The sequence below is a fragment of the Nonomuraea spiralis genome, from assembly GCF_014648435.1.
Lineage (GTDB): Bacteria > Actinomycetota > Actinomycetes > Streptosporangiales > Streptosporangiaceae > Nonomuraea > Nonomuraea spiralis.
This window is the reverse complement of the sequence record NZ_BMRC01000008.1, coordinates 57,672-114,084: the sequence shown is the minus strand read 5'-3', so window position 1 is coordinate 114,084 and position 56,413 is coordinate 57,672. Positions and strand designations below refer to the sequence as shown.

At 70.5% G+C, this 56,413-nt stretch carries 53 protein-coding genes (2 of these 53 only partly in view); 35 read left to right on the top strand and 18 right to left on the bottom strand.

What is annotated here, in order from left to right; all coding sequences use genetic code 11:
* The 3 genes in view from IEZ27_RS21065 to IEZ27_RS21055 are tightly spaced (each overlapping or abutting the next) and all read right to left on the bottom strand, a layout consistent with a single transcriptional unit that may run on beyond the window.
* On the bottom strand, positions 1–756 hold the 5' portion of the coding sequence (locus IEZ27_RS21065) for an ABC transporter permease (protein WP_189648824.1). 36 nt of this gene lie to the left of the window's left edge; the window shows 756 of its 792 coding nt (coding positions 1–756); it begins with the start codon at positions 754–756; the stop codon falls past the left edge of the window.
* Positions 753–1,529 (bottom strand): ABC transporter permease, encoded by a 777-nt coding sequence (locus IEZ27_RS21060; RefSeq protein WP_189648823.1) that lies wholly within the window; start codon positions 1,527–1,529, stop codon positions 753–755. The genes IEZ27_RS21065 and IEZ27_RS21060 overlap by 4 nt, the downstream gene beginning before the upstream one ends.
* The gene (locus tag IEZ27_RS21055) at positions 1,529–2,512 is read right to left on the bottom strand and encodes an ABC transporter substrate-binding protein (protein ID WP_229824179.1); all 984 of its coding nucleotides are present in this window, start codon (positions 2,510–2,512) and stop codon (positions 1,529–1,531) included. Before IEZ27_RS21055 ends, IEZ27_RS21060 begins: the two co-directional genes overlap by 1 nt.
* A gap of 389 nt (positions 2,513–2,901) precedes the next feature.
* Between IEZ27_RS21055 and IEZ27_RS21050 the strand changes: the two genes are divergently transcribed.
* Genes IEZ27_RS21050 through ffh form a run of 5 tightly spaced genes read left to right on the top strand, consistent with a single transcriptional unit; the run spans position 2,902 to position 8,786 of the window.
* Positions 2,902–5,787 (top strand): sensor histidine kinase, encoded by a 2,886-nt coding sequence (locus tag IEZ27_RS21050; RefSeq protein WP_189648822.1) that lies wholly within the window; start codon positions 2,902–2,904, stop codon positions 5,785–5,787.
* Positions 5,784–6,206: a roadblock/LC7 domain-containing protein gene (locus IEZ27_RS21045; protein WP_020546542.1), complete on the top strand. Its 423-nt coding sequence runs from the start codon at positions 5,784–5,786 to the stop codon at positions 6,204–6,206. Before IEZ27_RS21050 ends, IEZ27_RS21045 begins: the two co-directional genes overlap by 4 nt.
* Positions 6,207–6,211: 5 nt before the next feature.
* Positions 6,212–6,604 (top strand): DUF742 domain-containing protein, encoded by a 393-nt coding sequence (locus IEZ27_RS21040; RefSeq protein ID WP_125631373.1) that lies wholly within the window; start codon positions 6,212–6,214, stop codon positions 6,602–6,604.
* Positions 6,605–6,611: 7 nt separating this feature from the next.
* Complete coding sequence (locus IEZ27_RS21035; protein WP_125632592.1) at positions 6,612–7,172, top strand: GTP-binding protein; 561 nt, start codon at positions 6,612–6,614, stop codon at positions 7,170–7,172.
* Between the two features lie 57 nt (positions 7,173–7,229).
* Positions 7,230–8,786 (top strand): signal recognition particle protein, encoded by a 1,557-nt coding sequence (gene ffh / locus IEZ27_RS21030; RefSeq protein ID WP_189648821.1) that lies wholly within the window; start codon positions 7,230–7,232, stop codon positions 8,784–8,786.
* A gap of 166 nt (positions 8,787–8,952) precedes the next feature.
* Here the strand turns inward: ffh and IEZ27_RS21025 are convergent, their stop codons facing one another.
* Positions 8,953–10,290, bottom strand: coding sequence for a hypothetical protein (locus IEZ27_RS21025; protein ID WP_189648820.1), 1,338 nt, complete (start codon positions 10,288–10,290; stop codon positions 8,953–8,955).
* Between the two features lie 254 nt (positions 10,291–10,544).
* On the opposite strand from IEZ27_RS21025, the gene rpsP reads away from it, so the two are divergent.
* The 13 genes from rpsP (at position 10,545) to IEZ27_RS20960 (ending at position 21,382) form a co-directional block, all read left to right on the top strand.
* Entirely contained in the window at positions 10,545–10,991 is a 447-nt protein-coding gene (gene rpsP / locus IEZ27_RS21020; protein ID WP_189648819.1) for a 30S ribosomal protein S16, read from the top strand.
* Between the two features lies 1 nt (position 10,992).
* Entirely contained in the window at positions 10,993–11,238 is a 246-nt protein-coding gene (locus tag IEZ27_RS21015; RefSeq protein WP_125631367.1) for an RNA-binding protein, read from the top strand.
* Positions 11,239–11,310: 72 nt separating this feature from the next.
* On the top strand, positions 11,311–11,811 hold the full coding sequence (gene rimM, locus IEZ27_RS21010; protein WP_125631366.1) for a ribosome maturation factor RimM: 501 nt from the start codon (positions 11,311–11,313) through the stop codon (positions 11,809–11,811).
* A complete protein-coding gene (gene trmD, locus IEZ27_RS21005) occupies positions 11,811–12,590 on the top strand; it encodes a tRNA (guanosine(37)-N1)-methyltransferase TrmD (protein WP_189648818.1) in 780 nt (259 codons plus the stop codon). The genes rimM and trmD overlap by 1 nt, the downstream gene beginning before the upstream one ends.
* Before the next feature lie 137 nt (positions 12,591–12,727).
* A complete protein-coding gene (gene rplS / locus IEZ27_RS21000) occupies positions 12,728–13,090 on the top strand; it encodes a 50S ribosomal protein L19 (protein ID WP_189648817.1) in 363 nt (120 codons plus the stop codon).
* 142 nt (positions 13,091–13,232) lie between these two features.
* Complete coding sequence (lepB, locus tag IEZ27_RS20995) at positions 13,233–14,090, top strand: signal peptidase I (protein ID WP_189648816.1); 858 nt, start codon at positions 13,233–13,235, stop codon at positions 14,088–14,090.
* On the top strand, positions 14,090–14,686 hold the full coding sequence (lepB, locus tag IEZ27_RS20990) for a signal peptidase I (RefSeq protein ID WP_125631358.1): 597 nt from the start codon (positions 14,090–14,092) through the stop codon (positions 14,684–14,686). Before lepB (IEZ27_RS20995) ends, lepB (IEZ27_RS20990) begins: the two co-directional genes overlap by 1 nt.
* 50 nt (positions 14,687–14,736) lie before the next feature.
* Positions 14,737–15,405, top strand: coding sequence for a ribonuclease HII (locus tag IEZ27_RS20985; protein WP_125631356.1), 669 nt, complete (start codon positions 14,737–14,739; stop codon positions 15,403–15,405).
* A 39-nt stretch (positions 15,406–15,444) separates the two neighbouring features.
* Positions 15,445–15,768, top strand: a complete 324-nt coding sequence (locus IEZ27_RS20980; RefSeq protein ID WP_026215037.1) for a DUF2469 domain-containing protein — start codon at positions 15,445–15,447, stop codon at positions 15,766–15,768.
* A gap of 1,226 nt (positions 15,769–16,994) precedes the next feature.
* Positions 16,995–17,348 carry a YraN family protein gene (locus tag IEZ27_RS20975; RefSeq protein ID WP_125631354.1) on the top strand — a complete coding sequence of 118 codons (354 nt, stop codon included), beginning with the start codon at positions 16,995–16,997 and terminating at the stop codon, positions 17,346–17,348.
* Entirely contained in the window at positions 17,349–18,890 is a 1,542-nt protein-coding gene (locus IEZ27_RS20970; protein WP_189648815.1) for a YifB family Mg chelatase-like AAA ATPase, read from the top strand.
* 75 nt (positions 18,891–18,965) lie between these two features.
* Complete coding sequence (gene dprA / locus IEZ27_RS20965) at positions 18,966–20,273, top strand: DNA-processing protein DprA (protein WP_229824178.1); 1,308 nt, start codon at positions 18,966–18,968, stop codon at positions 20,271–20,273.
* Positions 20,274–20,512: 239 nt separating this feature from the next.
* Positions 20,513–21,382, top strand: coding sequence for a tyrosine recombinase XerC (locus tag IEZ27_RS20960; protein WP_446686165.1), 870 nt, complete (start codon positions 20,513–20,515; stop codon positions 21,380–21,382).
* A 1,108-nt stretch (positions 21,383–22,490) separates the two neighbouring features.
* On the opposite strand, the gene IEZ27_RS55585 is transcribed toward IEZ27_RS20960, so the two are convergent.
* Positions 22,491–23,693 (bottom strand): M23 family metallopeptidase, encoded by a 1,203-nt coding sequence (locus IEZ27_RS55585; RefSeq protein WP_379478613.1) that lies wholly within the window; start codon positions 23,691–23,693, stop codon positions 22,491–22,493.
* A 549-nt stretch (positions 23,694–24,242) separates the two neighbouring features.
* Positions 24,243–25,562, bottom strand: coding sequence for an MFS transporter (locus IEZ27_RS20950; RefSeq protein ID WP_189648813.1), 1,320 nt, complete (start codon positions 25,560–25,562; stop codon positions 24,243–24,245).
* A 133-nt stretch (positions 25,563–25,695) separates the two neighbouring features.
* Between IEZ27_RS20950 and IEZ27_RS20945 the strand changes: the two genes are divergently transcribed.
* From IEZ27_RS20945 to IEZ27_RS20920, 6 genes are all read left to right on the top strand, one after another.
* Positions 25,696–26,310 carry an ArsR/SmtB family transcription factor gene (locus tag IEZ27_RS20945; protein WP_189648812.1) on the top strand — a complete coding sequence of 205 codons (615 nt, stop codon included), beginning with the start codon at positions 25,696–25,698 and terminating at the stop codon, positions 26,308–26,310.
* Positions 26,311–26,552: 242 nt separating this feature from the next.
* Positions 26,553–27,497, top strand: a complete 945-nt coding sequence (gene rpsB, locus IEZ27_RS20940) for a 30S ribosomal protein S2 (RefSeq protein WP_189648811.1) — start codon at positions 26,553–26,555, stop codon at positions 27,495–27,497.
* A gap of 1,054 nt (positions 27,498–28,551) precedes the next feature.
* The gene (gene tsf, locus IEZ27_RS20935) at positions 28,552–29,385 is read left to right on the top strand and encodes a translation elongation factor Ts (protein ID WP_189648810.1); all 834 of its coding nucleotides are present in this window, start codon (positions 28,552–28,554) and stop codon (positions 29,383–29,385) included.
* Between the two features lie 145 nt (positions 29,386–29,530).
* Positions 29,531–30,229, top strand: coding sequence for a UMP kinase (pyrH, locus tag IEZ27_RS20930; protein WP_221762026.1), 699 nt, complete (start codon positions 29,531–29,533; stop codon positions 30,227–30,229).
* A 43-nt stretch (positions 30,230–30,272) separates the two neighbouring features.
* The gene (frr, locus tag IEZ27_RS20925; protein WP_189648809.1) at positions 30,273–30,830 is read left to right on the top strand and encodes a ribosome recycling factor; all 558 of its coding nucleotides are present in this window, start codon (positions 30,273–30,275) and stop codon (positions 30,828–30,830) included.
* Positions 30,831–30,889: 59 nt separating this feature from the next.
* Positions 30,890–31,729 carry a phosphatidate cytidylyltransferase gene (locus IEZ27_RS20920; RefSeq protein ID WP_229824177.1) on the top strand — a complete coding sequence of 280 codons (840 nt, stop codon included), beginning with the start codon at positions 30,890–30,892 and terminating at the stop codon, positions 31,727–31,729.
* Here IEZ27_RS20920 and IEZ27_RS20915 read toward each other — a convergent pair.
* Entirely contained in the window at positions 31,709–32,731 is a 1,023-nt protein-coding gene (locus IEZ27_RS20915) for a suppressor of fused domain protein (RefSeq protein ID WP_189648808.1), read from the bottom strand. The genes IEZ27_RS20920 and IEZ27_RS20915 overlap by 21 nt on opposite strands.
* Before the next feature lie 149 nt (positions 32,732–32,880).
* On the opposite strand from IEZ27_RS20915, the gene rlmN reads away from it, so the two are divergent.
* A complete protein-coding gene (gene rlmN / locus IEZ27_RS20910) occupies positions 32,881–33,981 on the top strand; it encodes a 23S rRNA (adenine(2503)-C(2))-methyltransferase RlmN (protein WP_125631327.1) in 1,101 nt (366 codons plus the stop codon).
* A gap of 43 nt (positions 33,982–34,024) precedes the next feature.
* Here the strand turns inward: rlmN and IEZ27_RS20905 are convergent, their stop codons facing one another.
* Genes IEZ27_RS20905 through IEZ27_RS20895 form a run of 3 tightly spaced genes read right to left on the bottom strand, consistent with a single transcriptional unit; the run spans position 34,025 to position 36,181 of the window.
* Positions 34,025–34,732 carry an SGNH/GDSL hydrolase family protein gene (locus IEZ27_RS20905; protein WP_189648807.1) on the bottom strand — a complete coding sequence of 236 codons (708 nt, stop codon included), beginning with the start codon at positions 34,730–34,732 and terminating at the stop codon, positions 34,025–34,027.
* A 31-nt stretch (positions 34,733–34,763) separates the two neighbouring features.
* On the bottom strand, positions 34,764–35,435 hold the full coding sequence (locus IEZ27_RS20900; protein WP_189648806.1) for a hypothetical protein: 672 nt from the start codon (positions 35,433–35,435) through the stop codon (positions 34,764–34,766).
* Positions 35,432–36,181 (bottom strand): ABC transporter ATP-binding protein, encoded by a 750-nt coding sequence (locus tag IEZ27_RS20895; RefSeq protein WP_189648805.1) that lies wholly within the window; start codon positions 36,179–36,181, stop codon positions 35,432–35,434. Before IEZ27_RS20895 ends, IEZ27_RS20900 begins: the two co-directional genes overlap by 4 nt.
* Before the next feature lie 110 nt (positions 36,182–36,291).
* Between IEZ27_RS20895 and IEZ27_RS20890 the strand changes: the two genes are divergently transcribed.
* On the top strand, positions 36,292–36,819 hold the full coding sequence (locus tag IEZ27_RS20890) for a DivIVA domain-containing protein (RefSeq protein ID WP_189648804.1): 528 nt from the start codon (positions 36,292–36,294) through the stop codon (positions 36,817–36,819).
* 8 nt (positions 36,820–36,827) lie between these two features.
* Here the strand turns inward: IEZ27_RS20890 and IEZ27_RS20885 are convergent, their stop codons facing one another.
* On the bottom strand, positions 36,828–37,475 hold the full coding sequence (locus tag IEZ27_RS20885; RefSeq protein ID WP_189648803.1) for an HAD family hydrolase: 648 nt from the start codon (positions 37,473–37,475) through the stop codon (positions 36,828–36,830).
* Between the two features lie 19 nt (positions 37,476–37,494).
* On the opposite strand from IEZ27_RS20885, the gene IEZ27_RS20880 reads away from it, so the two are divergent.
* The gene (locus IEZ27_RS20880; RefSeq protein ID WP_189648802.1) at positions 37,495–38,001 is read left to right on the top strand and encodes a GNAT family N-acetyltransferase; all 507 of its coding nucleotides are present in this window, start codon (positions 37,495–37,497) and stop codon (positions 37,999–38,001) included.
* On the opposite strand, the gene IEZ27_RS20875 is transcribed toward IEZ27_RS20880, so the two are convergent.
* Positions 37,943–39,529 (bottom strand): FAD-dependent monooxygenase, encoded by a 1,587-nt coding sequence (locus IEZ27_RS20875; protein ID WP_229824176.1) that lies wholly within the window; start codon positions 39,527–39,529, stop codon positions 37,943–37,945. The two genes, IEZ27_RS20880 and IEZ27_RS20875, sit on opposite strands and share 59 nt — an antisense overlap.
* Positions 39,530–39,594: 65 nt before the next feature.
* Here IEZ27_RS20875 and IEZ27_RS20870 point away from each other — a divergent pair, with 65 nt between their 5' ends.
* Positions 39,595–40,191 carry a PadR family transcriptional regulator gene (locus IEZ27_RS20870; RefSeq protein WP_189648801.1) on the top strand — a complete coding sequence of 199 codons (597 nt, stop codon included), beginning with the start codon at positions 39,595–39,597 and terminating at the stop codon, positions 40,189–40,191.
* On the opposite strand, the gene IEZ27_RS20865 is transcribed toward IEZ27_RS20870, so the two are convergent.
* From IEZ27_RS20865 to iolC, 5 genes are all read right to left on the bottom strand, one after another.
* Positions 40,192–41,175, bottom strand: coding sequence for an AI-2E family transporter (locus IEZ27_RS20865; RefSeq protein ID WP_189648800.1), 984 nt, complete (start codon positions 41,173–41,175; stop codon positions 40,192–40,194).
* Positions 41,176–41,236: 61 nt separating this feature from the next.
* Positions 41,237–43,072: a 3D-(3,5/4)-trihydroxycyclohexane-1,2-dione acylhydrolase (decyclizing) gene (gene iolD, locus IEZ27_RS20860; RefSeq protein ID WP_189648799.1), complete on the bottom strand. Its 1,836-nt coding sequence runs from the start codon at positions 43,070–43,072 to the stop codon at positions 41,237–41,239.
* Positions 43,069–43,908: a 5-deoxy-glucuronate isomerase gene (gene iolB / locus IEZ27_RS20855; protein ID WP_189648798.1), complete on the bottom strand. Its 840-nt coding sequence runs from the start codon at positions 43,906–43,908 to the stop codon at positions 43,069–43,071. Before iolB ends, iolD begins: the two co-directional genes overlap by 4 nt.
* Complete coding sequence (locus IEZ27_RS20850; RefSeq protein WP_229824175.1) at positions 43,905–44,810, bottom strand: Cgl0159 family (beta/alpha)8-fold protein; 906 nt, start codon at positions 44,808–44,810, stop codon at positions 43,905–43,907. The genes iolB and IEZ27_RS20850 overlap by 4 nt, the downstream gene beginning before the upstream one ends.
* The gene (gene iolC / locus IEZ27_RS20845; RefSeq protein WP_189648797.1) at positions 44,807–45,745 is read right to left on the bottom strand and encodes a 5-dehydro-2-deoxygluconokinase; all 939 of its coding nucleotides are present in this window, start codon (positions 45,743–45,745) and stop codon (positions 44,807–44,809) included. The genes IEZ27_RS20850 and iolC overlap by 4 nt, the downstream gene beginning before the upstream one ends.
* 224 nt (positions 45,746–45,969) lie before the next feature.
* Between iolC and IEZ27_RS20840 the strand changes: the two genes are divergently transcribed.
* From IEZ27_RS20840 to IEZ27_RS20825, 4 genes are read left to right on the top strand one after another with little or no spacing between them, the layout of a single operon-like run.
* Positions 45,970–47,148, top strand: a complete 1,179-nt coding sequence (locus tag IEZ27_RS20840; protein WP_229824174.1) for a CehA/McbA family metallohydrolase — start codon at positions 45,970–45,972, stop codon at positions 47,146–47,148.
* The gene (locus IEZ27_RS20835; RefSeq protein WP_189648796.1) at positions 47,139–48,038 is read left to right on the top strand and encodes a TIM barrel protein; all 900 of its coding nucleotides are present in this window, start codon (positions 47,139–47,141) and stop codon (positions 48,036–48,038) included. Before IEZ27_RS20840 ends, IEZ27_RS20835 begins: the two co-directional genes overlap by 10 nt.
* Positions 48,035–49,123, top strand: coding sequence for a Gfo/Idh/MocA family protein (locus IEZ27_RS20830; RefSeq protein WP_189648795.1), 1,089 nt, complete (start codon positions 48,035–48,037; stop codon positions 49,121–49,123). The genes IEZ27_RS20835 and IEZ27_RS20830 overlap by 4 nt, the downstream gene beginning before the upstream one ends.
* Positions 49,114–51,834: a glycoside hydrolase family 38 N-terminal domain-containing protein gene (locus tag IEZ27_RS20825; RefSeq protein ID WP_189648794.1), complete on the top strand. Its 2,721-nt coding sequence runs from the start codon at positions 49,114–49,116 to the stop codon at positions 51,832–51,834. Before IEZ27_RS20830 ends, IEZ27_RS20825 begins: the two co-directional genes overlap by 10 nt.
* Positions 51,835–51,844: 10 nt before the next feature.
* Here the strand turns inward: IEZ27_RS20825 and IEZ27_RS20820 are convergent, their stop codons facing one another.
* Positions 51,845–53,299 carry a PucR family transcriptional regulator gene (locus tag IEZ27_RS20820; RefSeq protein WP_229824173.1) on the bottom strand — a complete coding sequence of 485 codons (1,455 nt, stop codon included), beginning with the start codon at positions 53,297–53,299 and terminating at the stop codon, positions 51,845–51,847.
* Between the two features lie 70 nt (positions 53,300–53,369).
* Here IEZ27_RS20820 and speB point away from each other — a divergent pair, with 70 nt between their 5' ends.
* The 3 genes in view from speB to IEZ27_RS20805 are tightly spaced (each overlapping or abutting the next) and all read left to right on the top strand, a layout consistent with a single transcriptional unit that may run on beyond the window.
* Positions 53,370–54,302, top strand: coding sequence for an agmatinase (gene speB / locus IEZ27_RS20815; RefSeq protein WP_189648793.1), 933 nt, complete (start codon positions 53,370–53,372; stop codon positions 54,300–54,302).
* Positions 54,299–55,804: a purine-cytosine permease family protein gene (locus IEZ27_RS20810; RefSeq protein ID WP_125631296.1), complete on the top strand. Its 1,506-nt coding sequence runs from the start codon at positions 54,299–54,301 to the stop codon at positions 55,802–55,804. The genes speB and IEZ27_RS20810 overlap by 4 nt, the downstream gene beginning before the upstream one ends.
* Positions 55,804–56,413: the 5' portion of a cyclase family protein gene (locus IEZ27_RS20805; protein WP_189649056.1), read on the top strand. It continues 47 nt past the right edge of the window; only the first 610 of its 657 coding nucleotides appear in the window; its start codon is at positions 55,804–55,806; the stop codon falls past the right edge of the window. Before IEZ27_RS20810 ends, IEZ27_RS20805 begins: the two co-directional genes overlap by 1 nt.

Below are 56,413 nucleotides of genomic sequence, written 5' to 3'. Positions count from 1 at the left end.
CAGGCGGCGCTCGGCCAGCACGAACAGCGAGTTCACCAGGTAGCCGAGGATGCCGAGCAGTGCGATCGTCGCCCACACGCCGGCCCCGTCGAAGCTGCGCTGGGCCTGAAGGAGCTGGTAGCCGATGCCGTCGGTGCTGCCGAACAGCTCGGAGATCACCATGAGGATCAGCGCGAGCGACAGGCTCAACCGCAGCCCGGCGAAGATCTTCGGCGAGGCGGCGGGCAGGACGACCACCCGCAGCCGCTGCGCCTTCGACAGGCCGAACACGGTGGCGGTCTCGGTATAGGTACGGTCGACGGCCCGGACGCCCTCGATCGTGTTGAGCAGCACCGGCCAGATCACACCGAACACGATCGTGGCCAGCTGCATGCTCAGCGTCGCGTACTTGGTGCCGGCGAACAGCACGACGAACAGCGGGAGCAGCAGTGGCGGCGGGACCGCCCGGCCGAACTCGAACAGCGCGTCCACGTAGTCGGTGGCCACCCTGGAACGGCCGAGTGCCACGCCGAGCAGCACCCCGAGCAGCGAGGCCAGGATCCAGCCGCTGAACATGCGGGCGAGGCTGGGCAGGACGTTGCCGATCGCGTCCTCGGTGAGGAACACGTGGGAGACGGGTCCGGAGAACCACATCTCGTACATGCTGGTGACGATGGTGGTCGGCGGCGGGAAGTCGCCGTCGTCGAGGAGGCGTCCGAGCAGCTCCCAGACGACGAGCACCACGGGCACGAGCCAGAGCTTGAGCAGTCGCCTCACGAGTCCGCCGCTCCCGCCCGCACCCGGTGCCAGTGGAACAGCCGCCGCTCGCCGACCAGCAGGACGAAGTTCGCGAACACCCCGAACGCCCCGGCCCAGAACGTCGCCGCCATGATCAGGTCCATCCGGTTGCCGCTGCCCGCCTGGATCGTGTAGACGCCGATCCCGGCCGCGCCGCCGGCCAGCAGCTCGGCGCTGACCGCGAGGACCAGCGCGATGCCGGCCGCGATCCTGATGCCGGTCGCGACGAACGGGGCGGCGCTCGGCAGGCTGACCCGGGCGAGCACGGCGAGCCGGCCGAAGCCGAAGCTGCGCAGCGACTCCTTGGCCAGCGGGTCCACGTCGTGCATGCCGTACAGGGTGTTGATCAGGATCGGCCACATGGACGCGTACACGATGACCGAGATCTTCATCAGGCCGTCCACCGGGATCAGCAGGATCGCCAGCGGGATGATCGCCACCGACGGGATCGGGCGCATGAACTCCAGCAGCGGCCGCAGTGCCCGCTCCACCGGCGCCACCGCGCCCAGCAGCACACCCAGCGGCACGGCCACGACGATGGCGGCCAGCAGGCCGAGCACCCAGTTCGTGAGGGTGGTGGCCACGCCCTCCACGAACACCGGGTCGGCGAGGAGGAGGGCGGCTTCGTACAGGATCTTGGAGGGTGCCGGGAAGGCCACGTCGTCGCTCAGCACGAAGCGGACGACCAGTTCCCCGGCGATGAGGAACCCCGCGGCGCCGACGGCGCCGCGGAGCAGACGCGCGACGTTCATCAGCTCGCGGGCGCGGCGATGACCGACTTCACGTCGACCGGGCTGGTGAGGTACTTGTACTCCAGCATGAGGTCGGCGACCTTCTGCAGGCGGTTCTCGTTCAGCTCGCTCGGGTACGTGCCGAGCGTGATCACCGAGGCCGTCTTGGCGTCGATCTTGGTGTACTTCGGCAGCGCCTCCTCGATCGCCTTGCGGTCACTGGAGGCGAGCTGCTGCGCCTTGGCGATGGCCCGCTGGAAGGCGGCCAGCGTCTTCGGGTACTTCTGCACCCAGTCCTCGGTGGCCATCCAGCCGGCGATGGGGAAGTCCTCCGTCTGACCGGTCATGGTGTCGGCCAGCTTGCGGAAGCCGAAGACGCTCTGGTTGGCGGTGATGAAGGGCTCGGTCATCCAGCCCGCGTCGGCCTGCCCGGAGTTGATCGCGTTGCCCTGCTCCGGGAACGGCTTCTCGGCGAACTTGACGTCGTCCTTGGTGAGACCGGCGACCTTGAGCTGCGTCTCCGCGGCCAGGGTGGCGATGTTGTTGAGGTTGTTGACGAAGATCGTCTTGCCCTTGAGGTCCGCCACCGTCTTGATCGGGGAGTCCTTGGGCACCATGATGTTGAACGTGTTCGGCGCGGCCTGGTACATGTCCGCGACCAGCTTGATCTTCTTGCCCTGGCTCACCGCGAGGAAGGTCGAGACGTAGTTCGTCTGGGAGATGTCGAGGGCGCCGCTCTGGATCTGCGGCAACGCCGCCGCGCCACCGGTGATGGTGACCGGTTCGACCGTCAGTCCCTCTTCCTTGAAGAAGCCCTTCGCGTTGGCGAGATAGACCGACACGGCGTCGGGCACCGGGAGGGCGCCGACCTTGATGGTGGTCTTCTCCAGGCCCTTGCCGCCGGCGGATGTGTTAGCGGTCTCGCCGCCTCCGCCGCAGCCTGCAAGGGTGAGCGCCAGAGCCACGCCGACGACAATGGCGTGACCGCGCATGGTGCGTGTCATGGGGGGTTCTCCTACCAGGGGAAGTTCCGGAGATCGGCTTGGGTTGCCGGGCGTGAAGCGTACCGGAGCAGAGATCGGATCTACAGCGCTATGCCGCGTATGTGCAGGTTTATCTAGAAAATATGACAAATCCAGCGTTATAGATGTAAATCTGGAGATTAATGACGTTTGATGGTGATATGTCCGGATTGGTGCGGTGGTTGCGCTCCGTGTGCGTTGGCATGCGACGTGAAAGGAGTGGCACTTGGAACGGTTGAAAACCATCGAAACGTTGGCCTAAGTATGAGGTTTGTGCTCAAATTGGGCCTCGAACTTGCCTGCGATCACTCGTCCGTGTGACGAAGCCGCTGATTCCCCCTGAAGCAGGCCATGGCGAGAGGTTGCCACCAGTGAGGACAACAACGACCGGACCCGGTCGTGGCAGGGCTCCGGACGTCCCGGAAAAGACCGCGGGCGGCGAGGCGCCGAAAGCCCGCACGCCCAAGGCGGGCAGCCCGTTCGCGCTGCGCAACTGGCGTGTACGTACCCGCCTCATCGCCCTCATCGCCATTCCCACGGTCGTCGCCGTCATCCTCGGCGCCCTGCGGGTCACCACGTCGATCGGCAGCGCCCAGCAGTACCAGGACATCAGCGATGTGGGGACCCTGGTCGCACAGCTCGGCGAACTCTCGCGCGACCTCGGACTCGAACGCGACCTGGCCACCCGCTTCGTCGCCACCGACCGCCGCTCCTCCGACGCGCAGCGGCTGAAGAGCCAGCACGAGATCGTGGACAAGCGCATCGCCAGCACGCTGGACGTGGCGAAGAAGACTGAAGCGTCCCTGTCCGACATCGGCAAGAAGTCCCTCGACCACATCCGGATCCGGCTCACCCAGATCCCCTCGATGCGCAAGACGGTCGCCGAGACCAAGCTCCCGGCGCTGCCCACCAGCGAGAAGTACTCCGAGGCCATCGCCGAGCTGCTGCAGCTCTACGACGAGCTGGGCCAGGGTTCCACGGACGAGGAGATCATCGCCACCAGCGCCGCCCTGCGCGCGGTGGCCCGCGCCGAGGAGGAGGCGTCCAAGCAGCGCGGCCTGCTGACCAGCGCGCTGATCAGAGGCACGTTCGAGGAACCCGAGTACAACGCCTTCCTCGACGCCCGGTCGCGCCGCGCCAGCGAGCGCGACTCCTTCCGCGCCGTCGCCACGCCCGAGCAGCGCCAGTTCTACGACAACACCGTCGCCAGCCTGAAGATCGGCCGGGCTGAGTTCTACGCCGGCCGCGCCGTCCTGCTGCACAACGCCAGCCAGTCGCTGCGCCGGCTCGACACCTCCACCACCGACGACACCGACCAGTGGTTCCAGTCCATCACCGAGACCGTCGAGCGCCTGCACGCCGTGCAGAAGTCGTTGTCGGAACAGATCGCCACCCGAAGCGCCGACATCGCCAGCAGCGACCGGCAGCTCGCCGCGATCAACATCGGCATCGTGGCCGGTCTGCTCGTCCTGGTCCTCGCGATCACCGCCCTGATGGCCGGCTCGCTGGTACGCCCGCTGCGCCGCCTGCGCGGCGACGCCCTGAAGATCGCCGGTCAGACGCTGCCCGACCTGGTCAGGCAGCTCCGCAACACCGACGTCACCCCCGAACAGCTCCAGGTCCCGCCGATCGAGGTCAACTCCAAGGACGAGATCGGAGAAGTCGCCCGCGCCTTCGACGAGGTCCACCGCGAGGCCGTACGACTGGCCGGTGAGGAGTCCAGGCTCCGCTCCAACGTCAACGCGATGTTCGTGAACCTGTCGCGCCGCAGTCAGACGCTGGTCGAACGGCAGATCACCCTGATCGACGGTCTGGAGCAGGGCGAGCAGGACGAGCAGCGGCTCGGGAACCTGTTCAAGCTGGACCACCTGGCCACTCGTATGCGGCGTAACAGTGAGAACCTGCTGGTTCTGGCCGGTCAGGACCCGCCGCGCCGCTGGAGCCAGCCGGTCAAGCTGGTGGACGTCGCCCGAGCCTCCCTGTCGGAGGTCGAGAACTACGAGCGCGTCGTCCTGGAGGTCCCCGAGGGTGTCTCCATCGCCGGCCAGGCCGTCAACGACGTCATCCACCTGCTGGCCGAGCTGATCGAGAACGCGTTGTCGTTCTCCCCGCGCGAGACCCGTGTCCCCGTCTCCGGCAGCAGGATCGACGGCGGCGGGATCATGCTCTCCATCAGCGACTCCGGCATCGGCATGACCGGCGAGGAACTGGTCCAGGCCAACGAGCGCCTGACCGACGCCCCCACCGTGGACGTTTCGGTCTCCCGCCGCATGGGCCTGTTCGTGGTCGCCAGGCTGGCCCACCGGCACGGCATCCGGGTCCAGCTGCGCCCGCACGGCTCCGGCGGCCTGACCGCCATGGTCCTGATCCCCGAGTCGCTGCTCGGCGCGCAGCCGGCCGCGGTCGCCGGGGCGGGCGGCAACGCCGCCGCCGGGAGCGCCCGCGAGGACGCCTTCGCCACCTCCCAGCCCGCCACGGGCGCCCAGCAGTGGCCGGGTTCCGGGTTCGGGCTCGCCCCCGGGCATCCGTCCTACCCGTCGTACCCGTCCGAGCCGCCGTCCGGCGGGTCGTGGCCGTCGCTGCCGTCGTCCCTGCCCTCGTCGATGCAGTCCTCAATGCCTCCTTCGATGCCGCAGTGGCCCTCGACGGAGTCGACGAGCACCGGCTCCGACTGGCTGCCCGACTCGTCATCCGATGTCTGGGTGTCCTCGCGCGGGCCGGTGACCGGGGAACACGCGCCGCCGCAGCGCGGCCTGCTCCCCGAGGAGCCCCGCGCCTGGTCGCCGCCGCAGGAGACGCCGCTGCCGGCCCCCGAGTACGACTACCCCGAGACCGAGTCCGCGGCCACCGGCCCGATCCCCGTGGTCAAGCCCGCCTCCGCCGGGGACGAATACCTGCCGATCTTCGCCTCGGTGGAATCGGCCTGGTTCGACCATGGCGAGACCAGCGCCACCTGGGGTTCGGCCAAGGCCGACGCCGGGTGGAGCGCGGCGGCCGGCGTGGTGGAGCCCGTACGCGACGGTTCGACGGCCGCCGGGCTGCCCAAGCGGGTGCCCAAGGCCAACCTGGTGCCCGGCTCGGCCGACACGGCGTCCGCGCCCAAGGGCGTGGCCCCCATGCCGTCGGTCTCCCCGGACCGGGTGCGCAGCAGGCTGTCGAGCTTCCAGCAGGGCTTCAGAGCAGCGCGTGACGACATCAGCGAGGGCAGGACATACCAGTCCGGCCCTAGGAACGACAGTAGGGAGGAGGGCGCGTGAATGACCTGAGCCACGCGGCACGCGGGGTGGACTGGTTAATCACCGACTTCGTCAGTACCGTCCCGGGGGTCGCGCACGCGGTGGTCGTGTCATCCGACGGGTTGCCGCTTGCGGCCTCGTCGGGTTTTCCGGCTGACCGGGCTGATCAGCTGGCTGCGATCGCGTCGGGACTGGTGAGTCTGACGCAGGGTGCGGCCAGGGTGTTCGAGGGTGGTGCGGTCAATCAGACGATCGTGGAGATGCAGCGCGGGCTGATGCTGATCATGTCGATCAGTGATGGCTCGTGTCTGGCGGTGCTGGCGGCTCCCGACTGTGACATGGGACTGGTGGCGTACCAGATGACTCTGATGGTGGATCGCGCCGGTCAGGTGCTGACCCCGGCTGTGCGTGCCGAACTGCGCGCCAGCCAGACCAGGTGATGTAGGTGACGGATTCCTGGAACAGCGGTGGTTGGGAGCCCCAGCCGCCGACCAGCTCGGACCCGGCGTCGCCGGTACGCCCGTACGCGGTGACGGGCGGGCGTACCGCGCCCAAGGTCAAGCTGGCCATGGAGGCCCTGGTCTCGTCGGCGACCGCCGAACACCGGGAGTTCTCCCACATCACTCCCGAGTACAAGGCGATCAGCCAGCTCTGCCGTCAGGTCCGGTCGGTCGCCGAGGTGTCGGCGCTGCTGCGGATCCCGCTCGGTGTGGTGCGTGTTCTGATCGCTGATATGGCGGCCGAGGGCCTGGTGCGGGTGCACCAGCCGCAGCTGGACGCGGGTAGGCCGGACGTCAACCTGCTGGAAAGGGTGCTCAGTGGACTTCGCAGGCTCTAGCCCCGGTCTGACCTCGACGAAGATCGTGGTGGCCGGTGGCTTCGGCGTCGGCAAGACGACGTTCGTCGGCGCCGTCTCGGAGATCATGCCGCTCACCACGGAGGCCGTCATGACCGACGCCTCCGCGGGGATCGACGACCTGGGCATGACGCCGCTGAAGTCGACCACGACCGTCGCCATGGACTTCGGCCGCGTCTCGCTCGACCGCGACCTGATCCTCTATCTGTTCGGCACGCCCGGACAGCACCGGTTCTGGTTCATGTGGGACGACCTCGTACGCGGCGCCATCGGCGCCGTGGTCCTGGTGGACACCCGCCGCCTGGCCGACAGCTTCCCCGCGATCGACTATTTCGAAGAGGCGCAACTGCCCTTCATCGTGGGGATCAACGGCTGGGACGGCCAGTACGGCCACAGCGACACCGAGGTCCGCGACGCCCTCACGCTGGCCCCCCACATCCCTCTGGTACGCCTCGACGCCCGCCAGAAGGACTCGGTCAAAAGCGCTCTGATCAACCTCGTCGAGCACGCGTTGACGGTCCGGATGGCCGTGCCAGGCTGGAGCGGCTAGGAGAGCGGATAGGCTGAAGTCTTAGACGTACATTCGCTTCGAGGACTGGCCAACCACGTGTTCGAGACGCTTTCCGACCGGCTGACATCGGTCTTCTCCTCCCTCCGATCCAAGGGTCGGCTGTCCGATGCCGACATCGACGCCACCACCCGCGAGATCCGCATCGCCCTGCTCGAGGCCGATGTCGCGCTCCCGGTGGTCAAGGCGTTCGTCGCCCAGGTCAAGGAGCGCGCCCGCGGCGCCGAGGTCTCCCAGGCGCTCAACCCGGCGCAGCAGGTCGTCAAGATCGTCAATGACGAGCTGATCGAGATCCTCGGCGGCGAGACGCGCAGGCTCCGCTTCGCCAAGACCGCTCCGACCGTCGTCATGCTCGCGGGTCTCCAGGGTGCCGGTAAGACCACCCTGGCCGGCAAGCTGGCCCGGTGGCTGCGCGAGCAGGGCCACGCGCCCATGCTGGTGGCCGCCGACCTCCAGCGGCCCAACGCCGTGCAGCAGCTCCAGGTCGTGGGCGAACGCGCCCAGGTCGCCGTCTACGCGCCCGAGCCCGGCAGCGGCGTCGGCGACCCGGTCGAGGTGTCCCGCCGCTCCATCGACGAGGCCCGGCGGCTCAACCACGACATCGTCATCATCGACACCGCGGGCCGCCTGGGCATCGACCAGGAGATGATGAAGCAGGCCGCCGACATCCGCGACGCGGTCCGCCCCGACGAGACCCTGTTCGTGGTCGACGCCATGATCGGCCAGGACGCCGTCACGACGGCGCAGGCGTTCATGGAGGGCGTCGGCTTCGACGGCGTCGTGCTGACCAAGCTCGACGGCGACGCCCGAGGCGGCGCCGCGCTGTCGGTGCGGCACATCACCGGCCGCCCGATCATGTTCGCCTCCACGGGCGAGAAGCTGGAAGACTTCGACGCCTTCCACCCCGACCGGATGGCCTCTCGCATCCTCGACATGGGTGACATCCTCACCCTGATCGAGCAGGCGCAGAAGACGTTCGACGAGGATCAGGCCGCCAAGATGGCGGGCAAGCTCACCTCTGGCGAGAACTTCACGCTCGACGACTTCCTCGAGCAGATGATGATGGTCCAGAAGATGGGCCCCATCAAGAACCTGCTCGGCATGATGCCCGGCATGGGCCAGATGCGTGACCAGCTCAACTCCATCGACGACCGCGACCTCGACCGCATCGCCGCCATCATCCGCTCGATGACCCCCGGTGAGCGGCAGGACCCGAAGATCATCAACGGCTCCCGCCGCGCCCGCATCGCCGCCGGTTCCGGCGTCACGGTCAGCGCCGTGAGCAACCTCGTCACCCGCTTCTTCGAGGCACAGAAGATGATGAAGCGCGTGGCCGGGGGGATGGGCATCCCGGGCATGCCCGGCGGGCGCGGGAAGGCGTCCAAGGCCCAGAAGAAGGCCAAGAAGGGGCGGCGCGTGAGCGGCGACCCGCGCAAGGCGGCCCTGGAGAAGTCCGCGTCCCCGTCCCCCGACGGCGAGGGCGAGGCGCCCAAGGCCGGGGGAGTGCTGGGCAACCTGGGCGGCAAGCTCCCGCCCGGCCTCGAACTGCCCCCGGGTTTCGACCCGTCGAAGCTGAAGCTGCCGGGCCAGAAGTAGGCGGTAAGGGCGGGCGCTCTCACTCGCCCCCGCCCTTCCTGAGGGACCCTTCGTCGGCCCCGCACCGGAGGCGTCGTCCTCGGTCAGGCTCTTACCACTGCGAAAAGGCGCGCGCCCGGGACCGTGTTCGGTCACCGGGCGCGTGTGTCCAGCCGTACGGGCTGTTCTAACGGCAGAGCAGCAGCCACTGCAGAGCGGGGTCCGTGAGGAACCACCTCGGGGCGATCGCCGCGGGCATCTGCATCGGCAGGCCGACGAACGGCAACTCCCCATCCGTCATGTCGCCGACAGGCCCCGGACCATACGGACCATACGGACCGAAGGGACCGAGAGGGCCGAACGGGCCGACGTAGTCGGCGGGTCCTTCATGGCCGCTCGGGCCGCCGTAGTGGTCCGAGCCGTGAGGCGGCCAAGGGCAGTGAGGCCATAGATGCCCGTGCTCGTGCGGGTGCTGCGGTTTCTGCGGCCGATGAGTGCAGCCATGCGTGGGCTTGGGCGTCGGGCTGATGGTCGGGGTCGGGCTGGGCGTGTGCGTCGGGCTAGGGCTCGGCGTCGGCGTAGGTGTGGGTGTCGGGCTCGGGCTGGGCGTCGGAGTAGGCGTGGGTGTGGGAGTCGGCGTCGGCGTGGGTGTCGGGGTCGGTGTGGGCGTCGGGGTCGGTGTCGGGGTCGGTGTTGGTGTCGGTGTCGGAGTAGGCGTGGGTGTCGGGGTCAGAGTAGGCGTGGGTGTGGGCGTCGGGGTCGGGGTTGGCGTGGGTGTCGGGGTGGGTTGGTTGGGGACGCAGTTGACTTCGACCCGGCCGATGGTGACATCGGTCAGCGGGCCCTCGTAGACGACGTTGCCTTCATCGTCCAGCAGGCGGGCGGAGATCGAGATCAGCATGTCCGCCTCGGCGGAGGTCGCGTCGTTCGTCGTGGCGGTGTCGGTCCTGACCACCGTCAGGGTCCCGGAGGACACGTCCGGGTACCCGAGTTGTGCCCCCGTCGCGGGCACCTGCGTGGTCCCCTGCTCGATGGGTACGCCGAGCACCGTGATGGTCCCGGGCGCCGCCTGTACGGACGCCATCGCCGGAGCCGGCGGCGTGCAGCGCGCGTGTGTCTCCACGTTGCCCGTGATCAGCAGGGGCTGGGAGGCGTCCGGGTTGAGCTGGAGGCTGCTGACGACCAGTTGGGCGCTGGCCTCCCATACGTCCGGCGCGTCCAGGCCGCTCGCCTGGAGCTGTTCGTTGGCCAGATCGACGAATTCGGTGACTCCGTCCGGGTCGCTCCAGTCACCGTTGTCGGTGCCGGGATCGGGCCCCACTGAGGCCGTGCCCCAGACGCCCGAGAAGCCGGGCTGGCCCAGCTCCGGGATTTCGGTGATGGTCAGGCCGATACCGTTGGAATTGGCGAACTCGCCCGCCGCGGCGGTGGCCGTAAGCCCGAACAAGGCCCCTGTGAGCAGGACGGATACGCCGGCGGTGAGCAGCCCCGTGCGCGTGAGCTGCGGCTTGGTCAAGGTGGTCACCCACTCATTCCGCAGGGAAGTTGATCAAGTCGGGCGAGGTGACACGCGGCCGTTGCCGAGCCTTTGCCGCGGCCTGCCGGTACTGGTCGAAGGCAGTGTCCGCGGTCTGGCAGAATGACATGTTGGAACATCGTGACCAGGTGGGTGCCCTCTCATCTCCCGCCGGCCGCGCCTGTCCCTGGAGCGTCGTCTCATCGTGCCCCACTCGATGAGGTGCCGTTCACCCACGCTCGAATGCAGGAGAGACCACACCAGTGGCAGTCAAGATCAAGCTCAAGCGGCTCGGCATGATCCGCAATGCTCAGTACCGAATCGTCATCGCCGACAGCCGCACCAAGCGTGACGGCCGGGCGATCGAGGAGATCGGCCTGTACCACCCGAAGGAAAACCCTTCGCGCATCGAGGTCAACGCCGAGCGTGCGGCCTACTGGCTGGGTGTCGGCGCGCAGCCGACCGAGCCGGTGCTCAAGCTGCTCAAGCTCACCGGTGACTGGCAGAAGTTCAAGGGCGAGGCCGCCCCGGCGCCGCTGCTGGTCGCCGAGCCCGCGCCCGACAGGCACGCCCTCTACGAGGCCGCGGCCAAGGAGGCGCTGTCCGGTGGCGACACCGGCACTGCCGCCACCACGGCGCCCAAGCGTGCCAAGAAGAAGGAAGAAGCCGAGGCCGCCCCCGCCGAGACCCCGACCGAGGGCGAGGGCTGACGTGCTCGAGGAGGCTCTCGAGCACCTCGTTAAGGGCATCGTCGAACATCCCGACGATGTCCGGGTCCGTGCCCGCCGCATTCGCAGCGGGCGCGTCCTGGAGGTCCGGGTGCACCCCGAGGACCTGGGCAAGGTCATCGGACGCGGCGGGCGCACCGCCAAGGCGCTGCGCACCGTTGTGAACGCCCTGGCCGACGGGAAGTACGTACGGGTCGACCTGCTCGACCTGAACGAAGCAGTCCGTTAGCGTCAGGAATTCGCGCCCTCATCGGTCCTGAAAGGCCGATGGGGGCGCTTGCGTTGGAGAAGGTGGGTTCACGTGCAGCTGGTCGTCGGCCGGATAGGTCGTCCGCACGGAGTACGCGGTGAGGTGACCGTGGAGGTGCGCACCGACGATCCCGAGCTGCGCTTCGCCGAGGGCCTGTCGATCGCGACGGACCCGGCGGGCAGAGGGCCGCTCGTCATCGAGGGTCGCCGCTGGCACAAGGACGTGCTCCTGGTCGCGTTCGAGGGGTTCGGCAGTCGTGACCAGGCCGAGGAACTGCGGGGCACCATGCTGGTGATCGACTCCGCCGAGGTGGAGCCGTCCGACGATCCGGACGAGTTCCACGACCACCAGCTCGTCGGGCTGGCGGTGGAGACCGTGTCGGGCGAGCCCGTCGGTGAGGTCACCGACGTTCTGCACCACGGCCAGGACCTGCTGGTCGTACGCCGTCGCGGGCAGGACGACGCGCTCATCCCGTTCGTGAAGGCCCTGGTGCCCGAGGTCGACCTGACGGGCGGACGCCTGATCGTCGACCCGCCAGAGGGCCTGCTGTGATGCGCCTCGACATCCTGTCCATCTTTCCCGAGTACTTCGCCCCGCTCGACGTCTCCCTGATCGGCAAGGCGCGCGAGCGCGGCACCCTCGACGTACGGGTCCACCAGCTCCGCGACTGGGCGCACGACGTCCACAGGACCGTCGACGACACGCCGTACGGCGGCGGGCCCGGCATGGTGATGAAGCCCGAGGTCTGGGGCGAGGCCATCGACTCGGTGATCGGCGACGGCGCGCCGCGGATGATCGTGCCGACGCCGAGCGGGCGGCCGTTCACCCAGGAGCTGGCCCAGGAGCTGGCCGCGGAGCCGTGGTTGTTGTTCGCCTGCGGGCGTTACGAGGGCATCGACTCGCGGGTCATGGCCGAGTACGGCTCCCGGCTGCGCGTCGACGAGGTCAGCATCGGCGATTACGTGCTGGCCGGCGGCGAGGTGGCGGTGCTGGTGATGGTCGAGGCGGTCGGCCGGCTGCTGCCCGGGGTGCTGGGGAACGCCCAGTCCGCCGTGGACGACTCCTTCGCACCTGGTTCGATGCAGAATCTGGTGGAAGGTCCGGTCTACACCAAGCCGCCGGTGTGGCGGGGGCACGAGGTTCCCGCCGTGCTGCTGTCCGGACATCACGGAAAAGTCGCCCGGTGGCGACGCGACGAGGCGCTCCGGCGTACGGTACGGAACCGGCCCGAACTGGCGGCGGCGCTCGACCCGGAGACGCTCGACAAGCACGACAGGAAGCTGCTCGAAGAGCTCTCGTTTCGCGTCCGGCCGGAAGATATGGCAAACTGAATCGCTGCCAACCGTCACACGGTTGGTCCGCCATGCCCGGGAAACGATCCCGGGTTCATCAAATCAGCAAGCGTGTCCGCCGCGAGCTCCGGCCGGGTGGACCTCCGCGTGCTCGCGAGGACTTGAGGACAGCTCTCATGCACACGAAGATCCAGGAGCTCGAGCAGGCGACCCTGCGCAGCGACGTCCCGGCGTTCCGCCCCGGTGACACGCTCGAGGTCCACGTACGAGTCGTCGAAGGCAACCGCTCCCGTATCCAGGTCTTCAAGGGGTTCGTGCTGCGGCGGCAGGGCAGCGGCGCCCGCGAGACCTTCACGGTCCGCAAGGTCAGCTACGGCGTCGGCGTCGAGCGCACCTTCCCGGTGCACAGCCCGGTCATCGAGAAGATCGTGCTCGTGACCCGCGGTGACGTGCGTCGCGCCAAGCTCTACTACATGCGCGACCTGCGCGGCAAGGCCGCCCGCATCCGCGAGAAGCGTGAGGCGACCCCCGCGAAGTAGCCCAAGTCTTTACCGAAAGGCCCGTGCACCGCACGGGCTTTTCGGCTTTGCGGGGCCATTTCCTTTATGTGGAACGACTCGCGCATGGGTGTAACGTCGGTCGAGGCTTGTCGAGCCGTTCCATCATCTAGGCTCGTCAGCGATGACTAGCGAGGACCAGGAGTACGGCGCTTCGCGCCGCCCTGTCGAGGACGAGGTGGACGTGGTCGCCGAAGAGACTCAGAAGCCGGCAAAGGGCGACAAGGAGAAGAAGGGGTCGTTCTGGAAAGAACTGCCCGTTCTTGTTGTTGTGGCCCTCGTGCTGGCCCTGATCATCAAGACGTTCGTGATCCAGGCCTTCTACATTCCGTCGGAGTCCATGGAGAACACCCTGCTCAAGAACGACAGGGTCCTGGTCAACAAGCTCGTCTACCACACCCGTGACATCGAGCGCGGCGACGTCGTGGTCTTCTCCGGCGTCGACTCCTGGGACGGCGAGTTCGAGATGGAGGAGCCGTCCAACCCGATCGCGGCCTTCTTCCGCTGGGTGGGCACGGCGTTCGGCGTCGTGCCGGGCGAGAAGGACTACATCAAGCGGGTCATCGGCGTCGGCGGCGACCACGTCAAGTGTTGTGACTCCAAGGGGCGCATCACGGTCAACGGCACGGCCATCGACGAGGAGAGCTACCTCTACCCGGGCAACGTGCCGTCCGACAGGTTCTTCGACATCACCGTGCCGCCCGACCGGCTGTGGGTGATGGGTGATCATCGTTCCGTCTCGCTCGACTCGCGCTCGCACACCGGTGACCAGGGCGGCGGCTCGATCCCCGAAGGTCAGGTCATCGGCCGGGCCTTCGTGATCGTCTGGCCGTTCAACCGGGCGGGAGTGTTGTCCATACCCGACACGTTCGCGCAGCCCGCACTTCAGGCACTTGGCGAGTCCGTACCGCTGGTGGCCGGGTTCGGGCTGGCCGTACCCTTGGTCCTGGTTCGTCGGCGCCGGTTGGGGAGGAAGCGCTGATGGCCGTCACCAAGAAGGCGGAGGGCGTGGCCAAAGAGAAGAAGAAGGGCGGCTTCCGGGAGACCGTCCTGCTGCTCGTGCTCGGCGTGGGCATCGCGCTGCTGCTGCAGGCGTTCGTGATCGGGTCGTTCTACATCCCGTCGGAGTCGATGGAGAACACCCTGCTGATCAACGACCGGGTGTTCGTCAACAAGCTGGCGGGCGATCCCGCGCGCGGCGACATCGTGGTGTTCAAGGGCTGGCGTACCGGCGAGGACACCATCAAGCGCGTCATCGGCGTCGGCGGCGACAAGGTGGTCTGCTGCGACTCCAAGCACCGCATCAGCGTCAACGGCACCCCCCTCGACGAGGAGTCCTACCTCTACCCCGGTGACTTCGGCGGCGGCGACAAGTTCAGCGTCACCGTCCCGGCGGGCAAGTTGTGGCTGATGGGCGACCACCGCACCGCCTCGGCCGACTCGCGCGCCCACATGGACGAGCCCGGCGGCGGCTTCATCTCCGTCGACGACGTGATCGGCAAGGCGGTCGTCCGCTACTGGCCGCTGTCGCGCGGCTACCTGTTCTCCACGCCCGAGACTTTCGACAAGGTCAAGTAGGGGGCTTTCGGTCGCGGTTTGCGGCGAATGGGGCGTACGCTGCCAGTGTCATGACAGTTGCGTTCCGCCCTCGACCGAGCGTCGTCCGGCGCGATTCCGGACTCTACGCCTATGAGCGGGCGCTGGCCCGCCGTGGGCTGACCCCGATCGCCGGGGTCGACGAGGCGGGCCGCGGCGCCTGCGCCGGTCCGCTGGTCGTCGCCGCCGTCGTCCTGCGCAAGGAGGTCAACGGCCTCGGCGACTCCAAGCTGCTGTCAGCGCCGGTGCGCGAGCGTCTGTACGATCGCATCCTGGCCACCGCCCACGTGGGTGTCGTGGTGATCCCGGCCGCCGAGATCGACGCCAGGGGCCTGCACAAGAGCAATGTGTCAGGAATGCGGCGGGCCGTCGCGCGGTTGCCCTGTGACCCGGAGTACATCCTCACGGACGGCTTCCCGGTGCCCGGCCTGCCGGCGCCGTCCCTGGCGGTGTGGAAGGGGGACCAGGTGGCCGCCTGCGTGGCGGCCGCGTCGATCGTGGCCAAGGTGACGAGGGACCGCCTGATGGTCGAGCTGGATCGAAGATTCCCTCAGTACGGTTTCGCCGAGCACAAGGGGTATGTCACGCCAGGACATCGTTTGGCACTGGAGAGACATGGCCCGTGCCCCGAACACCGTTACTCCTTCGTCACGGTGGCCAGGGGGATGGGTGAAAATGAAATGGGGGCCGGGGTTGCCTGAGCAGGCGAACCGGGGGACCGGTACGACAGGAGGACCGCGATGAGCGCAGAGGATCTCGAAAAATACGAAACCGAGATGGAGCTGCAGCTTTACCGCGAATACCGTGATGTCGTCGGGTTGTTCACATACGTCGTGGAGACCGAGCGTCGGTTCTACCTGACCAACTCGGTCGACCTCGACGTCCGTACCGCGGAGAACGGCGACGTCTTCTTCGACGTGAAGATGCAGGACGCCTGGGTGTGGGACATGTACCGGCCGGCGCGGTTCGTGAAGAACGTGCGGGTGGTCACGTTCAAGGATGTGAACGTGGAAGAGCTGGCCAAGGCCGACCTGGAGATGCCCAAGGAAGGGTTCTCCGGGTAGGAGGAGGGGGATGCCGGCGCCGCGGGGGGCGACGACGGCATCTGACCCGGCCGCCCTGCGGCGGGACCGCGACCCGTTTCATCTGCTGGGTACGTCGAGGTTCGGGGGGACGTACGGGCCGATGCTGGTTGGCCGTTCGCTCGTTCGTCCGTTCGCGTGCGCGTTCGTTCAGGTGCGACCTGCGTCCGATTACGTGCGACCTGCGTCCGTTCACGTGCGACCTGAGCGGGCTCGCTCGCGTAGGGCAACAGGCGGTGTCGTGCGGTGTCGTGCGGCGCGCTTCCTCGCGCGTTGTCCGCGCGAGTCCCTTCTCGGACACCGCGCCTTCGCCTATGCGGGCACCGAGGGGCTTGTCGCCTTCCCAGCTCGTCCTGGGCGGTCACCAGTCGAATCTCGCAAATCCGTGACATCGCGGCCCAAAGACGGTCGGCGGCTCATGACGTAGAACAGTGCGACCTCGCTCGCACAAGGCAAACCAATACCGGTGACGTCGTCATGCGGTCACGATCGTCGGCGTGGCGTGGCGTGGCGTGGCGTGGCGTGGCGTGGCGTGGCGTCTGGGGCGGGCGAACTGGGCGTTGACTAGACCTGTGGGGCCCCATGCGGCAGCCCCCGATCAGGCTTGCTGGGCCGCAGGACGACCGTGGTGGCCCGCTGCTGCCACGTGCCGTCCGGGAGCCGCCCGTGCCTCCCGCGGTCGCCCGCGAGCTGCCCGTGCCCCCCAGGAGCCGCCCATGCCCCTCGCGGCCTCCCGGGAGCTGCCCATGCCCCCTGCGAGCCGCCCATGCTCCCTGCGAGCTGCCCGTGCTCCCCGCGGCCGCCAGTGCCGGCTCGCGGTGGCGAGTGCGTGATCTGGCGTGTCAGTCGTGCGGCCATTCTCGGCTGCCCCGCTCCGCTCAGCCTCGCCCCCTCTGCCCCTCTCAGGCAGAGCACCTGCAAGCGGCCTCAGGACGACGCCTCGCCTCGTCCTAGGGCTTGGCTCAGAGCCGCGTCTACGCAGGCGTGCGGGCGCCACGCCCTCTTCGCGCAGCACGTCATCGCCCCCCTCGACCAGCCGGACTTCCACTTCAACAAGGCCTCAAACCCACTGCGCCCGCGGCTATCCACAACCCCGGCCCACCCTCCGCCACCCATCCCCAGAATCCCGTTCGCCTCCCTCCGATGCCTCCGTCATCCGCCAAGGTCGGTCACCGAACAACCGGCGAACAGACGGACGGAGGCGGCGCATGGCCCCCAAAGACGAGCTCGGCAAGCAAGGCGAAGATCTAGCCGCGATCTACCTGGAAGCTAAGGGGATGACGATCCTCGAACGCAACTGGCGTTGCCGCAGAGGTGAGATCGACATCATCGCCGTGGACGGCCAGATCCTGGTGGTCGTCGAGGTCAAGACCCGATCGAGCAGATCCCACGGCACAGCCCTGGAGTCCGTGAACCGCGCCAAGCTGGCGCGACTCCGCATGCTGGCCGCCAAATGGCTGTCCGCGCAGTCCCGCTCCTTCGGCGCCGTACGCATCGACGTGATCGCCCTGGAGCGCTTCGCGGGCAACTTCGCCCTGCGCCACATACGGGGGGCGATCTAGATGGCCGTGGCCCGTACCCGCAGCGTGGCGCTGGTCGGAGTGAGCGGCCGCAGCGTCGAGGTGGAGGCTGACGTGGGCAACGGCCTGGCCGGCATCCACCTCATCGGCCTCCCCGACACGGCGCTCAGCGAGGCCCGCGACCGGGTGCGTTCCGCGGTGGTCAACAGCAGCTATCCGTGGCCGGACGCCCGCATCACCGTCAGCCTCTTCCCTGCCAGCCTGCCCAAGCGCGGTTCCCAGTTCGACCTGGCCATCGCCATGGCCATCCTGGGGGCCGCGGGGGTCGTCCCGCCCGAGCGCATCGCCGAGCCGTTCTTCCTCGGCGAGCTCGGCCTCGACGGCCGCATCAGGCCCGTACGCGGCGTGCTCCCGTCCATCCTCGGTGCCGCGGCAGCGCACGGAGAGGCCACGGTCATCGTCCCGTCGGGGAACTCGGGCGAAGCCGGCCTGGTCCCCGACGTGAAGGTGATCCCGGTGGCCGATCTGCGCCAGTTGGTGGAGTGGCTACGCAAAGGCGACGATCCACCCCAACCCGAGATCGATGCCCGCGTCGAGGCACCCGAGCCCACCTCCCGGCCCGCCGTCGATCTGGCGGATGTCGTCGGCCAGCCCGTGGCCCGCCGAGCGCTCGAAGTCTGCGCGGCCGGCGGCCACAACCTGTGGATGGTGGGCCCGCCCGGCACCGGCAAGACCCTCCTGGCCGAACGCCTTCCCACCCTCCTGCCGGACCTGGAGCTCGACCATGCCTTGGAGGTCACGGCCATCCACTCGGTCGCGGGACTGCTGCCGCCCGACAGTCCCATGATCAATCGTCCGCCGTTCGTCAGCCCTCATCACACGGCGACCGCTGCCGCGATCATCGGTGGCGGCAGCACGTTCGTCCGTCCGGGGGCCGTCTCCCTCGCGCACAGGGGTCTGTTGTTCATGGACGAGGCTCCCGAGTTCCCCCGTCACGTCCTCGACTCGCTGCGGCAGCCGCTGGAGTCGGGGCGCGTCACCGTGTCCAGATCCGCGGCCTCGGTCACGTTCCCCGCCCGGTTCATGCTGGTCCTGGCCGCCAACCCGTGCCCCTGTGCCCAGGCCGACGACCAAGCCGCCGCCACCTGCCGCTGTTCGCCCACCACCAGACGCCGATACCTGGGCAGGCTCTCCGGCCCTCTTCTCGACCGCATCGACATGAAGGTGACCGTCGCCCGGTCGTCCCGGCGTGAGCTGCTGGCCGACCGGCATTTCGTCGAATCCAGCAAGACGGTGGCAGAGCGGGTCCTGCTGGCCCGCGAACGTGCCGTCAAACGCCTCGCCGACACCCCCTGGCGGACGAACGCCGAGATCCCCTCCTCAGTCCTCCACGCCGACTACCGCCCGTCCGACGCGGCCATGCAGCCCATGACCTCCTGCCTCGACTCGGGCTCACTCACCGCCCGCGGCCTCGACCGGGCCCTCCGCGTCGCCTGGACCCTCGCCGACCTCGCCGGCAAGGCGCGCCCCGAAGAGGACGAGACCGCCGCCGCCCTCGGCTTCTGGCTGGGGGTAAGGCCGTGATCCCCGCTCAGCCCGTACAGGCTGGCCTGCCTGCAGGCCGGTCGTCCGTCCCCATGAAGATCACCAGGAGGCCCTGTGACCAGTTCGGAACGTGAGGCGCGCGCGGCTCTCATGCGAGCCGCTGACGTGGGCGACACCGCCATGGGCCGCCTGGTGAGGCACCTGGGCGCCCTCGGCGCGGTGGAGGCGATCCGCGAGCGCACCCTGCCGCCGGCCTTCATCGCTCAGGAGGCCCGGCAGGAACGCCCGTGCGATCTGTCCGGCAGGCTGAACGCCTGGTTCGTCCGCCTGGCGGCGTCGAAACCGGCCGCCGACCTGGAAGCCGGAGCGCAGGCCGGGGCCAGGCTCATCATCCCGGGCGACGCCGAATGGCCCACCCAGCTGGACGACCTCGGCCCGAGCCGTCCCCTCGGCCTCTGGCTGCACGGTACCGCCGACCTCCGCTTCGCCTGCCTCAAATCCGTGGCCGTCGTAGGAGCACGAGCCGCCACCCAGTACGGGCTGCACATCGCGGCCGGCTTCGGCATCGGCCTCAGCGAAGCAGGCTGGTCCGTCGTGTCCGGCGGCGCGTACGGGGTCGATGGCGCGGCTCACAAGGGTGCTCTGCTGGCCGACTCGCCCACGGTGGTCGTACTGGCCTGCGGAGTGGACGTCTGCTATCCCAGTGGCCACCAGGACCTGTTCGCCCGGGCCCGCGACCAGGGTGTCGTGATCAGCGAATGCCCACCCGGCGTCCATCCCACCCGAGCCCGCTTCCTGATCAGGAACCGCCTCATAGCCGCCCTCACCCGAGGAACAGCCGTAGTGGAGGCAGCCCTGCGCAGCGGCGCCCTGAACACCGCCGGTCACGCGCTCTCCCTCAACAGGCATCTGGGTGCCGTACCGGGCCCCACCACGTCCGCCCTGTCAGCCGGCTGCCACAAACTGCTGCGCGAACGCAAGGCAGTGTGCGTGACCACCCCGGAGGAGATGATCGAGCTCGTCGGCGTCATGGGCGACGACCTGGCCGCACAACCCAGGACGCCCGTCGTCGCCCGTGACCGCCTCAGCGAATCCACCAAGCGAGTCCTGGACGCCATCCCCAACCGAGGCGGCGCGGGCCCCGCGTCTATAGCGGTGTCGGCGGGCGTCAGCATGGAGATCACGCTGAGCGCCCTGGGCGGCCTGGCCGCCGCCGGCTACATCGAACGAACGGCAGGCGGCTGGCGCCTCCGCAAGACCACCGTCAGCTACCTGAAAGCCCCCGAATCCATCGCCCTGGACCCACCTCCCGCGAACGAAGCCCCAGCCACGGACCCACCCCCGCCTTCGGAAGACGATTCCCTGCCCCCACCTCACCCGCAAGAATTCGCGGCCACCTCGGGGCACATGCGGACCAAGTGACAAGGTCATGAGGTGAGATGGTGAGGGAAGGATCACGAGACGTCGAAGGGGCAGCGCCGGGCAGTGGCGACATCACCTGTGCAAGACGCGGATGACGACGACCCGACATGCGGACGGCGCGGGCACCGCAATGCGACGGAGACCTGCGCGTGGGGACGGTGGATGAAGCCTTGAACGACAACCTGAACGTGAACGACAGTGCGCCCGGCGACTCGAACGACGACCTGAATGCCTATGAGATCCTCGCCGAGTTCGAGAGATACCTGAGGTTCGAGCGAGATCTGTCCCCGCACACCGTTCGTGCCTATCTCTCCGACGTCACCGCCCTCCTCGATCAACTGAACGGCCGGCTTGAAGGTCTGGACATCGGCGAATTGCGAGCATGGCTGGCCGACCAGCACGGCGCGGGAAAGGCGCGGGCAACGTTGGCACGCAGGACCGCATGTGTCCGTACGTTCACCGCGTACTGCCATCGGCGTGGCTGGCTGGCCGGCGATCCGGGCCTATTGCTCGGCAGCGCCAAGGCCCCGCGCCCGTTGCCCGCCGTACTTGACCAGAAGCAGGCACAGACCGTCCTGAACGCGCCTCCCTCCACCGGCGACCCCAAGGACCTCCGAGATCAGGCCATCCTGGAGCTCCTCTACGCCACGGGCGTGCGGGTGGGCGAACTGTGCGCGCTCGACGTCGACGACGTGGACCGGGACCGGCACGTCATACGGGTGCTGGGCAAGGGCCGTAAGGAGCGTTCGGTACCGTTCGGGATTCCGGCGCTCCGAGCGCTGGACCGGTGGTGCATCAACGGACGCCCGATCTGGGTCCGAGAACGTTCCGGGCCGGCCCTCTTCCTCGGAGTACGCGGCGGCCGGATCGACGCGGGCACCGTACGACGGGTGGTGCACGCGCGACTGGCCGAGACCGAGGGCACCCCCGACATGGGCCCGCACGGCCTGAGACACACCGCGGCAACGCACCTGCTCGAAGGAGGTGCGGACCTTCGAAGCGTCCAGGAACTACTCGGCCATGCCTCCCTCAACACAACCCAGATCTACACCCACGTCTCGATCGATCGCCTCCGCACCGCCTACCGCCAAGCCCACCCAAGAGCCTGACCCAAGCCTCAGCGCCACCCCTCTTCCTGATCACTCCCATTTCCGCCCCTCTCAGGAGACAGACGGCCCAAGAGCCTTGGAACGCCGACGCACGGGCTGCAAAGGCAGGGGCCGAGCAGAGACACAGGCGCTGGGAAACACCGCCGTACGGAAAACCCGGCCTTCCGGAGGCAGGGCCGTCGGAAGGTTGGGCGTGAAGACCACAAGGGACGAGATCACCGTTGTGTCGGGCGGCGAGGCTCTGGAGCGGCACGAGGGCGCGGATGTGAGGCCCTGGCGGCGCGAGGTAGCGGTGACTACCGGGCCGAGGAGCGCTGTTGCTGTGGCACGTAGTGGGGAGATGCGGGGACCTGATGCAGCTGCCCAATGGGGCGTCGTGGCGTAGGGGACGACCACAGGAACGCGAGGTATGGGCGTCGCAGGCCGCGTAAGCGGGAGGTCATGAAGGCGCGACGACAGCGTTGAGGCTCACAGTGACGAAGGTCGTCTGTCGAGGAGCGCTGCTGCGCGAGGGCCCGTGAGCTGGACGGCACAGGGAGTGGTGTCTGGGTTGTGGGGAGCAGAGGGTTGATGGTGGTCGCTGCTTGGGCGTGGGCGTGGGCGAGGTGCATTGCCTTCAGGGGGGAGAGGGCGTGGGGCTGCACTTGCCGAAGGCGACTCCTCTTCAGTCGTAGAGAAGCGTTTCGGGCTTTGGGAGCAATGGCCAAGCGGCTGGTGGGGTGAGCGCCGGCTTGGCTGTGGGCTCAGCCCCGAGCCCTGGCTGTTCACCTGTAACGGTTGATGGCCGGCTCTTTGGCTGTGCAACTCATGGTGGGTTGGTGGCTCCATAACTTGCGGCCTTGCGGTCTTGCGGTTGGGCGCGGGGGAGCCGTTGGTAGCCGGGCTTGGCCCGGTGCAGATGCCCTTGCGTGTCCCGTGGGGCTTGTCGGTCAGGTGCGGGCTGCGCTGAGGATTAGCGTCATGGCCTGCTCAAAGTGAACGCCTGAGGGGGCTCAGAGCGAGTGCTGGGGCTCTTGGTGTGAGGGGTTGCTCGCCTACTTGTGGGTTTCGAGATCGGTGCTCGTGGCGGTGGGCCTTGAGAGGGCGCAGGGGACACACAGGGGCGCTGTCAGGGAGCGCTGTTAGGGGCGTTGCGGCGTTTGTGGGCTCCTTCTGGTTTTTGGGGTTTGCGGTGCTGGCCTCGTCTTGGGCTGAGGGGCTTCTTGCGGGGGCGGCGGTGGCGGCGCAGGGCTGTGATCAGGAGAGCGACTCCGAGCAGAGTGCCCAATCCGATTGCTGGGGCTGTGGGGGTGGAGGCCGCATGTGTCAGTAGCTGGATGACGGAGGAGAGGGGTGTGGCGGGGGTGTGCTGCCGATTCGGTGTTGGGGCTGATGCGGGGTGGAGGGGGCGCTTGCCGGGGGTTGTCTGGGGGGTGGAGGTTGTGGTTTCGGGGGTGATGGCGGAGGGCTGGGACCGCTGGTTTGAGGGGGTCAGTGCCTGAAGGGGTGGAGAGATGGCAGATGGGGGCGGGGCTTGGGGCTTGGAGGGTGGGGGTTGGGGCTGAGAAACCGTGAGCAGGCTGGGCGGCAATGGGACGAGGAGCGCGGGTGGAGGCAGGAGATGGGCGGCAGGCGGGGGCGAGTACCGGGGGTTAGGCAGGTACGGGCGTAGAGGAGCAGACAGGTACGGGCGTAGGAGGGCGGACAGATTCGGGCGGGGGAAGGTGGTGGACAGGTTGGGGAGCCCGACAGTCGTGAGTGGGGGTGGTGAGGTGATGAGGTCAGAGCCTTCGGAGGGTGGGATGAGGGTGGCTTGCGAGGAGTTGGGGTGGGTGAGGGGGTGCGGGAGCGGGGTGATCAGGGGGTTGGCGGGGGTGGGCCAGAGGGGGAGGAGGCGGATCAGGGCGCGACCCAGGAGGAGCAGGGGGTCCAGGTAGCGGGAGCTCTGGAGGAGGCCCCAGTGCAGGCATGACTCCTGGCAGTGGCCTTGGATCGCCTGTACGACTCCCAAGGGGTCGCCCATGGTGATCGGCTGCCCCGGCTTCACCGAGGCCGTGACCGGTAGGTACGTCGTGCGGAGGCCGCCTGGGTGGTCGATGGTGACGACTCCCCTTCCGCCTACTGAGCCTGCGTAGCGGATGGTGCCTGGGCCTGCCGCGAGGACGGGGACTTCGGCGGGGGCGGCGAGGTCTACCCCTCGGTGTCCGGCCAGCCATGGTGCGGGGGGTGGGGCGAAGCGGCGCAGGATGCGCGGATTGCCGTCCAGGGGCCAGCGCCATGTGGGTGGGGCCGCCTTTGCTGGAGCAGCGAGGATGACGACTGCCGTGAGCATGGTCATGGCCGTGAGGAGGGCCAGGGGGCTCAGGGGTTGGCGTGCCATGTTCTGGGGGCGGGGCCTCGGGGGTGGAGGCGCTGGGCGACGGGACATGGCGGGAAGTTTGCTGGGGGCGGCCTCTGGGCGTGGAGGCGAGCGGGGTTCTGTGGATGAAGGGGAGTGGGGCGGCCAGGGCTGTGGACGGTGATCGGCGGCTGGGGCGGCGGTGAGTGGCCGGGAAAGCAGGCTGAGGTGGAGGAGAAGGAGGTGGAGGAGAAGGAGGTGGAGGAGAAGGAGGTGGACGGTCGAAGCGCGGGCGGAGGCGGTGGCCAGTCGAAGCGGCGGGCAACGGCGATGTCGGCGGTAGCGGCAGGTGCCGGTACAGGAGGACGTTGCGGACGGTAGGGGCGGCGGACCGGTAGGAGCTGTGGGCGGTGGGCGGTGGGCGGTGGGCAATGGCGATGTGGGTGGTGGCGGGAAGCGTCGGTGGAGGTAGGGGCGGGGGTTGGGGGTGCTTTGGGTTGGGTTGGGGGAGGTGCTCTGAGTGGAGGGGGTGGCGTACTGGGGTTAGAGGACGGTGTGGCGCTTGGATTCGATGAGGTGGGTCAGGGGGTCGGGGACCGGGGTGGGGTCGGGGTGGTGGGGGTGGACGGAGTTGGGGCGGGTGGGGCGTAGGGGGGAGAGCCAGATCCAGAGGGTGCTCAGGGCTACGCCTGCGGCGCAGATGAGGATGACCGGGCGCAGGCCCAGGAGTTCGGCCAGGAGGCCGCCGCTCAGGCCTCCGAGGGCCAGTACGCCCTGTACGGCGAACGTCATGGTGGCGTTCACGCGGCCCCTGAGTGCGGTGGGGGTGTCGCGGAGGGTGATCGCGCCCATGCAGGTGGCGAAGGCGACGACGATGACGCCGGTCATGAAGCCGGTCAGGGCGAGGAGGGTGAGCTTCGTCCAGAGGGGGCCGGACAGGAGGCCGACGGCGAGGATCTCCAGAGGGAAGAACAGGACCGAGACGAGCAGGACGCGGTTCTCGCCGTAGCGCTTGGACAGGCGGGAGGTGAGCCAGGCGCCCAGGAGGCCGCCCAGGCCGCTCAGGGCCGTGAGGAAGCCGATCACGCCCTTGGGGATGCCGAGGGTGTTGACCATGTAGAGCATGTACACGGCGGTGTACGCCATGGCGAAGAAGTTGATCGTCACGCCCGCGCCCAGCAGGGCTCGGAGCGTGGGGTGGGTGAGGCTGGTACGCAGGCCCTCCACGATGTCGTGCCACATGCCGGTCGAGCGGGTGGGCTCGTTGTGCTCCGGGGTGCGGATCGAGCGCAGGAGGAGGGCGGAGACGAGGAAGGACAACGCCTCAGCCAGTACGGCGAACGGCGCCGTGAGCGTCTGCACCAGCAGGCCGGCCAGGCCGGGGCCGCCGACCGAGGCCACCGAGTACGAGGCGTGGAAGCCGGCCATGGCCTCGGTGCGCTGCGACGGGTCCACGACCGCGGCCACGTAGGGGAAGTTGGCCGACTTGAAGATGACGCCGGCCGTACCGATGACCAGGGCCACCACGATCAGCCACGGCACGGTCAGGACGCCGAACACCCAGGCCAGCGGGACGGTGGCGGCGGCGGCGCAGGAGACGAGCTCGCAGGCGATCATCAGCGGGCGGTGGCGGGTGAGCCGGTCGGCGATGGCGCCCGACTGGAGGCCGAACAGCAGGGCGGGCACCGAGGCGGCGGCGGTCAGCAGTCCCATCTCGGCGGGGGAGGCGGTCAGCAGCGTGACGGCGGTCAGGGGTACGGCCAGCTTGGAGACCTCCGAGCCGGTGATCGAGATCGTGCGGGCGCCCCACAGCAGGCGGTAGTCGCGCTGCTTGCGGAGGGGGAGGGGGGAGGTCGCGTCCATGCTCAGGGTCTCCAGCGGGTGGGGTCTTGGAGGGAGTTCGGGAGATGTGAAAGGAAGACTTCATAAGTATGAAGGGATCCCTTCAGAGTTGTAAAGGGAATGCTTCACATCTGTCGGCGGGTACCTTTGGCACATGACGCAGGACATGGAGGGGCTCAGCGATCCCAAGATGATGCGGGCGCTGGCTCACCCGGCGAGGCTGATGATCCTCAACCGGCTCGGTGTGGAAGGCAGTGCCACGGCCACCGAGGTGGCGGAGATCGCGGGGATCACGCCCAGCGCCGCCAGTTACCACCTGCGCATGCTGGCCAAGTACGGGTTCGTCGAGGACGCCCCGCCCAGAGGCGACGGGCGGGAACGGTTGTGGAGATCGACGCACAAGCCGTTCAGTGTGGGAGTCCTGCCGGACGACCAGCCGGAGGTCCGGGACGCCAAGAACATGCTGATCAACGCGTTCCGCAAGGAGGCCGGCGACGAGGCGGACCGGGCCCTGGCCAGAACGGTGCACGAGCCGGACGAATGGCGCGACGTGACCCGGTTCGGCCGTACCCGGATCAGGGTCGACGCGAGCGAGATGGGGCGGCTGAGTGAGGAGATCGAGAAGCTGCTGGCGCCGTACATCGCTCATCAGCGCAGCCCCGAGGACGCGCCGAGCGGGGCCAGGGTCGCCGAGGCGCAGATCAATCTCTTCCCGCTCGCCCCGAGGGTGACCCCGGGGTTGCCCACCGAGGATCACGATGCGGGCTGAGCCGTACCGGGAATGTCGGTTTGACCTCAGACGGTCAGCCTGGGGCGGTGTGGGAGGTAGACTTTTCGATGGCCTGTGGCAACAGGCCGACTTCGCATGCCCCGTTGCGGACCGCACCCTCGGTCCGGGCCCCGGCCCGGCTGGAGCGGTTTTGGGGCATCAGGGCGGTAGACAACGCGCTGCCGCGGCACAACCGAGAACCGCGCCCATCCGCAGGGCGCCCAGACCTGGAGGACCATCACATGGCCCCCGTCGTCACCATGCGACAGCTGCTCGAGAGCGGCGTTCACTTCGGCCACCAGACCCGCCGGTGGAACCCGAAGATGAAGCGCTTCATCTTCACCGAGCGCAACGGCATCTACATCATCGACCTGCAGAAGTCGCTGTCGTACATCGACCGTGCCTACGACTTCGTCAAGGAGACCGTCGCCCACGGCGGCACGATCCTGTTCATCGGCACCAAGAAGCAGGCTCAGGAGGCCATCTCCGAGCAGGCCGCGCGGGTCGGGATGCCGTACGTGAACCAGCGCTGGCTGGGCGGCATGCTCACCAACTTCTCCACCGTGCACAAGAGGCTTCAGCGTCTGAAGGAGCTCGAGGAGCTCGACTTCGACAACGTCGCCGGCTCGGGGCTCACCAAGAAGGAGCTCCTCATGCGCCGTCGCGAGAAGGACAAGCTTGAGCGCACGCTCGGCGGCATCCGCGACATGGGCCGCGTGCCCAGCGCGGTGTGGGTCGTGGACACGAAGAAGGAGCACATCGCGATCAGCGAGGCCAAGAAGCTTGGCATCCCGGTCGTCGCGATCCTCGACACCAACTGCGACCCCGACGAGGTCGACTACCCGATCCCGGGCAACGACGACGCCATCCGCGCCGTCGGCCTGCTGACCCGGGTCGTCGCCGACGGTGTCGCCGCCGGTCTGATGGCTCGCTCCGGCGCCGCCCGCGGCGACGAGAAGCCGGCCGCCGCCGAGCCGCTGGCCGAGTGGGAGCGCGAGCTCATCGAGCAGGGCCAGGGTCAGGCCGCCGCCGCGGAGGAGGCCGCTCCTGAGGCCGCCGCCGAGGAGGCTCCCGCCGCTGAGGCCCCTGCCGACGAGGCTCCGGTGGCTGAGGCTCCGGCCGAGGCTGCTCCGGCCGCTGAGGCTCCGGAGGCCGCTGAGGCCGCCGAGTCCGAGCCGCAGGCCTGAGACCCGGTCGCCGGGTTCGGTCGTGAGGCCGGGCACGGTTGAGTGACATGGTTCAGGCGCTGGCTCCGCGCCACCGGTCGGCATCGACCGCGGCGCGGAGCGGGCGCCGGGCTGAGCGAGGGTCCAGCGGGCCGCGGTCCCGTAAGGGCCGAGAGGTCCAGCGGGCCGACGTTCCGCCGGGCCGCGGTCCAGTAGGGGCTGAGCGATGGTTCGCCGGGCTGAGGTCCCGTGGGGGCTGAGCGAAGGTTTGCCGGGCCGAAGTCCCGTCGGGGCTAAGGGGTTCGAAGGGCAAGGTGCGCGTCTCGGCCGGGCAAACGCCCCGGTCAGGACGGCGAGCCGGGCAGGACAGCACCCTCGCCGAGGCGGTAGGCCAAGGCAGGATGACCATCGGCCCGGAGCGATAAGCCGAGCCACGCTGGGCAGTATGCCGGGCGAGGCGGAGCGGAGCTCCACCGGCGGACATCAGCCCAGGACAGGCGCAAACCCGGGCAAGACCCCAGGACCGACCCGGCCCGAGCCCAGACTCAGGCCAGGATCAAGGCCCCGGGGCCGACCTAGGCACGAGCCGAGGTCCAGGCCGGAGGCGACGGTCCAAGGTCTGGCTCAGGCCGGAGCGACGGTCCGAGGTCTGGCTCAGGCCGGAGCGACGGTCCGAGGTTTGGCTCAGGCCGGAGGCGACGGTGCGGGATCGCTCAAAGGCCCGAGCCGGGGCTCTGGCTCAGGTGAAGGCGCAGGCCCGGGCCTAGGCTGGGGTGGGGGCGGTACGAGAGCACGATCCGAGCACCGCCGCCTGAGACCGAGCAGAGCCGGACCACGCAAGACCGATCCGGACGCAAGACCGATCCAGACCATGCCTGACCGTGCAAGACCCAGCGAGACCCAGCGAGACCCAGCGAGACCGAGTCTGACCGAGCAGAGCCGGACCGTACGACCCGCGCACGACAAGGCCCTGCTTCCCGGTACGGCACACGCCTGCCGTACCGACCAGGGGAGGGCGCCCCGGGCGTCCACCCCGATCCACGACGACGACGAAATCCCACAAGGAAAAAGAGCAATGGCTTCCGTGAACATGGCCGACGTCAAGCGGCTTCGCGAGATCACCGCTGCCGGCATGATGGACTGCAAGAAGGCGCTTGAGGAGTCCGACGGCGACTTCGACCGCGCCATCGAGCTCCTGCGTCTCAAGGGCGCCAAGGACGTGGGCAAGCGTGAGGCCCGTACGGCCTCCAACGGCCTCGTCGCGCTCAAGCAGGACAGCGACTCCTCCGCCGCCCTGCTCGAGCTCAACTGCGAGACCGACTTCGTGGCCAAGGGCGAGCGCTTCCAGGAGCTGGCCGCCGGTGTGGTCGCGCACATCCTGGACAGCAAGCCCGGCGACGTGGCGACGCTGCTGGAGTCCTCCTTCGACGGCAAGACCGTCAGGGAGCACCTGGACGTGGCCAACGCCGCGCTCGGTGAGAAGATCGAGATCCGCCGCTTCGCCGTGCTCGAGGGCGGCTACATCGGTGCGTACATGCACAAGACCGACCCGGCGCTGCCGCCGGCGGTCGGTGTGCTGGTGCAGCTCGACAAGCCGAACGCCGAGGTCGCCAAGGACATCGCCCAGCACGCCGCGGCGATGGCCCCGCAGTACCTCAAGGCCGACTCCGTCCCCGCCGAGGTCGTCGAGAAGGAGCGCAAGCTCTTCGAGGAGATGACCCGCGAGGAGGGCAAGCCCGAGGCCGCCATCGGCAAGATCGTCGAGGGTCGCGTCAACGGCTGGTACAAGGACTTCACCCTGCTGCAGCAGGCGTTCGTGAAGGACAACAAGAAGAGCGTGGGCAAGTACGCCGACGAGAACGGCGTCGAGGTTCTCGCGTTCGTCCGTTTCAAGGTCGGCCAGGCTTAGGCTTGAGCAAACTGCCTGCCCAGAGTTCCACCCTATGAAGGAGGCCGCCGCCGTGCAGGACCACCGGGAGTCAGCCCACGAATCCACACGGACGGCGGCTTCCTCATCACCCAGCCCGCAGAGTCCACTGAGGTGGAAGCGGGTGATGTTGAAGCTGTCAGGCGAGGCGTTCGCCGGAGACGACCCGCTGGGCATCGACCCGGGAGTCGTCGACCACCTGGCCGACTCGATCACCGAGGCCGTGCGCGAGGGCGTGCAGGTCGCGGTCGTGGTCGGCGGGGGGAACATGTTCCGCGGCGCCACCCTGTCCCAGGGCGGCATCGACCGGGCCAGGGCCGACTACATGGGCATGCTCGGCACGGTGATCAACTGCCTGGCGTTGCAGGACTTCCTGGAGAGGCGGGGTGTCGAGACCCGCGTCCAGACCGCCATCACCATGCAGCAGGTCGCCGAGCCGTTCCTGCCGCGACGCGCGATCAGGCACCTTGAGAAGGGGCGCGTGGTCATCTTCGGCGCGGGGCTCGGGTCGCCGTACTTCTCCACCGACACCGCGGCGTCGCAGCGGGCCCTGGAGATCGGCGCCGAGGCGCTGCTCAAGGGCACGCAGGTCGACGGGATCTACGATTCCGACCCGCGCAAGAACCCCGACGCGGTCCGGTTCGACCATCTTGACTACGGCGAGGTGCTGCTCCGCGACCTCGCGGTCATGGACGCGACCGCGATCAGCCTGTGCAAGGACAACGATCTGCCGATCGTGGTCTTCGACCTGATGGGCGAGGGCAACATCCTGCGAGCGGTACGCGGTGAGAAAATCGGCACGCTGGTGAGTCCCGCAGGCAAATGAGGGAGCTAGCCCGACACCGCCAGCTAGTAGACAGGGAGCCGCTGTGATCGACGAAACCCTCCTCGAAGCCGAGGAAAAGATGGACAAGGCCGTTTCGGTGGCGAAGGAAGACTTCGCCACCATCCGGACCGGCCGGGTCACCCCCGCGATGTTCAACAAGATCAGTGCGGAGTACTACGGCACTCCGACACCGATCCAGCAGTTGGCCTCGTTCCACGTGCCCGAGGCGCGTATGGTCATCATCCAGCCCTACGACAAGAGTGCGATGGGCGCGATCGAGAAGGCCATTCGCGACTCCGACCTCGGCGTCAACCCGACCGACAACGGCGACGTGATCCGCGTGTCGTTCCCGGAGCTTTCCGAGGAGCGCCGCAAGGAGTACATCAAGGTCGCCAAGAACAAGGGCGAGCACGCCAAGGTGTCGATCCGGAACATCCGTCGTACGGCCAAGGAGGCCCTCGACAAGATGATCAAGGACGGCGAGGCGGGCGAGGACGAGGTCCGTCGCGCGGAGAAGGAACTCGACGACCTCACCCAGAAGCACGTCGCCAAGATCGACGAGCTGCTCAAGCACAAGGAAGCCGAGCTGCTCGAGGTCTGAGCGGCACGCCCTCGCGGCCCTCGCCGGAAGGCGGGGGCCGTGGCACATGGAGAGTGTCTGTGGAAGAACGTACGGCCGGCACCGGCCCGAACGGCGGCAGCCGTACCGGAAGGAACCTGCCGGCCGCGATCGCGGTGGGTGTGGGGCTGGGGGCGCTGGTCCTCGGCACCCTCTACACGGTCAAGGAGCTCTTCCTTCTGGTGATGGTGGCCTGCGTGGGCGTCGGCGTGCTGGAGCTGACCAAGGCGTTCGCCACCCGCGGGATCAAGGTCCCGGCCGTGCCCGTGCTCGCCGGCCTGGTGGCCATGCAGGCGGGGGCGTACTGGGGCGGGGCCTTCTGGTTGCTGGCGGCCTTCGCGGTGTTCGCGTTCGTGTTGCTCGTCTGGCGGATGTTCAGCGACGGCACGGACGGTTACGTGCGCGACGGCACGGCCTCGGTGTTCACGCTGTTCTACCCGGCGATGCTGGCGGCGTTCGCGGCATTGCTGCTCGCGCCGCCCGACGGCCGCGACCGGGTACTGATCTTCATCGCGGTGACCGTGGCCAGCGACATCGGCGGTTACGTCGCCGGTGTGCTGTTCGGCAGGCACAAGATGACGGTCATCAGCCCGAAGAAGACCTGGGAGGGGTTCGCCGGGTCGGTGATCGCCTGCACGCTGGTCGGCGGCTGGCTGGTGACGTGGCTGCTGGACGGCCCGCTCTGGCTGGGCGCGCTGATCGGGGCGCTGGCGGCGCTGCTGGCGACCGTGGGCGACCTCATCGAGTCGATGATCAAGCGGGACCTCGGCATCAAGGACCTCGGCACGATCCTGCCGGGCCACGGCGGCCTGATGGACCGCCTCGACTCGCTGGTCACCACGCTGGTGCCGGTCTGGCTGCTACTGACGTTGTTCCTCTAGCGCCTCCGTGGTCACGGGGGTGAGCCACAACCACCGTACGGCCTCCCCGCCGAACGCGAACCCCGACATGTCTGGCATATCCGGAGCGTCGGCCCGCATGAGGACCCCCGAGTACTGCGGCCCCAACGGGAACGTCGAAGGCTCGTGGTACCACTTGGCCGTGTGCCCGTGGCCGAGCCAGGTGACCGAATGCCACGGATACTGCGACAGCCACACCAGCAGCAGCGCCGCGTCCCTGGGGTCGTCGCGGGTGGCCACGGCCAGCTCGATCCTGGCGTACGCGTCGGGGCGGTCGATCCACTGCTCGACCGTCGGCATACGCTGGCAGCTCATCCCCACCGTGGACAACACGGTCAGCTCGCGCCCCTCGTACGGGGGCCGTTCGGTGATGCCGACGGTCGGCAGGCGCTCGCCGCTGGCGTCCCAGTAGCGGCCCGCCGGGCCCAGCACTCCGTCGAGATGGCCCATGACGAACTGCTGGAACGACGGCCACGACCCCTCGCCGTGCCGCCAGCGCCAGTAGGACCTGGCGTTGGAGATGCGCGGCCGCAGCCCCTCCAGCGCCTCCGACAACGCCCACGCGAACGGCGACTCGCCCACGGCGTCGCGCGCGTACCCGGGCATGCCCCTGCTCATGTCGGCCCAGCCGGGGATGACCGCGAGCAGGTCGTCGTCCTCGTAGAGGGCGACGCCGTCGCCCTCCTCGAACCACAGGGCGGACAGCTGGCCGAGCGGCCTGCGGCCCTCGGGGTGCAGCGTGTTGCCCCTGGGCATCAGCGGGGGCAGGCCGGAGTTGATCCTGGCCAGGTCGAGCACGGCCGGGGCCGGCCGGTGATTGGCCAGCCATACGGCACCGTGGACGGCGCCGTCGGGCGAGCACAGGTAAGCTACCGAGGAGTCCTCGTCCCGCTCGACCACGAGCGTGCGGCTGCCGTAGGGGTTACCGGCGGCGAGGACGACCTCGGCCCCACCCTCGCCAGATGCCGACCGGAAAATCGCCATACGAGATGACTGTAGATCGGGTGGTGACCCTGACGCGAGCCGTACCGTGACCAGGAATGCCACCTCGGCCGCAGGCGTTCACTAACCTGGCCGAGGAGAAATCCCGTAAGTCCCCCAAGCCGAGCAACTCCCCAAGCAAAGGCAGGAACGTGTCCCAGCAGCCAGGCCAGCTCACCTTCGTCGCGCCGCGGCGGGCCAAGCCCGCGCGGCATCTGGCGGACCTGTCGATGGCCGACCGCCGGGCCGCGGTCACCGAGCTGGGGGAGAAGGCGTTCCGCGCCGACCAGCTCTCGCGCCACTACTTCGAGCGCCACACCGCCGACGTCGGCGCGATGACCGACCTGCCGGCCGCGGCCCGCGAGAAGTTGTCGGCGCTGCTGCCCACGCTGCTCACGCCGGTCAAGGAGCTGACCACCGACGGCGGCACGACCCGCAAGACCCTGTGGCGGCTGTTCGACGGCGCGCTGGTCGAGTCGGTGCTCATGCGCTACCCCGACCGGGTCACGATGTGCGTGTCCTCGCAGGCCGGGTGTGGCATGAACTGCCCGTTCTGCGCCACCGGCCAGGCGGGCCTGACCCGTAACATGTCCACCGCCGAGATCGTCGAGCAGGTGGTCTCCGGCGCCCGCGCGCTGGCGGCGGGCGAGGTGCCGGGCGGGCCGGGCCGGGTGAGCAACATCGTCTTCATGGGCATGGGCGAGCCGCTGGCCAACTACAAGCAGGTGATCGGCGCCGTGCGCCGCATCGTGGAGCCCGCGCCGCACGGCCTCGGCATCTCCGCGCGCGGCGTCACGGTCTCGACCGTCGGGCTGGTGCCCGCCATCGGCAAGCTCGCCGACGAGGGCCTGCCGGTCACGCTCGCGCTGTCCCTGCACGCTCCCGACGACGAGCTGCGTGACACGCTCGTGCCGATCAACACGCGCTGGAAGGTGGCCGAGGTCCTCGACGCGGCCTGGTCGTACGCGGCGAGGACCAAGCGCCGCATCTCCATCGAGTACGCCCTGATCAAGGACATCAACGACCAGGAGTGGCGGGCCGACCTGCTCGGCAAGCTGGTCAGGAACAAGCTCGTGCACGTCAACCTGATCCCGCTCAACCCCACGCCGGGCTCGAAGTGGACGGCCTCCCGGCCGGAGGACGAGCGGGCGTTCGTGCGCCGGCTGGAGTTCCACGGGGTGCCGGTGACCGTGCGCGACACGCGGGGCCGCGAGATCGACGGCGCCTGCGGCCAGCTCGCCGCGGCAGAGTAGCCTCCCGGTCCGGGCGGTGATCTGACCGCCCCTGTCCCGCCTTCTACGCCGTCGCCGTCGAGCGGGCGGCGAAGCTCTGGACCAGGTCGGCGATCATGGCGGCGCCCCGGCTGTTCAGGTGCACGGTGTCGGTGGTGAGCCGCAGGCCGCGGCCGTGGGAGATGGCGTCCAGGCTGCGGCCGAGCAGGAAGTGCTGGATCGCGGCGGTCTGTGCCTGGTTGCCCTCGGGGCGGTAGTGGGTGCCGGGCGAGGTGCCCTCCAGGTCGGCGGTCATACGTTCGTTGAGCGGCAGGTACGTGACGCCCTGCTCGGCGGCGACCGTCCTGACGATCTCGGCGAACTCACGGGTGCGGCGCACCGGAAGCGAGTCCAGGTCCTCGCCGATGACCGGCGGGGACATCAGCGCGACGCGGGCCATGGTCTCGTTCTGCAGGCGGGCGGCGATGGCCGTCAGGTTGGCGGCGTACGCGGCGGCCGTGGGGGTCTCCGTGAGCTTCCAGCGCTTGCGCAGGCCGCGTGCCCGCTTGTTGCTCAGCGTGGCGTTGGCGTCGTTGGTGCCGATGAGCACGGTGACCACGTCCGGGTCCTGCGCCACCACGTCGTCGAGGCGTTTGAGCAGCTCGGACGACGGCTCGTAGTTGACACCCGCGTTGATCACGGTCGCGTCGGGCAGCCGGTCCCGCACCATGGCCACGTAGTCGACGCTCACCTGTCCGCGAGTGATGCTGTCGCCCAGGCAGATCACCTTCACCGTTGCCTCCTTAGGGGTGGGTGAGTGCTTACTAACCTACCTTACGGCGGCGCCAGGCATACAGGGCGAGTCCCGCCAGGCACCAGGCCAGGGAGATCGCGGTCAGCTGGGGAAGCTGGTCGAGCAGGTCGCCGGCGGTGGCCGCGCGCATCCAGACGATCACCGGCACCGTCAGCCAGTACGCCGGCGACGCGCTGAGCAACAACATCACCAGGAAACCGAGCAGCAACGACATGATCGAGACCGCGGGCGAACGCAGCACGGCCCGGCTGGTGAGCGCGCCCAGCGCGGTCCCGGCGAGCACGGCCAGGCCGTGCAGGACGAGCGCCGCGCCGAGCACGTCCCCGCCGGGACGCTCGCTCAGGCCCAGCAGGACGGCCCAGCCGAGGCCGAGGGCGGCCAGCACCCCGCAGGCGGCCAGACTGGCGAGCAGTCCCGCCGCCACCTCCTTGCCGCGCCCGCCCACGGTGATCGCCGACATCTCGCGCTGCTGGTCGGGCTCGGTGTCCAGGAGGCTTCTCGTGGCCCAGGCCAGGATGGGGATGATCAGTACGGCGCCGTCGGCCAGTACGGCGGCCTCGGTGCCCCTGGGGGCGCGGCTGCCGTACACGATCGCGAGCATGGCGAGGGTGAGCAGGAGCGCCTGGTGCACGCGGTGCGACCGGACGTAGGCGGCCAGGCGGAAGACGGCCAGGGCGATCATCCGGGCTCCTCGGACGGGGGGAAGTCGGGGGCGTCGATCTCTTGGGCCCGGTAACCCTGGGCGCGCATCCTGGTCAGGAAGAGCGGGAGCTCGTCGGCGGGCAGCGTGACAGCCACGGTGGCCGACGCGCGTTCCGGCACGGGGGTCGCGGGGGCGGCCTCCTTGAGGTGGCCGTCCACGATCGACCAGGAGCGGAGTCCGGGCAGGTCGCGCAGGCCGCCCTGGTGGTCGCTGGCGACGACGATGCCGCCGCGCCCGGCGACCTCGGCGGCCACGGCGGGCAGCGTCTCGCGGGCGTCGGCGTCGAGGCCGGCGAACGGCTCGTCGAGTATCAGCAGGCCCGGGTCCGCCATCAGGGCCTGGACCAGGCCGACCTTGTGCGCGCTGCCCTTGGACAGCTCGCCGAGCGGCAGGCCGAGGAGGTGGCCCATGTTCAGGCGTTCGGCCCAGGGCCGCCACCGGGCGCCGCCCCGTACGGAGGCCATGTGCGTCAGGTAGGCCGTCACCGTGAACGGCTGGGCGGTCGGGAAGCGGTCGGGGGCGAAGCCCACGACGGCGGGACGGTCGGTGATCCGGCCCCCCGTGGGCGCCGCGAGACCCGCCAGGAGCCGCAGCAGGGTGGACTTCCCCGCCCCGTTGACGCCCGTCAGCTCGATCACGTCACCCGCCGCGAGCTGGGCGTCGGCCTCCTTGAGGATGAACGGCTGACGCCTTCGGTAGCGGAAAGAGACCTGTAACAGTCGCATGGTGCAGCAACGGTATATGTCAGGGCGCAGGGCCGTGATAAAGGGCCTCACAATGGAGAGACCCCCAGCACAGAGGAGTGGGCTTGAACCGCTTTCCGCGCGTCATGGCTATGCGTTCAGGCTATGACCCCGGGGAGGTCGATGCCCTGATCGTACGCATCGAGTCGACCCTGGGAAGGGGCCCGCACACGGTCGAGCCCGTCACGGCGGACGAGGTCCGCGCCGCGACCTTCCGCGCCAAACGCGGCGGCTACCACGAGACCGCGGTGGACTTCGCGCTGGAGGCGTTCGTGGTGGCGCTGGAGACCCAGGCCAAGCGCCCGGTACGGCTGGCCATGGCCGAACCCACCGGGGAGCTGCTGCGCGAGGAGTGGTTCGAGACCGAGGCCGCCCGGGTCGAGCGAGTGGCCTTCCGCCCCGGCCGCATGGGCACCGGCTACAACGAGGACGAGGTCGACGCCTTCCTCGACCGCGTCGTCGCGACCCTGCGCGGCACGACCGAGTTCCCGGTGACCGCCAAGGAGGTACGGGAGACCAGGTTCTCGACCGTGCTCTTCCGCGCCGGCTACCTGATCGCCGACGTCGACTCCTTCCTCGAAGGCGTCGCCGACGTCCTGGAACAGCCCCGCCGGCTCTAATAGGTCCGCTAGGCCCGTTCGACGGCCGCGAGCAGGCCACGCAGGTCGGGCAGGACCTCCCGGACCACCCCGGCGTCGGCGGGTCGCTCGCCGTGCCGGTTGATCCACACCCGGCGGATGCCGAGACGCCGGGCGGGGATCATGTCGTGGAAGTGGCTCTGCGCCACGTGCACCCACTCCGCCGGCTCGTACGCCTTCCTGAAGCGTTCGAAGTGCGCCTCGTCCGGTTTGTAGGCGCCGACGTCCTCGGCGGTCACCACCGCGTCGAACGGCACGGGCAGCCGCCGCAGCGTCTGGGCGATCAGGTCGCGGTCGCAGTTGGTGAGCAGGGCCAGCCGCAGGCCCGCCGTGCGAAGGGCCGACAACTCCGCCCCGACCTCGCCGAACACCGGCCAGTAGGGCAGCGTGGTGGCCAGCACCGAGGCGTCGTCGTCGTTCAGCGTGACGTCGAGGTCGGCGCAGGCCCGGCGCAGCGCCTCGGCCATGACCTCGCGGTAGCGCGTCCGCGGGGCGGCGGCCTCGACGTCGTTCTCGTGCCGCAGGTACGCCGCCAGCAGGTCGTCCCCCTTGGCCGGTGCGATCAGCTCCAGGCTCGTGCCGATGCCGTGCCGCCAGTCGATGAGAGTGCCGAAACAGTCGAACGTAATCCATCGCATGAGTCACATAATGAGGGTCATGTCGATTTCTGTGCGTCCTCTTGAGCCACGGGATCTGCAGACCGTGACGCGCGTGCTGACCGGAAGCTGGGGCGGGTCGACGGTGATGGCCGTCGGTCGCGGCGAGATGGTCGACGCGGCGGGCCTGCCCGGGTTCCTCGCCCACCTGGACCAGGACGTGGCCGGCGTCCTCACCTACGCCGACCGGGGTGACGCGGTGGAGGTCGTGACGATCGACGCCGTCATCCCGGGCAAGGGCGTGGGCAGGGCGCTGCTGGAGGCCGTACGCGGCGTGGCGGCCGAGCGGGGCGCGGCCCGGTTGTGGCTGATGACCACCAATGACAACACCCACGCGCTGCGCTTCTACCAGCGGTACGGGTTCGACCTCGTCGCCCTGCACCGGAACGCCGCCGACGAGGCGAGGAAGCTCAAGCCGGCCATCCCGGCCGAGTCCGACGGCATCCCGATCAGGCACTACCTGGAGCTGGAACTGCGGCTCCGAGCACCTGCCCCAGCACGCGGCTGACCTCGCCCTCGACCGCCGGGCCGTCGGCCCGCCAGGCCACGTACCCGTCGGGGCGGACCAGGACGGCGGAGGCGTCGCCGTAGCGCGCGGCCCAGGTGCCCTCGACGTCGAGCAGGTCGCCGCCCACCTGGTGCACCCGTACGCCGGGCGGTGCGGTCTTTGCCCAGTCCGTGCCGCCGGGCCCGCACAACAACACGAACGCGTCGTGGAACAGGTCGTGCACGCCGATGCGGGTGCCGTCCCGGTCGAGCCAGAGGTGCGGGGCGCGGGTGCCGGGACGGGCGTGCTGGGCCACCGCGTCGCCGAACACCGTCTCGTGCTCGGCCCCGGCCGTCGCCGACGACCGGTAGCGCTGCCCCAGGACGGCCAGGACGTGGTCCAGCGGGTCGTCCTCGGGGTCGGGGCCGAACCTGGCCGCCTGGCTGCGTACGGTGAGGTCGGCCAGCGCCAGCGCCACCGGACGGCGCTCGGCCTCGTAGGTGTCGAGCAGCGCGTCGCCGGCCCGCCCGTCGAGCACGGCGGCCAGCTTCCAGGCCAGGTTGTGCGCGTCCTGGACGGCCGAGTTGGCGCCCAGCCCGCCGGCCGGCGGCCAGACGTGCGCCGCGTCCCCGACCAGGAAGACCCGTCCCTCCCGGTAGCGGGCGGCCACGCCCACCGCCTCCTCCCACGCGGCCCTGCTGACGATCTCCACGGGCAGGTCGCGGCCGATGAGCTCCTTGGCCGCGGCGGTCAGGCGCTCGTCGGTGAAGTCGGCCGGCGACTCGGCGGCGGGGTCGTACGTCAGGGCCATGCCCCAGTGGCCGGGCAGCGCGTGGGAGACCATCGCGCCCGAGGCCGCCACGCCGGGGCCGCCGAGGATCCAGAACAGCGCCCGCTTGCTGACCAGCTCGGACAGGTCGGCCTTGAGGACGAAGGACAGGTAACTGCGCAGGACGCCCAGCCCCTCGCGGGCGATGCCCAGCTGGTCCCTGATCGTGCCGCGGTAGCCGTCGGCGGCGATCAGGTAGCGGGCCCGTAGCGTCCGGCGCTCGCCGGTGCGGGTGTCCTCGGTCACCACCGTGACGCCGTCGGCGTCGGGCTCGATCGATCGGCACCTGGTGTCGAAGCGCAGGTCGGCGCCCCGGGCGCGGGCGGCGTCGGCCAGGATCGGCTCGACCGTGCTCTGGTCGGCCATGCCGAACTCGCCCGCGGTCAGCTCGGGCATCGCCCGGGAGGAGCCGCCTTCGAAGATCCAGTGCCATTCGCCGGCCAGCGTCTCGCAGCGGGCCACGCCCCCCTCCTCGTCGAAGGGCCGGCCGGCCTCCTTGACGGCCTGCTCCAGGCCGAGCGGCCGGTAGATCTCCATGGTGCGCGGGTTGATGCCGCGCGCCCTGCCCAGGATCGACACGCCGGGGTGGCGGTCGACGAGCACGCAGGGCACGCCGTGGTGCGACAGGAACAGGGCGGAGGCGAGACCGGCGTAGCCGCCGCCGACGATCAGTACGGGGATCTCGCTCATGACGCCCTCTGGGCGGTCTGCTGTGGTCATGACTCGATAGTTGCATTGCAACTAGTATCAAGTCAACTAGTTGCTGTGGGAGTAGGATGGTGGGCATGGCCCTCGACCGCGGCTCGCCGCTCGCTCTGACCGTGCTGGCCCTGCTGCGGTCCAGGCCCCTGCATCCGTACGGCATGCAGCGGCTGCTCAAGCAGTGGGGCAAGGACCAGGTGGTCAACGTGGGCCAGCGGGCCGGGCTCTACCGCACGATCGACCGGCTGGCCGAGGCCGGGCTGCTCAGGGTCAGGGAGACCGGGCGCGACCAGCAGTACCCGGAGCGCACGGTCTACGAGCTCACCGACGCCGGCCGTGAGCGGCTGCGCGCCTGGCTGGACGACATGCTCAGCCGTCCGAAGCAGGAGTTCCCGCAGTTCCCCGCGGCGCTGTCGAACGCGATGCTGCTCGCCCCCGGCGAGCTGGCCGACGCGCTGGAACGACGGGCGGAGGCGGTGGAGCGCACGCTCGCCGAGCTGGAGTCGAGCCTCGCGGCCGAGGCGGACCTGCCGCGCATCACGATGCTGGAGATCGAGTACCTGCGCGAGGTGACGGCGGCCGAGGCGCGCTGGCTGCGTGCCGTGCTCGCCGACCTGCGGGACGGGCGGATGACGTGGTCGCACGAGCAACTGGCGGAGATCAGCGCCGCCCGGGAGTGATCAGGTGGCCCGCGGCCGCCGCAGCAGCGCGACGAGCACCGAGGTCGCCGGGGCGGCCAGGAACGCCCCGGTGATGCCCGCGATCACGCTGCCGACCGCGATCGCCACCAGGATGACCGCGCCCGGCAGGTCGAGCGCCTTGCCGTAGATCTGCGGCGCCAGCACGTGCCCTTCGAGCTGCTGCACGGCCACGGTCACCGCGACCACGATCAGCGCCACCAGCCACCCCTTGGCCACGAACGCCACCACCGCCGCCAGCAACCCGGCCATGAACGCCCCCACCACCGGCAGGAACGCCCCCACGAACGTCAGCACCGCCAGCGGCAGCGCGATCGGCACGCCGAGGATCCACAACGAGAGCCCGATGAAGAACCCGTCCACCACGCCCACGATCGCCACCCCGCGGATGTAGCGGCCGATCACCCCGAAGATCAGCAGGCCGGTGTCGCGGCAACGGGCCTTGGCGCGTTCGGGCACGAGGTCGACGATCCAGGCGAACAGCCGCTCGCCGCCGTGCACGAAGTACACCGACAGGATGACCGCGAGCACCGCGCCCACGACGATCTCGCCGACCGTCTTGACCCCGGCCAGGGCGCCGCTGGTGATCTGTTTGCCCTGCTTGGACAGGTAGTCCCTGGCCTGCGCGAGCAGCCGCTGGTCGTCGAGTCCGAACCGGGCGGACAGGCCGTGCACGTCGTCCAGCGCCTTGCCCACGCTTGAGCGCAGCTCGCTCAGGCTGTCGACCGTCGGCGGCACCAGCAGCGCGATCAGCGCCCCGGCCAGCAGCAGGCCGCAGGCGAAGACGACCGCGGTGGCCAGGGCCGGGCCGACTCCGCGGGCGGTGAGCCAGCGGGCGGGCGGGGCCAGGAGCGCCGTGATGAACACCCCGATGATGATGGACATGGCCACCGTGCGCACGTGATAGAGGCAGAAGAAGGCGACCGCGATGATCGCGATCCAGCCAAGCGCCCGCCACGGCCTCATTCCCAACCCCCGATCGTGCCTGGTCAGAGCCTTTCCCGCGGGTGATCGGGGGCAATCCTGGTCAGGACGGCGGTGTCAGGTGCGGCCGCTGCGACCGCTTGGCCTCCTCGTACGCCGCCCGTTCGGCCGCCGCGCCCACCTCGGCCACCGGCACGTCCCACCACGCCCCGGAGGAGGGGGCGTCGTCGGCCAGCGGGTCGGTGCGCACGTAGACGACCGTCGTCCCGGTGGATGCGCGCGCCTCCTCCAGGGCCTTGCGCAGGTCGGCGAGCGATTCGGGGCGCAGCACGGCCGCTCCCAGGCTGGCGGCGTTGGCGGCCAGGTCGACCGGCAGCGGGCCACCCGTACGGGAGCGGTAGGACGTGCCCAGCCGGCGCGCGCCGACGCTCTCCGACAGCCGGCCGATGGAGGCGAAGCCGGAGTTGTCCACCAGGACGACGATCAGCTTGACGCCCTCGGCGACCGCCGTGACCAGCTCCTGCGCCATCATCAGGTACGACCCGTCGCCCACCATGACGAACACCTCGCGCTCGGGCACGGCCATCTTGACGCCCACGCCGCCCGCGATCTCGTAGCCCATGCAGGAGTAGCCGTACTCGACGTGGTAGGCGCCGGGGCCGCTCGGCCGCCACAACCGGTGCAGGTCGCCCGGCATGGACCCGGCCGCGCACACCACGACGCCGTCCGCGCCCGCCGCCGCGTTGACGGCGCCGATTATCGCCGACTGCGACAACGGAGAGTCGTCGAGCGAGTACGCTTGGTCCACGCTCACGTCCCAACTCTGGGAAAGCGCGGTGGACCTGGCCGTCCAGGCGTCGTCGGAGCGCCAGCCGGCGCAGGCCGCGGCCAGGTCCGTCAAGCACTCCCGGGCGTCGCCCACCAGTTGCAGCCCCGACAGCTTGGCGGCGTCGAACGCGGTGACGTTGACGTTCACGAATCTCGCCTCGGCCGCGAAGAGCGATCTCGACGCCGTGGTGAAGTCGCTGTAGCGGGTGCCGATCCCGATGATCACGTCGGCCTCGCGGGCCAGCGTGTCGGCGGCGGTGGTGCCGGTCGCGCCCACCGCGCCCATCGCCAGCCGATGACCATGGGGCAGCGAGCCCTTGCCGGCCTGCGTCTCGGCCACCGGGATGCCGTGCGCCTCGGCGAAGGCGGCCAGCTCGCCGGTGGCCTCGCTGTAGATCGTCCCGCCGCCCGCGACGATCAGCGGGCGGGCCGCCGACCTGATCACCTCGGCCGCCCTGGCCAGCGCGGCGCGATCCGGCCTCGGGCGCGGCACGTGCCACACGCGGCGGGCGAACAGCTCCCGCGGCCAGTCGTACGCCTCGGCCTGCACGTCCTGCGGCAGCGCGAGCGTCACCGCGCCGGTCTCGGCCGGGTCCGTGAGCACCCGCATGGCGGTCAGCAGCGCGGACGGGAGCTGTTCCGGCCGGTTGATCCGGTCCCAGTACCGCGAGACCGGCTTGAGGCAGTCGTTGACCGAGAGGTCGTACGAACGCGGGTCCTCCAGCTCCTGGAGCACCGGGTTGGCGGCGCGGGTGGCGAAGACGTCGCCGGGCAGCAGGAGCACCGGCAGCCGGTTGACGGTCGCGCCGGCCGCGCCCGTGACCATGTTGGTCGCGCCGGGGCCGATCGAGGTGGTGCAGGCCAGCGTGGCCAGCCGGTTGGCGGCGCGGGCGTAGGCGGCGGCCGTGTGCACCATGGCCTGCTCGTTGCGGGCCAGGTAGTAGGGCAGGTCGTCGCCCTCGGTGGCCAGCGCCTGGCCGAGTCCGGCGACGTTGCCGTGGCCGAAGATGCCGAAGCAGCCGCCGAAGAAGCGGCGCTCCACGCCGTCCCGCTCGCTCCACTGGCCGGCCAGGAAGCGTACGAGCGCCTGTGCGACGGTCAACCGGGTCATGCGTCCCTCCCGAACGGCAGTCTGGGGTCGATGTCCTGCCCTGACCAGGACGAGCGGATCCAGGCGTGGCGGGGATCGTCGCAGAACGCCATCGAACGCTCCTCCGCCGGGCCCGCCAGCACGTTGAGGTAGTACAGGTCGTAGCCGGGGGCGGCCATGGAGGGCCCGTGGTAGCCGTAGGGCACCAGGACGACGTCGCCGGAGGTGACCTCGGCGAGCGTGTCGATCCGCCCCCGTTCGGAGGAGTAGACGCGCTGGTAGCCGGGCCCGCCGTCGGCGACCTCGAAGTAGTAGATCTCCTCCAGCACGGCCTCGCCCGGGTTGGGGGTGTCGTGCTTGTGCGGGGGATAGGACGACCAGTTGCCGCCCGGGGTGAGCACCTCGACGGCCATGAGCTTGTCGCACTCGAACACGCCGGGTGCGCAGAAGTTGTTGACCTGTCGGCTGGCCCGGCCCGCGCCCCTGATCTCCACGGGCACGCGCGAGGCCGGCACCTGGCGCGGCGGCAGCGCCCGGGTCGCGCGGGCCGACGGCAGCGCGACCCGGCCCGCGCCGTTCAACGTGGCCCGGGTGCCGATCGGCAGGTACACGAAGTCGCTCGGCCCCTCGAACACCGACCCGCGCCCGGCCAGCACGAACGTCTCCCCGGCCGCCTCGACCGTGCACGGCCCGGACAGCGGCAGGACGATCGTCTCCTCCTCGCCGGTGTCGAACGACAGCGGGACGCCGGTCAGGTCCACGACCCGCAGCCCCGAGTAGGTCCATCCGGCCAGCGACGGGGTGATCTCCACCGACCAGGGGCCGCCGGCGGCCTTGCCGTAGGGCAGGTAGGTCATGCGTGTGCCTCTCGTACCAGGGCGGCGGCGCCGTCCACCGCCGTCGCCACGTCGTCGTCGGACGGATAGAGCAGGGCGCGGCCGACGACGAGGCCGCGTACGCCGGGCAGGGCCAGCGCGCGGCGCCAGTCGGCGAAGGCCGCGCCGAGGTCGGCCGGGTCACCGCCGAGGAGCAGGGCGGGCAGCGTGGTCGCGGCCATCACCCGTTCCATCTCGGCCACCACGGGGATCTTCAGCCAGGTGTAGGCCGAGGTCGCGCCGAGCGCCTGGGCGACGCTGATCGAGCGGATCACGGCGTCGGGGGACAGGTCGTTGCGCAGCACGCCGGACTCCGAACGGGTCGCCCAGAACGGCTCCACCATGGCCAGCAGCCGCCTGCGGGCCAGGCCGGTCACCGCGTGGGCGCACGACTCCAGCGTGGCGGCCGTCGCGTGGTCGCCGGGGTCGATGCGGCACAACATCTTGCCGCCGTCGAGGCGCATCGTGTCGATGGCGTCGGCGTCGAAGCCGGTGAAGCGGTCGTCCAGCTCGAACACCGAGCCCTGGAGGCCGCCGCGGTTCATCGAGCCGAAGGCCAGCTTGCCCTCCAGCGCGCCCAGCAGGAGCAGGTCCTCCAGGACGTCGGGGGAGGCCAGGACGCCGTCCACGCCGGGCCTGGCCAGGGCCGTCCGGAGGCGGTCGAGCAGGTCGGGGCGGCTGCCCATGGCCAGCGGGCGGTCACGTACGGACAGGGCGCCCCTGGCCGGGTGGTCGGCGGCGATGATCACCAGGCGCTCGTCCGCGGCGGGCAGCCCCCGGCGCCGCCGCCGGGCGGCGGCCTCGGCGATCTCCTCGGGACGGGTCGCGCGGATGCGCGTGAGCCACTCGTAGCGGGCGGTCCCGGGGAGCGTGAGGTCGCTCACGTGGGCACCTCGTCCAGCAGTTCCCGCACCTCGTCCGTGGTGGGCATGGCGTCGGCGCAGGCCAGGCGGCCGGCGACGAGGGCGCCGGCGGCGTTGGCGAAGCGGATCGTGCGCTCCAGCGGCCAGCCGCGCAGCAGCCCGAGGCAGACCGCGCCGCCGAACGCGTCGCCGGCCCCGATGCCGTTGACCACCTTCACCTCGACCGGCTCGGCCACGACGCTCTCCGTCGCCGTGCGGGCGAGCACCCCGGCCGGGCCCATCTTGACGATCGCCACCTCGGCCCCGGCGTCGAGCAGCGCCCGCGCCGCCGCCGCCGGGTCGCGCACGCCGACCGCGGTCTCCACCTCCTCCAGGTTGCCGACGGCCACGTTCGCGTGCGGCAGCGCCTCGCGCACGGCCGCGCGGGCGGCCTCGCGCGACTCCCACAGCGCCGCGCGGTAGTCGAGGTCGAACACCGTCCAGCCGGACGTACGGGCCGCCAGGGCGGCGGCGTGGGCGGACCGGCTCGGCTCCTTGCTCAGGCCGGTGAGCGAGAACCAGAACAGTCCGGCGGCCCGGACGGCGTCGAGGTCGAGCAGGTCCGGGGTGATGCGCAGGTCGGGCGGGTGCTCGCCGCGGTAGAAGTAGATGGGGAAGTGGTCGGGCGGGAAGATCTCGCAGAACGTGACCGGCGTGGCCGGGCCCTCGATGACGCTCACGTAGGCGTCGTCCACGCCGAAGCCGCGGATGGCCCGTCGTACGTACACGCCGAAGGGGTCGGCGCCCACGGCGGTGATCACCGCGGAGCGCAGCCCGTGACGCGCCGCCGCGACGGCGACGTTGGTCGGGCTGCCGCCGAGGAACTTGCCGAAGGTCTCGACGTCGGCCAGCCCGACGCCGGTCTGCAGCGGATAGACGTCGACGCCGCAGCGGCCGATCGTGATCAGGTCGTACAACGCACCTCCAGAGGACGCACCTTACCTCGACACTATGGCATATTGTCATGACATAAGGATGTCCGCTATGTTATGGATGATCGTTCAGGCCGGGCCCCGTCACCTCACTTCGGTAGTGTCGGACGCTGAGGAGGTTCGCTCATGTTCGTCCCCAGCGACGTCCACCACGAACAGCACATCACCAAGCTCTCTTTCCGCCCCGCCTCAGGCAAGGGCGGACCGGCGTGAAAGGCCACTGGAGCCTCGACGACCGGCTGGAGCGGATGTTGCGTGAGGTGCCCTTCGAGGTGCCGCCCGGATCCGAGGCCGTCACCGTACGGCTCGACTACGACCGTTCACAGGGCGTGCTCGACCTCGGCTGCGGTGCCCCCGGCGGGTTCCGCGGCTGGTCGGGCGGGGCACGCGCGGAGTTCACGATCACCCGCGACTGGGCCACCCCGGGCTACCTGCCCGGCGTGCCCGAGTCCGGCGTCTGGCACGTGTGGCTGGGGCTGCACCGCGTGCCGCCGCAGGGGCTCGACTTCACGCTGGAGATCACGGCGGAGCGTACGGCCCCGCCCGAGCCGGTGCTCGCCGAGCCGCCGCCCGGCGAGCGGCCCCCGCGCAGGGACGTCCCCGACGTGGACGGGCTGCGCTGGTACGCCGGCGACTTCCACGCCCACACCGTCCACAGCGACGGTACGCTCACCGTCGCCGAACTGGCCGAGCTGGCCCACGGCCGGGGCCTCGACTTCCTGGCCGTCACCGACCACAACACGGTCAGCCACCACCCCTGGCTGCGCGCGGCCGGCCGCGGCGTCACGCTCATCCCCGGCCAGGAGGTCACCACCGACCGCGGCCACGCCAACGTGTTCGGCGAGGTCGGCTGGGTGGACTTCCGGCGGCCCGCCGACTCCTGGGCCGAGCACGCCGGGCGGGCGGGCGGCCTGATCTCGATCAACCACCCGCTGGGCGGCGACTGCGCCTGGTTGCTGCCGATCGCCGATCGCCCGAGGGTGGCCGAGGTGTGGAGCTCCGGCTGGTGGGACCGCCGCTGGGGCGCGCCGCTGGCCTGGGCCGACGCCTGGCGCGAGGACGTGGTGGCCATCGGCGGCAGCGACTTCCACCGCCCCGGCAGCGACGGGCTCCCGGGCGCGCCGACCACGTGGGTGCTGGCCGAGGACCCGGACGCGGTGCTCGACGGCGTACGCGCCGGGCGCACCGCAGTGTCGGCCGGGCCGGACGCGCCGCTGCTGCTCCGGCTGGGCGACGAACTGCTCGCGCTCGGCGCCGACGGCCTGGTGCTGGTCCGTCCCGGCGGCGCCCGCCAGGTCGTCCGCGGCGAGCGCGCGCTGCTGCGGGCCGGCGAAGGACTCCACCGCCTGGAGACCCACGAGAACGAGGTGATCGCCCTATGCCATTGAGGAAAGTCGCGAACGCGCCGGTGAGCTTCGGCGTGTTCGAGCTCAGCGACGCGCCGCCGCCGCTCGGCCCCGACGAGATGGTCCGTGCCCTGGCCGAGGCCGGCTACGAGGGCATCGACTCCGGGCCCATCGGCTATCTCGGCACCGGCCCCGGCCTGGCCCGGCGGCTGGCCGCGCACGGCCTGCTGCTCGCCGGGGGCTGGGTCGACCTGCGGTACGGCGACGCCGAGGCGTACCGGCGGGGGCTGCCCGCGCTGGAGGCCGCGCTCGACGTGTTCGCCGCCGCGCCCGAGGCGCCCGCGCCCTTCGCGCCCCGGCCCACGCTGGCCTGCTCGGGTTCGCCGGAGCGGTTCGCCAGGCCCGGCGGGAGCGTCCCCGGGCTGCCGGCCGCCGACTGGCCCGGGTACGCCGCCCGCGTCCAGGAGGCCGCCGACCGCTGCCGCGAACGTGGCCTGGAGCCCGCCTTCCACCACCACCTCGGCACGTACGTCGAGACCCCCGACGACGTCGAACGCCTCCTGGAGCTGACCGACGTGCCGCTCTGCCTGGACACCGGCCACCTGCTGCTGGCCGGAGGAGACCCGGTGGCGGCCCTGCGCGCGTGGGCCGGCCGGATCGGGCACGTGCACATCAAGGACGGCGACACCAAGATCCTGGCCACCGCCCTGGACGACGGCGCCGACCTGCGCGAGCTGATGGCCAGGGGCGGCTTCACCCGCCTCGGCGAGGGCGAGCTCGACCTGCCCGCGGTCGTGGCGGCGCTCGACGCGATCGGCTATGAGGGCTGGATCGTCGTCGAGCAGGACATCATGCCGGGCCGCCGCCCGGTCGAACGGAACATCGCCGACCAGGCCGCCAACCGCGACAGGCTGAGGGAGCTGGGGCTGTGAGGATCGCGCTGGTCGGGTGCGGGGCCGTCACCCAGGCGGTCTACGTGCCGCTGTTGTCCAGGCGGCGCGACCTGTTCGAGGTCAGCGCCGTCTGCGACCTGTCACGCACGCTGGCCGACGCCGTCGGCGACCGGCTGGGCGCGGCCCGGCGGTACACGTCCGTGGCGGAGATGCTGGCCGACGGCGGTTTCGAGGCGGTGATCGTGCTGGCCTCCGGCTCCCACGGCGAGACCGTGCGGCAGGCGCTGGCCGCCGGCTGCGCCGTGTTGTGCGAGAAACCGCTCGCGCTGACCCGGGCGGAGGTGGCGGCGCTGCCCGAGGGGCGGCTGATGGTGGGTTACATGAAGCAGTACGACCCCGCCGTACGCCGGGCCGCCGAGCTGCTGGCCGAGCTGGGCGGGCCGGCGGCGGTCCGGTCGGTCGAGGTGACCGTGCTGCATCCGAGCGGGGAGTCGCAGCTCGCGTTCGCGAACCTGACGCGGGCCGGCGACGTCGATCCCGGCGTGCTCGGCTCGTTGCGGGCGGCCGAGGACGCGCTCGTCTCGCGGGCGCTCGGCGCGGACGCCCCGGAGGCGCTGCGCGACGTGTACACGATCTCCCTGGGCTCGATCTGCCACGACCTGTCGCTGCTGAGGTGCTTCACCGGGTCGCCGGAGGAGATCTCGTACGTGGAGACCTGGGGCCCGGCGCCCGGCTCGGTGGAGATCTCCGGACCCCTGCCCGTCGCGGGCCGCTTCCACATCCGCTGGCACTACCTGGACGGCTACCCGGCCTACCGCGAGACCGTCGCGATCCACCACACCGCCGGCACGCTGGAGCTCGTCTTCCCCACGCCCTACCTGATGAACGCGCCCACCACCCTCACCGTGGTCTCCGGGGCCGAGACCCGCGCCGAACACCGCCAGGTGACCGAGGCGTTCGAGGTACAACTGGCCGCCTTCCATGCTTATGTGAACGATGGCAGCCCGCCGATCACCGACGCGGGCGGCGCACTGGAGGACATCGTGACGGCTCAGCGGATCGCCGCCCGCTACGCCGTCCGGCATCGACTGCCCATCGGAGGGGAGGCGGCGGCATGGACATAGTGGTCGTCCCGCACACGCACTGGGACAGGGAGTGGTACGAACCCTTCCAGCGTTTCAGGCTCAGGCTCGTGGCCCTGCTCGACGAGGTGCTCGACACCATGGAAAGCGAGCCCGGCTACCACTTCACCCTCGACGGTCAGCTCGCCTGCGTGGACGACTACCTGGAGGTGCGGCCGGAGAACCGCGACCGCGTCGCGGCGCTCGTGAAGTCCGGACGGCTGGCGGTGGGGCCGTGGCAGATCCTGCTGGACGAGTTCCTGTGCTCGGGCGAGAACATCGTCCGCAACCTCGAACTCGGGCTGGCAGGGGCGGAGAAGCTCGGCGGCGCGATGCGGGTGGGCTACCTGCCGGACATGTTTGGCCATATCGCCCAGATGCCGCAGATCCTGCGGCGGGCCGGGCTTGAGCACGCCTGCGTCTACCGCGGGGTGCCGTCGTCGGTGACGACCGACGCCTTCGCCTGGGTGGCGCCCGACGGCACGGCGATCCGCACCCAATACCTGCCCGAGGGCGGCTACGGCAACGGCGCCCACCTGTTCTCCGACGTCAACGGGCTGGAGGAGCGGGCGGCGGCGTTCGTGAAGACCATGCGCGCCTGGCACGGCCCCGAGGGCGAACTCCTGGCCATGTACGGCACCGACCACTCGGCGCCCGTACGCGGGTTGCCGGAGATGGTGGTGGCCATCGGCGCCCGCATGGACACCTTGTCCGGCTATATCGAGAGATATTCGGGCGACACCACCGGCCTGCCGCGGGTCACCGGCGAGCTGCGCTCCCACGCCCGCGCCAACATCCTGCCCGGCGTCATCTCCGTCCGCGCCGCCGTCAAGCAGGCCATGGGCCGGGCCGAGCGCATGGTCGAGCGCTACGCCGAGCCTCTGGCCGCGCTCTGGGGCGGCCCGTGGCCCGGCCGCTTCCTCGACATGGCCTGGCGGCGGCTGGTGGAGGCCAGTGGCCACGACTCGGTCACCGGCTGCGGCGTGGACGAGACGGCTCAGCAGGTCGCCGCCCGCATCGCCGAGGCCGAGCACCTGGGGCAGGCCGTCCGCGACATGGTGACCGCCCGGCTGGCGGCGGCGGTGCCGTACGGCGGCGTGCTCGTCGTCAACCCGACGCCGGCCCCGCGCGCCGGGGTCGTGATCGTCGAGGTGCCCGGCACGGACTCGCTGGTCGACGCCTCCGGAGCCGCGATCCCCTCCCATCGCATCGACCACGCGCCGACGCTCCTGATGGACGAGCGCATCGACCCGGCCACGGTGCTGACCTACGTCCACGGCACCGAGCTGTACGGACAGCACATCGTGGCCTGGGACGTCACGGAGGACACCCTCACCTTCACCCTGGACCGCGAACCGCGCGGGCCGTTCGACCCGGCCGCGGTGCGCGCCGCGCTCGACGGCGTCACCCACGTCCGCATCGAGGTCGAGCCCTGGCGCAAGGTGGCCGCCTACGTCGAGGTGCCCGCCCTGGGCCACACCAGCCTGCGGCCCGTGACCTACGACGACGCGTTCGGCGAGTCGCGGGGGGAGTGGGGGCACCACGACGGCTGCTGGCTCGGCTCCGACGTCGAGGTCCTGCCCGTCACGGCCGGCAGGCGGGTGCTGGACAACGGGCTGCTACGGGTCGAGATCGAGCCGGACGGCACGCTCGGGCTCTTCGGCGAGGACGGCCGGACGATCACCGGCGTGTGCCGCATCGAGGACGGCGGGGACGCCGGCGACACCTACAACTACGCGCCCCCCGAGGAGGACCTGGTCGTCTCCGAACCCCTGTCGATCGAGAGCACGCTCGTCGACGCGGGCCCGCTCGTGGGCTCCATCAACGTGCGCCGGGCCTACCTGTGGCCGGCCGCCGGGGAACGTGTCGCGTCGACGCCCGAGCTCCCGCCGCTCACGCGTACCGGCGAGACCGAGGACGCCGTCGTGGACATGCGGGTCGAGCTGCGGGCGGGCGAGCGGTTCGTCCGGCTGCGGGTGTCGTTCGACAACCGGTGCGAGGACCATCGGGTGCGGATGCACGTGCCGCTGCCGAGGCGGGCCGACCATTCGCTGGCCGAGGGGCAGTTCGCGATCGTGCGGCGGGAGCTGGAGTCCGAGGGCGGCTGCGGCGAGACCCCGCTGCCGACCTTCCCCGCCGCCGGCTGGGTGGCCGCCGGCGGGGTGGCCGCGCTGCTGGAGAACGTGACCGAGTACGAGCTGCTGAACGACGGCGACGAGCTGGCGCTCACGCTGCTGCGCTCGGTCGGCTACCTGTCGCGCAACCACAACGGGCTGCGTCCCGAGCCCGCCGGTCCGCAGCTCCCGACACCGGCCGCGCAGTCTCGCGGGCCGCACACCGTGTCGCTGGCGCTGATGCCGTTCATGGACTGGCGGGACGTCCCCGTGGCGGCGGAGATCTTCCGGCACGACCTGCTGGTCGCGCCCGGCCAGGGCGATCCGGAGCTGCCGCTGCCCCCGGCGGCGGCCGGGCTGTCGGTGTCCGGCCGGGGCGTCACGATGACCTCGCTGCGCCTGCGTGACGGCTGGCACGAGCTGCGGATGGTGGCGCTCACCGAGGTGGACACCGAGGCCGTCGTGCAGGGGGACTTCACCCGGGCCAGGCGGGCCGACCTGACGGGCCGGCCCGGCGAGCCGCTGGAGACCGAGGAGGGCACACTCAGGCTGCCGCTCAAGGCATGGGAGATCGCGACAGTCCAGCTCCGCGGCACGTGAGCGGGCCGGGCTAGCACAGGCCGAGCTGGCGGGCCGCCCGTACGGCCAGCCAGACCTCGGCGAACGCCGCGCTCGACGACAGGTCGCGCCCGCTCAGCGCGGCGAACCTGCGCAGCCGGTAGGCCAGCGTGTTGGGGTGGACGTGCAGCGCCGCCGCCGCGTCCTCGACGTGGCGGTTGCGCTCCATCCACGTGCGCACCGACAGCAGCAGCCGCGAGTCGTGGGCCTCGTCGTAGGCCAGCACCTCGCCCAGCACGTGGTCGACCAGGGCCGACAACGTCGAGGGGTCGTCGGGCAGCCAGCGGCCCGTGGTGTCGTCGCCGTAGTGGACCAGCGCCTTGCCGGACTCGGCGGCGTGCGTGGCCGCCCACACGGCCTCCCGCTGGGCGACCCGCAGCGACTCGCCCGGCGGGAACGGCCGGCTCATCCCCGCGCTGACCCCGGGCACGGCGGCGACCGCGGGCCCGAGGCCGGGCGGGCCCAGCAGGTAGTGGTCGTCGCCGCGTCTGAGCATCAGGTGCGGCAGCTCGCTCACGGCCCTGCGCAGCGCGTCGTCGGGCGCGTGACGGACCACGAGCAACACCGACCCGCTCTCCAGCGGCAGGCCCATCCTGGCCAGCCGCCGCCGGGCCGCGGGCGGGTCGAGCACGTCCTGGAGCAGCTCGGCCAGCGTCTCGGCGCCCTCCCTGCGCAGGGTCTCGCGCTCGTGCCTGGCCATGGCGACCTGGAGGGCGGCCACGGTGGCGATGTGCTGGACCACGGCCAGCCCGGCGGGCCGCGCGCCCTCGCGTTCGAAGGCCACCAGGAACCCGGCCGGGCCGCCGGGCGCCGGGACCGGCAGCGCGAAGCCGCCCGGGATCGTGGGCGGCGCGTCGGGCTCGGCGGGCAGGACGTCGAGCGCGGGGACCGGCACGCCGGGCAGCAGCGGCCGCCCCTGCGGGGTGCACAGGTAGACGTCGTAGCCGGACAGGCGTTCCAGGCGCTTGAACAGCGTGACCGTGTCCAGGTCCTCGGCGGCCAGCCAGCGCAGCGCCCCGAACACCTGGAGCTGCGCGCCCAGCCGGTGGCTGGCGTCCTCCTGCAGCGCCGCCGCCACCTCCTGCGAGACCGCGATGAACGGCACCGCGAGCGGCACCTCCAGCACCGGCATGCCGCGCTCCTCGGCGGCCTCGAAGAAGGCCGGATGCAGCGGCGGGACGTGGAGCTGGGCCGACAGGGCGAGCGCCGAGACCCCGGCGTCGTCGAGGCGTTCGAGGTAGGCGCGCTGCCGGGCGGCCGAGCGCGGCAGGCCGATGCCGGTCGTCATGATGACCTCGGCGCCGAGCAGCCAGGGCGTCGGATCGGCCAGCTCGCTGACGTGCGCCCACGAGACCGAGCGGGACAGCCCGGCCTCGCCGGCGAGCACGCGGAGCTGGAGAGCCGGGGAGCGGAGAAGGTCTTCGACCGTCATCTTGTGGTCAACCACAACACACACCGTATTACTTTGTGGGAGTAACAATTGCCGCAGGTCAGAAGGGTGACGAACACTGACGGACATGCACATCGGTCCCGTCGACTCCTCCAAGGTCCCGCGCTTCGCCGGGCCCGCCACCTTCGCCCGGCTGCCTCGCCTCGACCAGGTCGAGCGGGCGGACGTGGCCGTCGTGGGCGTGCCCTTCGACGCGGGCGTGTCCTACCGGCCGGGCGCCCGGTTCGGTCCCGCCGCCGTACGGGAGGCGTCGCGGTTGTTGCGGCCCTACCACCCGGGGCTGGACGTGTCGCCGTTCGAGCGGGTGCAGGTGGCCGACGCCGGTGACATCGCGGCGAACCCGTTCGACATCGGCGCGGCCGTCGAGACCATCGAGGCCGCGGCCGACGAGCTGGACGCCAGGCTCGTCACCATCGGCGGCGACCACACGATCGCGCTGCCGCTGCTGCGCTCGGCGGCCAAGAAGCACGGTCCCGTGGCGCTGCTGCACTTCGACGCCCACCTCGACACCTGGGACACCTACTTCGGCGCCGAGTACACCCACGGCACCCCCTTCCGGCGCGCGGTCGAGGAGGGCCTCCTCGACACCGAGGCGCTGAGCCACGTCGGCATCCGGGGCCCGCTGTACGGCAAGAAGGACCTGGAGGACGACCGGCGGCTCGGGTTCGGCATCCTGACCGCCGCCGACGTCCTGCGCCGCGGCCTGGACGAGGTCATCGACCTGCTGCGGCAGCGCGTCGGCGACCGGCCGCTGTACGTCTCGGTCGACATCGACGTGCTCGACCCCGCCCACGCCCCCGGCACGGGAACGCCGGAGGCCGGCGGGCTCACCAGCCGGGAGCTGCTGGAGATCCTCCGGGGCCTGGCCGGCTGCCGCCTGATCGGGGCCGACGTGGTCGAGGTGGCCCCCGCCTACGACCACGCCGAGATCACCTCGGTCGCCGCCTCCCACGTGGCCTACGACCTCGTCAGCCTGCTGGCGATGCAGGAGAAGACATGAGCATCACCGAGATCGAGACCTACGGCGTCGAGCGCATCCCCGACGCCGATCGCACCGCCGGGCCGTTCGACCTGTTCCGGGTCGCCTTCGGCGGCGCGAACACGTTCGCCACCTGCGTGCTCGGGGCCTTCCCCATCCTGTTCGGCCTGTCGTTCTGGCAGGGGCTCGCGGCCACTGTGCTCGGCCTGGTGGTCGGGGCGCTGATCCTGGCGCCGCTGTCCCTGTTCGGTCCGCTCAACGGCACCAACAACGCCGTCTCCTCCTCGGCCCATCTGGGCGTGCACGGCCGGGTGGTCGGCTCGTTCCTGTCGCTGCTGACGGCGATCGCGTTCTTCTCGATCTCGGTGTGGTCGTCGGGCGACGCGCTGGTGGGCGGCGCGCACCGGCTCGTCGGGCTGCCCGACGGCGACCTGTCCTACGGCGTCGCGTACGCGATCTTCGCCGTGCTCGTCCTCGTGGTCTGCGTGTACGGCTTCCGCTTCATGCTGTTCGTCAACAAGATCGCGGTCGCGGCGGCGTCGCTGCTGTTCGTGCTCGGGGTGTTCGCCTTCGCCGGGGACTTCGACCCGTCCTATCCCGGGACGCTGGCGGCCGGTGACCCGCTGTTCTGGCCGTCGTTCATCGGGGCGGCGCTGATCGTGTTGTCGAACCCGGTGTCCTTCGGCGCCTTCCTGGGCGACTGGTCCCGCTACATCCCGGCCTCGACCCCGCGTTCCCGTGTGATGGCGGCGGCCTTCCTGTCGCAGATCGCCACCATCCTGCCGTTCTTCTTCGGGCTGGCCACCGCCTCGATCATCGCCGCCAAGGCCGCCGAGTACGTCGACCCGGCGGCGCCCAACTACGTGGGCGGGCTGCTGGCGATCTCGCCGGCCTGGTACTTCGTACCGGTCTGCCTGATCGCGCTGATCGGCGGCATGTCCACCGGCACCACCTCCCTGTACGGCACCGGCCTCGACTTCTCCAGCGTGTTCACCCGCTTCTCCCGGGTGCAGGCGACCGTGTTCATCGGGACCCTGTCGATCGTGTTCATCTTCGTCGGGCGCTTCGCGGCCAACCTGACGGCCAGCATCTCGACGTTCGCCACGCTGATCATCACCTGCACCGCGCCCTGGATGGTCATCATGGTCCTCGGCTACGTGACCCGCCGAGGCTGGTACGACCCCGACGCCCTCCAGGTCTTCAACCGGCGCCAGCGCGGCGGCCGGTACTGGTTCACCCACGGCTGGAACTGGCGGGGCCTTTCGGCCTGGCTGGTCGCGGCCGGTGCGGCGCTGATGTTCGTGAACCTGCCCGGCCAGTTCGTCGGGCCGCTCGGCGACCTGGCCGGCGGCGTGGACGTCTCGCTGCCGCTGGGCCTCGCGGTGGCCGCCGTGCTCTACCTGACGCTGCTCGTGCTCTTCCCCGAACCGCGCGAGGTGTACGGCCCCGAGGGCCCGCGCCTGGTGCGCTCGGCCGACACGCCCATCCTGCCCATCGTGGACGCGGCAGAATCGATGGCGTGATGGAACTCGTCGACCTGTCGGTGCCCGTCGAGACCGGGATGCCCGTCTACCCGGGCGATCCCGAGGTCTCGGTCGCCCCCGCGCTCACCCTGGCCCGCGATGGCGTCAACGTGCTGGGGCTGCACCTGGGGTCGCAGTCGGGCACCCACGTCGACGCGCCCTTCCACGTGGACGACACGCTCCCGGCGCTCGGCGAGCTGCCGCTGTCCCGTTTCGCCGGGCCCGCCGTGGTGGTGGACGCCCGGGGGCTCGCGCCCCGGACCCCGATCGGGGCCGCGAGCTTCGCCGGCCTCGGCCCGGCGCCCGGCGGGGACGCGCCGATCGTGCTCGTCGCGACCGGCTGGTCGGCCCATTGGGGGAGCGAGTCCTACCACGGGCATCCCTTCCTCACCGAGGAGGCCGCGGCGCTGCTGGTCGAGCGGGGCGTGCGCACGGTCGGCATCGACGCGCTGAGCGTCGACCCCACACCGGCGGACGACTTCCCCGCCCATCGTGTCCTGTGCGGCGCGCACGCCGTGATCGCCGAGAACCTGACCGGCCTCGACCGGCTGCTCGACGCGCAGGCGCGGGGGAGGCCGGTCGAGGTCTGGATGATGCCGCTGCGGCTCG

Coding starts and splice junctions, on each gene's coding strand:
- IEZ27_RS21060 (WP_189648823.1), bottom strand. CDS start 1,529: ATGAACGTCGCGCGTCTGCTCCGCGGCGCCGTCGGCGCCGCGGGGTTC.
- IEZ27_RS21055 (WP_229824179.1), bottom strand. CDS start 2,512: ATGACACGCACCATGCGCGGTCACGCCATTGTCGTCGGCGTGGCTCTG.
- trmD (WP_189648818.1), top strand. CDS start 11,811: ATGCGCCTCGACATCCTGTCCATCTTTCCCGAGTACTTCGCCCCGCTC.
- rplS (WP_189648817.1), top strand. CDS start 12,728: ATGCACACGAAGATCCAGGAGCTCGAGCAGGCGACCCTGCGCAGCGAC.
- lepB (WP_189648816.1), top strand. CDS start 13,233: ATGACTAGCGAGGACCAGGAGTACGGCGCTTCGCGCCGCCCTGTCGAG.
- lepB (WP_125631358.1), top strand. CDS start 14,090: ATGGCCGTCACCAAGAAGGCGGAGGGCGTGGCCAAAGAGAAGAAGAAG.
- IEZ27_RS20985 (WP_125631356.1), top strand. CDS start 14,737: ATGACAGTTGCGTTCCGCCCTCGACCGAGCGTCGTCCGGCGCGATTCC.
- IEZ27_RS20980 (WP_026215037.1), top strand. CDS start 15,445: ATGAGCGCAGAGGATCTCGAAAAATACGAAACCGAGATGGAGCTGCAG.
- IEZ27_RS20975 (WP_125631354.1), top strand. CDS start 16,995: ATGGCCCCCAAAGACGAGCTCGGCAAGCAAGGCGAAGATCTAGCCGCG.
- IEZ27_RS20970 (WP_189648815.1), top strand. CDS start 17,349: ATGGCCGTGGCCCGTACCCGCAGCGTGGCGCTGGTCGGAGTGAGCGGC.
- IEZ27_RS55585 (WP_379478613.1), bottom strand. CDS start 23,693: ATGCTCACGGCAGTCGTCATCCTCGCTGCTCCAGCAAAGGCGGCCCCA.
- IEZ27_RS20950 (WP_189648813.1), bottom strand. CDS start 25,562: ATGGACGCGACCTCCCCCCTCCCCCTCCGCAAGCAGCGCGACTACCGC.
- IEZ27_RS20945 (WP_189648812.1), top strand. CDS start 25,696: ATGACGCAGGACATGGAGGGGCTCAGCGATCCCAAGATGATGCGGGCG.
- rpsB (WP_189648811.1), top strand. CDS start 26,553: ATGGCCCCCGTCGTCACCATGCGACAGCTGCTCGAGAGCGGCGTTCAC.
- tsf (WP_189648810.1), top strand. CDS start 28,552: ATGGCTTCCGTGAACATGGCCGACGTCAAGCGGCTTCGCGAGATCACC.
- pyrH (WP_221762026.1), top strand. CDS start 29,531: ATGTTGAAGCTGTCAGGCGAGGCGTTCGCCGGAGACGACCCGCTGGGC.
- IEZ27_RS20915 (WP_189648808.1), bottom strand. CDS start 32,731: ATGGCGATTTTCCGGTCGGCATCTGGCGAGGGTGGGGCCGAGGTCGTC.
- IEZ27_RS20900 (WP_189648806.1), bottom strand. CDS start 35,435: ATGATCGCCCTGGCCGTCTTCCGCCTGGCCGCCTACGTCCGGTCGCAC.
- IEZ27_RS20895 (WP_189648805.1), bottom strand. CDS start 36,181: ATGCGACTGTTACAGGTCTCTTTCCGCTACCGAAGGCGTCAGCCGTTC.
- IEZ27_RS20890 (WP_189648804.1), top strand. CDS start 36,292: ATGCGTTCAGGCTATGACCCCGGGGAGGTCGATGCCCTGATCGTACGC.
- IEZ27_RS20885 (WP_189648803.1), bottom strand. CDS start 37,475: ATGCGATGGATTACGTTCGACTGTTTCGGCACTCTCATCGACTGGCGG.
- IEZ27_RS20880 (WP_189648802.1), top strand. CDS start 37,495: ATGTCGATTTCTGTGCGTCCTCTTGAGCCACGGGATCTGCAGACCGTG.
- IEZ27_RS20875 (WP_229824176.1), bottom strand. CDS start 39,529: ATGACCACAGCAGACCGCCCAGAGGGCGTCATGAGCGAGATCCCCGTA.
- IEZ27_RS20870 (WP_189648801.1), top strand. CDS start 39,595: ATGGCCCTCGACCGCGGCTCGCCGCTCGCTCTGACCGTGCTGGCCCTG.
- IEZ27_RS20865 (WP_189648800.1), bottom strand. CDS start 41,175: ATGAGGCCGTGGCGGGCGCTTGGCTGGATCGCGATCATCGCGGTCGCC.
- iolD (WP_189648799.1), bottom strand. CDS start 43,072: ATGACCCGGTTGACCGTCGCACAGGCGCTCGTACGCTTCCTGGCCGGC.
- iolB (WP_189648798.1), bottom strand. CDS start 43,908: ATGACCTACCTGCCCTACGGCAAGGCCGCCGGCGGCCCCTGGTCGGTG.
- IEZ27_RS20835 (WP_189648796.1), top strand. CDS start 47,139: ATGCCATTGAGGAAAGTCGCGAACGCGCCGGTGAGCTTCGGCGTGTTC.
- IEZ27_RS20825 (WP_189648794.1), top strand. CDS start 49,114: ATGGACATAGTGGTCGTCCCGCACACGCACTGGGACAGGGAGTGGTAC.
- speB (WP_189648793.1), top strand. CDS start 53,370: ATGCACATCGGTCCCGTCGACTCCTCCAAGGTCCCGCGCTTCGCCGGG.
- IEZ27_RS20810 (WP_125631296.1), top strand. CDS start 54,299: ATGAGCATCACCGAGATCGAGACCTACGGCGTCGAGCGCATCCCCGAC.